The organism is Bacteroides rodentium JCM 16496 (assembly GCF_000614125.1).
Classification (GTDB): domain Bacteria; phylum Bacteroidota; class Bacteroidia; order Bacteroidales; family Bacteroidaceae; genus Bacteroides; species Bacteroides rodentium.
On sequence record NZ_BAKJ01000027.1, the window covers coordinates 1 to 57,671 of the forward strand.

Annotated in this window: 35 protein-coding genes and 11 pseudogenes (1 of these 46 running past the window's edge); 26 read left to right on the forward strand and 20 right to left on the reverse strand. The window is 48.1% G+C overall.

What is annotated here, in order from left to right; translation table 11 throughout:
* Positions 1–7: 7 nt before the first annotated feature.
* The 3 genes and pseudogenes from JCM16496_RS12630 to JCM16496_RS12640 form a co-directional block, all read right to left on the reverse strand.
* Positions 8–1,774, reverse strand: a pseudogene (locus tag JCM16496_RS12630) (pectinesterase family protein).
* Positions 1,775–1,795: 21 nt separating this feature from the next.
* Complete coding sequence (locus JCM16496_RS12635) at positions 1,796–2,761, reverse strand: pectinesterase family protein (RefSeq protein WP_025834685.1); 966 nt, start codon at positions 2,759–2,761, stop codon at positions 1,796–1,798.
* Positions 2,758–3,981, reverse strand: a complete 1,224-nt coding sequence (locus JCM16496_RS12640) for a glycoside hydrolase family 88/105 protein (RefSeq protein WP_025834687.1) — start codon at positions 3,979–3,981, stop codon at positions 2,758–2,760. The genes JCM16496_RS12635 and JCM16496_RS12640 overlap by 4 nt, the downstream gene beginning before the upstream one ends.
* Positions 3,982–4,273: 292 nt before the next feature.
* Here JCM16496_RS12640 and JCM16496_RS12645 point away from each other — a divergent pair, with 292 nt between their 5' ends.
* The 3 genes and pseudogenes from JCM16496_RS12645 (at position 4,274) to JCM16496_RS12655 (ending at position 8,278) form a co-directional block, all read left to right on the forward strand.
* Positions 4,274–5,665 carry a PTS galactitol transporter subunit IIC gene (locus JCM16496_RS12645; RefSeq protein ID WP_025834688.1) on the forward strand — a complete coding sequence of 464 codons (1,392 nt, stop codon included), beginning with the start codon at positions 4,274–4,276 and terminating at the stop codon, positions 5,663–5,665.
* A gap of 27 nt (positions 5,666–5,692) precedes the next feature.
* Positions 5,693–6,647: pseudogene (kduI, locus tag JCM16496_RS12650) on the forward strand (5-dehydro-4-deoxy-D-glucuronate isomerase).
* Positions 6,648–6,788: 141 nt separating this feature from the next.
* Positions 6,789–8,278 (forward strand): annotated as a pseudogene (locus JCM16496_RS12655) (MFS transporter).
* A gap of 247 nt (positions 8,279–8,525) precedes the next feature.
* Here the strand turns inward: JCM16496_RS12655 and JCM16496_RS12660 are convergent.
* From JCM16496_RS12660 to JCM16496_RS12680, 5 genes are all read right to left on the reverse strand, one after another.
* On the reverse strand, positions 8,526–11,957 hold the full coding sequence (locus JCM16496_RS12660; RefSeq protein ID WP_025834689.1) for a DEAD/DEAH box helicase: 3,432 nt from the start codon (positions 11,955–11,957) through the stop codon (positions 8,526–8,528).
* Complete coding sequence (tatC, locus tag JCM16496_RS12665; protein WP_005835227.1) at positions 11,957–12,778, reverse strand: twin-arginine translocase subunit TatC; 822 nt, start codon at positions 12,776–12,778, stop codon at positions 11,957–11,959. The genes JCM16496_RS12660 and tatC overlap by 1 nt, the downstream gene beginning before the upstream one ends.
* A 192-nt stretch (positions 12,779–12,970) precedes the next feature.
* The gene (locus JCM16496_RS12670; RefSeq protein WP_025834691.1) at positions 12,971–13,186 is read right to left on the reverse strand and encodes a Sec-independent protein translocase subunit TatA/TatB; all 216 of its coding nucleotides are present in this window, start codon (positions 13,184–13,186) and stop codon (positions 12,971–12,973) included.
* A 111-nt stretch (positions 13,187–13,297) separates the two neighbouring features.
* Positions 13,298–15,835 (reverse strand): bifunctional UDP-N-acetylmuramoyl-tripeptide:D-alanyl-D-alanine ligase/alanine racemase, encoded by a 2,538-nt coding sequence (locus tag JCM16496_RS12675; RefSeq protein WP_025834693.1) that lies wholly within the window; start codon positions 15,833–15,835, stop codon positions 13,298–13,300.
* A complete protein-coding gene (locus JCM16496_RS12680) occupies positions 15,811–16,800 on the reverse strand; it encodes a GSCFA domain-containing protein (protein WP_025834695.1) in 990 nt (329 codons plus the stop codon). The genes JCM16496_RS12675 and JCM16496_RS12680 overlap by 25 nt, the downstream gene beginning before the upstream one ends.
* Before the next feature lie 300 nt (positions 16,801–17,100).
* On the opposite strand from JCM16496_RS12680, the gene JCM16496_RS12685 reads away from it, so the two are divergent.
* The 15 genes and pseudogenes from JCM16496_RS12685 (at position 17,101) to JCM16496_RS12760 (ending at position 33,512) form a co-directional block, all read left to right on the forward strand.
* Positions 17,101–17,301 carry a hypothetical protein gene (locus JCM16496_RS12685; protein ID WP_025834698.1) on the forward strand — a complete coding sequence of 67 codons (201 nt, stop codon included), beginning with the start codon at positions 17,101–17,103 and terminating at the stop codon, positions 17,299–17,301.
* A 330-nt stretch (positions 17,302–17,631) separates the two neighbouring features.
* Complete coding sequence (dxs, locus tag JCM16496_RS12695; protein ID WP_025834700.1) at positions 17,632–19,536, forward strand: 1-deoxy-D-xylulose-5-phosphate synthase; 1,905 nt, start codon at positions 17,632–17,634, stop codon at positions 19,534–19,536.
* 14 nt (positions 19,537–19,550) lie between these two features.
* Entirely contained in the window at positions 19,551–20,891 is a 1,341-nt protein-coding gene (gene trkA / locus JCM16496_RS12700; RefSeq protein ID WP_005835221.1) for a Trk system potassium transporter TrkA, read from the forward strand.
* A 21-nt stretch (positions 20,892–20,912) separates the two neighbouring features.
* On the forward strand, positions 20,913–22,364 hold the full coding sequence (locus JCM16496_RS12705; RefSeq protein WP_025834703.1) for a TrkH family potassium uptake protein: 1,452 nt from the start codon (positions 20,913–20,915) through the stop codon (positions 22,362–22,364).
* A gap of 103 nt (positions 22,365–22,467) precedes the next feature.
* Positions 22,468–22,842 (forward strand): hypothetical protein, encoded by a 375-nt coding sequence (locus tag JCM16496_RS12710; RefSeq protein ID WP_025834705.1) that lies wholly within the window; start codon positions 22,468–22,470, stop codon positions 22,840–22,842.
* Between the two features lie 112 nt (positions 22,843–22,954).
* Positions 22,955–23,305: an NADH-quinone oxidoreductase subunit A gene (locus JCM16496_RS12715; RefSeq protein WP_005823956.1), complete on the forward strand. Its 351-nt coding sequence runs from the start codon at positions 22,955–22,957 to the stop codon at positions 23,303–23,305.
* Positions 23,296–23,915 (forward strand): annotated as a pseudogene (locus tag JCM16496_RS12720) (NADH-quinone oxidoreductase subunit B). Before JCM16496_RS12715 ends, JCM16496_RS12720 begins: the two are co-directional and overlap by 10 nt.
* 213 nt (positions 23,916–24,128) lie before the next feature.
* Positions 24,129–25,718, forward strand: coding sequence for an NADH-quinone oxidoreductase subunit D (locus tag JCM16496_RS12725; RefSeq protein WP_025834706.1), 1,590 nt, complete (start codon positions 24,129–24,131; stop codon positions 25,716–25,718).
* 140 nt (positions 25,719–25,858) lie between these two features.
* Positions 25,859–26,943 (forward strand): annotated as a pseudogene (gene nuoH, locus JCM16496_RS12730) (NADH-quinone oxidoreductase subunit NuoH).
* Positions 26,944–27,262: 319 nt separating this feature from the next.
* A complete protein-coding gene (locus JCM16496_RS12735) occupies positions 27,263–27,703 on the forward strand; it encodes a 4Fe-4S binding protein (protein ID WP_244440371.1) in 441 nt (146 codons plus the stop codon).
* A 30-nt stretch (positions 27,704–27,733) separates the two neighbouring features.
* On the forward strand, positions 27,734–28,246 hold the full coding sequence (locus JCM16496_RS12740) for an NADH-quinone oxidoreductase subunit J family protein (protein WP_005823970.1): 513 nt from the start codon (positions 27,734–27,736) through the stop codon (positions 28,244–28,246).
* 5 nt (positions 28,247–28,251) lie between these two features.
* A complete protein-coding gene (gene nuoK / locus JCM16496_RS12745) occupies positions 28,252–28,560 on the forward strand; it encodes an NADH-quinone oxidoreductase subunit NuoK (RefSeq protein WP_025834711.1) in 309 nt (102 codons plus the stop codon).
* Positions 28,561–28,592: 32 nt separating this feature from the next.
* Positions 28,593–30,504: pseudogene (nuoL, locus tag JCM16496_RS24640) on the forward strand (NADH-quinone oxidoreductase subunit L).
* Positions 30,505–30,555: 51 nt separating this feature from the next.
* Positions 30,556–32,034: a complex I subunit 4 family protein gene (locus tag JCM16496_RS12755; protein ID WP_025834714.1), complete on the forward strand. Its 1,479-nt coding sequence runs from the start codon at positions 30,556–30,558 to the stop codon at positions 32,032–32,034.
* A gap of 39 nt (positions 32,035–32,073) precedes the next feature.
* A pseudogene (locus JCM16496_RS12760) lies at positions 32,074–33,512 on the forward strand (NADH-quinone oxidoreductase subunit N).
* A gap of 135 nt (positions 33,513–33,647) precedes the next feature.
* On the opposite strand, the pseudogene JCM16496_RS12765 reads toward JCM16496_RS12760, so the two are convergent.
* Positions 33,648–36,430 (reverse strand): annotated as a pseudogene (locus JCM16496_RS12765) (sensor histidine kinase).
* 231 nt (positions 36,431–36,661) lie between these two features.
* Positions 36,662–37,087: an HU family DNA-binding protein gene (locus tag JCM16496_RS12770; protein ID WP_025834716.1), complete on the reverse strand. Its 426-nt coding sequence runs from the start codon at positions 37,085–37,087 to the stop codon at positions 36,662–36,664.
* Between the two features lie 348 nt (positions 37,088–37,435).
* Here JCM16496_RS12770 and JCM16496_RS12775 point away from each other — a divergent pair, with 348 nt between their 5' ends.
* From JCM16496_RS12775 to JCM16496_RS12800, 6 genes are all read left to right on the forward strand, one after another.
* Positions 37,436–39,226 carry a tetratricopeptide repeat protein gene (locus JCM16496_RS12775; protein ID WP_128809591.1) on the forward strand — a complete coding sequence of 597 codons (1,791 nt, stop codon included), beginning with the start codon at positions 37,436–37,438 and terminating at the stop codon, positions 39,224–39,226.
* Positions 39,227–39,402: 176 nt separating this feature from the next.
* The gene (locus JCM16496_RS12780) at positions 39,403–39,924 is read left to right on the forward strand and encodes a hypothetical protein (RefSeq protein WP_128809592.1); all 522 of its coding nucleotides are present in this window, start codon (positions 39,403–39,405) and stop codon (positions 39,922–39,924) included.
* Positions 39,925–40,018: 94 nt separating this feature from the next.
* Positions 40,019–41,089 carry a toxin-antitoxin system YwqK family antitoxin gene (locus tag JCM16496_RS12785; RefSeq protein WP_025834722.1) on the forward strand — a complete coding sequence of 357 codons (1,071 nt, stop codon included), beginning with the start codon at positions 40,019–40,021 and terminating at the stop codon, positions 41,087–41,089.
* Entirely contained in the window at positions 41,064–41,756 is a 693-nt protein-coding gene (locus JCM16496_RS12790; RefSeq protein ID WP_025834723.1) for a hypothetical protein, read from the forward strand. The genes JCM16496_RS12785 and JCM16496_RS12790 overlap by 26 nt, the downstream gene beginning before the upstream one ends.
* A 5-nt stretch (positions 41,757–41,761) precedes the next feature.
* On the forward strand, positions 41,762–42,268 hold the full coding sequence (locus JCM16496_RS12795; protein ID WP_025834724.1) for a hypothetical protein: 507 nt from the start codon (positions 41,762–41,764) through the stop codon (positions 42,266–42,268).
* A 370-nt stretch (positions 42,269–42,638) separates the two neighbouring features.
* On the forward strand, positions 42,639–43,592 hold the full coding sequence (locus tag JCM16496_RS12800) for a hypothetical protein (protein WP_025834725.1): 954 nt from the start codon (positions 42,639–42,641) through the stop codon (positions 43,590–43,592).
* 33 nt (positions 43,593–43,625) lie between these two features.
* Here JCM16496_RS12800 and JCM16496_RS12805 read toward each other — a convergent pair.
* The 3 genes and pseudogenes from JCM16496_RS12805 to JCM16496_RS12815 all read right to left on the reverse strand — a co-directional run bounded on the left by JCM16496_RS12805 (position 43,626) and on the right by JCM16496_RS12815 (position 46,843).
* Positions 43,626–44,878, reverse strand: a pseudogene (locus JCM16496_RS12805) (mechanosensitive ion channel family protein).
* Between the two features lie 55 nt (positions 44,879–44,933).
* On the reverse strand, positions 44,934–46,001 hold the full coding sequence (locus JCM16496_RS12810) for a DUF4435 domain-containing protein (protein ID WP_025834726.1): 1,068 nt from the start codon (positions 45,999–46,001) through the stop codon (positions 44,934–44,936).
* An 11-nt stretch (positions 46,002–46,012) separates the two neighbouring features.
* Positions 46,013–46,843, reverse strand: coding sequence for an AAA family ATPase (locus tag JCM16496_RS12815; protein WP_025834727.1), 831 nt, complete (start codon positions 46,841–46,843; stop codon positions 46,013–46,015).
* A gap of 138 nt (positions 46,844–46,981) precedes the next feature.
* Here JCM16496_RS12815 and JCM16496_RS12820 point away from each other — a divergent pair, with 138 nt between their 5' ends.
* Together JCM16496_RS12820 and JCM16496_RS12825 are read left to right on the forward strand one after the other, a co-directional pair.
* On the forward strand, positions 46,982–47,893 hold the full coding sequence (locus JCM16496_RS12820) for a DMT family transporter (protein ID WP_025834729.1): 912 nt from the start codon (positions 46,982–46,984) through the stop codon (positions 47,891–47,893).
* Between the two features lie 62 nt (positions 47,894–47,955).
* Positions 47,956–48,489: an outer membrane beta-barrel protein gene (locus JCM16496_RS12825; RefSeq protein ID WP_025834731.1), complete on the forward strand. Its 534-nt coding sequence runs from the start codon at positions 47,956–47,958 to the stop codon at positions 48,487–48,489.
* Here JCM16496_RS12825 and JCM16496_RS12830 read toward each other — a convergent pair.
* From JCM16496_RS12830 to JCM16496_RS12860, 7 genes and pseudogenes are all read right to left on the reverse strand, one after another.
* Positions 48,486–48,692, reverse strand: a complete 207-nt coding sequence (locus JCM16496_RS12830; RefSeq protein WP_025834733.1) for a hypothetical protein — start codon at positions 48,690–48,692, stop codon at positions 48,486–48,488. The genes JCM16496_RS12825 and JCM16496_RS12830 overlap by 4 nt on opposite strands.
* Positions 48,693–48,738: 46 nt before the next feature.
* Complete coding sequence (locus tag JCM16496_RS12835; RefSeq protein WP_025834735.1) at positions 48,739–49,323, reverse strand: Crp/Fnr family transcriptional regulator; 585 nt, start codon at positions 49,321–49,323, stop codon at positions 48,739–48,741.
* Positions 49,324–49,347: 24 nt separating this feature from the next.
* Positions 49,348–50,450: pseudogene (meaB, locus tag JCM16496_RS12840) on the reverse strand (methylmalonyl Co-A mutase-associated GTPase MeaB).
* Positions 50,451–50,580: 130 nt separating this feature from the next.
* A complete protein-coding gene (locus JCM16496_RS12845; protein ID WP_025834738.1) occupies positions 50,581–51,645 on the reverse strand; it encodes a DUF1573 domain-containing protein in 1,065 nt (354 codons plus the stop codon).
* A gap of 74 nt (positions 51,646–51,719) precedes the next feature.
* A complete protein-coding gene (locus JCM16496_RS22715) occupies positions 51,720–51,881 on the reverse strand; it encodes a hypothetical protein (RefSeq protein WP_159102457.1) in 162 nt (53 codons plus the stop codon).
* 7 nt (positions 51,882–51,888) lie between these two features.
* Complete coding sequence (locus tag JCM16496_RS12855; protein WP_025834740.1) at positions 51,889–53,019, reverse strand: AAA family ATPase; 1,131 nt, start codon at positions 53,017–53,019, stop codon at positions 51,889–51,891.
* A 131-nt stretch (positions 53,020–53,150) separates the two neighbouring features.
* Positions 53,151–57,671: pseudogene (locus JCM16496_RS12860) on the reverse strand (alpha-2-macroglobulin family protein) (it continues 1,375 nt past the right edge of the window).

The following is a 57,671-nucleotide window of genomic DNA, read 5'->3' on the forward strand; positions in this document are numbered from 1 at the left end:
TAACTGTCTATCGCCTGACATTCAGTAATCCATTGCCATTCTTCACTGGATTCCATCCATCAAGCCCTTCAAGCACATCCTCCATCTTATACCCCTCCATCCCCTCAGTTGGTGAGAGAAAGAGGCACGTACACGGGGATTGGCCCCCTCACCACGGCTCTCGTACTCGGCATAGAAAGCCGTCTTCTCATTCGCCTTGTTGCCCCAATTGTTCCACCCGGCAGGCAAGATGTGCCTACCCAATTCACAATGGATGAAAACGGCTTGCGCATAAGGACGCCAAGGGCGGGAAAGATATACATTGTCCACACCGGAATCTGCCGTCAACTTGCAGTCATAAAAAACATACCCGTACTTCTGCCCTTTATCCGTGGAAGGGGCCGTTACATAACCATTGCCCTTGCTATGGATGTGGCAACGATTGAATACCGCAACAGACCATCCGAAAATAAAATCGACCGTACCCTCTATATAGCAATCTTCAAAATACTGCCGGACACCCTTACCGTAAGTATAAAGCGTATCCTGATAACCAAAGAAGCGGCAATTCTTGAAGTACACACGGTCGGCACTGACAAAACATGCCACAGCCTGCCCTACCGGACCGGAACTGTTTTCAAAAGTAATGTTCTCCGCATAGAAATCGGGAGCATAGATATAGCAGGATGAAGAGCCGGAAGTCCCCTTGTTCTCCCCAAAGCGGTTGGGCTTATCGGCATAGTCGTCATAAGAAAGGACAGTACCCTCCTGTCCCAACAACGAGACGTTGATTTTGCTTTCGGGAACTACGAGCTTTTCCTTATAGATTCCTTTTCGCACCAAAATGGTAGTACGTACCCCCTTACGGAAGTCGTACTGCATCGATAGCCTCCTGCACAGTAAAGAAATCGCCGCTTCCGTCCTGGGCTACCACAAAATCGTAGTGACGGACATATTGTGCCAACTCCGGTACAGCCCCGGCAATGGCATCCACCGTCAGCCCGGCTATAACGCGAGCACCGTATACATTGAGATGAGTATTGTCTTCACGACCTTTAGGCATAGCAGGAACCGCGTTGGGAGCTATCCACATAAAGAGTTTCTTCGACTTCTCAGGTCCCAATCCCTCTACCAGGTCGTGGGTAATTTTATTCATATCTACAAACGGCACATTCAGTTCCTTAGCCACATTGCGTGGAGACTCCAGATAAGCCCCATGAGTATCAATCAGCGTATTGCCCTCTTTGGGATGTACGGCAGCAGAAGCATCCCGTTTGGCATCCGGATTGGCATCATTGCGGAAATCATCCTGATTAACGGCATCTTTCACCGTCTGCGCATCGGCAGTTAAACCAAATTTACGCCTTACAATGGAATTGAACAATACCGGGATTCCGCCTTTGGCACGTGTCTCGTCAACAAATTTACGCAAGTTCGCATCAAAGGTACTTCCCGGGGCTGTGTGACGGGCTGCTTCCGGTTTCTCATCGTTATGCCCAAATTGTATAAAGACGTAGTCTCCTTTCTTAATTAAAGAAAGCACCTTGTCCCAACGTCCCTCATCAATAAAGCTCTTGGAACTACGGCCATTCACAGCATGGTTATCCACCAATATGTCTTCAGAAAAATAACCGGGCAACATTTGTCCCCAGCCTCTTTCAGGATTACCTCCCGTCAAATTTTTGTCGGCCATTGTAGAATCACCAATCATAAAGATGGTGACAACCGGTCTATCGGACTTAAAAGCCGAGAACAGAAAGAACAAGCCTAAGAACAGAATCAATTTATGTTTCATGATGATATTAATAAGATATGGTTATATTTCCGGATTCCAGTCTCCGCATAGTCTGAAAATGAACTTTATATCATTGTACTTTTCTGCTTCTTCCTGAGACAATTGCCTGGCCCACCGCACGCGTCCTTCAGCAACTCCACCTTCCCCCGTACTTCCATATTCGGCATAACGGGCAGTTTTCTCATTCGCCGGATTGCGCCAATTGTCCCAGCCAGCCGGACAAACGTGCTTGCCCAGTTCGCAATCGATGAACACTGTGGCTGCATAAGGACGCCACGGGCGACCCAGATAAACCTTGTCCACACCGGGAGCAGCCGTCAGCTTACAGTTTTTGAATACATACCCCACCTCAACATCTGCCGGAGTGGATGCTGCCGTAATATACGAATTCATCTTGCTATGAACGGTACATCCCTCGAACAAGGCAGTGGAAGGACCGAAGATAAAATCCGTAGTGCCTTCTATATAACAATTCAAAAAGAAGAGACGGGTACCGCCCGCTCCAGTATAAACGGTGTCCTGATTTCCCAGGAAACGGCAATCTGCAAATATCAGGCGATCGCCTTCCGTATGAAGAGCCACTGCCTGCCCCAGGCGGGGGGCATTATTCTCTATCGTAAGATTCCTGAAAGTAATGCCACTCCCCTCTACCTTCAGGGTATAGGTACGGAAAGTTCCCATTTTATTGATATTGGCATGGTCGTCATACGTAATGACAGTATTCTCCACACTCTCACCCACAAACTCCACATTTTCAATCCAAGACGGAACAATCACCTTTTCCCTGTATATGCCGTCTTTGATGAATACCGTCACCTTATAGTCCATAAAAGCGCGAATACCCTCCATGGCTTCCGTCAAGGTACGGTAGTCTCCTGCCCCATCACACGCTACCACGATATGACGTTTCCAATCCGTTTGTGCGGACAACGGCATTGCCAAGCAAAGCAATGCTGCCATGAATGTACACTGTAGCAACCTTTTCATTTCCGGTTAACGGTTTCCTTAACCTCTTGAAGACGTTCCCACTCCAATGAACCCAGAATAAACGGGCCGACTGCTTTGGGGTCATTATTGCGGATTGTCTCGTTGATATAATAATCATAGTCTCCCGAACGGTAGTTCTTCCCCCCCAATCCAGCTACGGCACATGCCCGGGTAATGGAAACGACACCATTCTTATCCACTTCGATAAAGTGGTCGAGAATACCTTGATACCCTTTGACAGCCACGTCCAGATAGGATTTGTCGAGATACCCTTTACGCACTCCCTTGAACAGAGAATAGACAAACATGGCAGAACAAGAAGACTCCAGATAGTTGCCCGGCTCACCGCTTTTGTCCAACACCTGGTACCACAGCCCGGTCTTGTCATCTTGCAGACGTTTCACCATATCGGCCAGATGATTGAATATCACCAACATTGAATCCCTTCCCGCCTCATGCGGCGGAATAAAATCAAGTGCATCGACAAATGCCATGGCATACCAGCCCATTGCGCGTCCCCAGCTATGGAGAGACTGTCCCGTTTCCTTGTCCGACCAGCGTTCCTTCCGACTTACATCACAAGCATGGCGATACAAGTCTGTTTCAGGGTCGTAAGTATGACGGGCTGCCATTAGGAACTGGTTGATTACGTCCGCATAATCTTCCACCCGATTATTGCGGTAGGCATATTCAGCATAGAAAGGCGCCCCCATGTAGATACCGTCCAACCACACCTGATGCGGATAAATCTTCTTGTGCCAAAACCCACCGTCCTCATTACGCGGATGGTCGTCAAGCTGGCTGCGCATCAGTGCCAATGCCTTCTTGTATTTTTCGTCTTTTGTCTGCTCGTAAATACGGAAGATAAACTTACCGGAGTTGATGCGGTCAAGGCTGAACTCTTCACGCTTGTACATTTTGATACTCCCATCAGCATTCACCATCGTATCAGCATATGCCAAAGCATAATCATAAATTTTCTCATCTCCATAGCGGTCATACACATCCAACATAGATTGCAATTCCAGCCCGTGGCAATAATCCCATTTCAGTCTCGGTTGAAAATCGAGCTGCCATGATTCCGGACATCGAATCATTTCCGACTCTACCATACGCACAGACCAAGGCTGTTCACTACTTACACGTTGCGCCCACATCCCCAACGGGAAAGCCAACAGTATTGCAGATACAATAAATTTACAAATTGAATTATTCTTCATGCAGTCATTCATTTTTTTGTATTAGACCAGTTTTATTTCTAAGAACAAAAGTAATGCTTTCTTTCCAAACGAATGTGTACTTTTCAACACAGAGGGTGTATTATTTGGTTTTCGTGTGCGGAAACGAGCAATTTTGTGCACGATAACGACCAATTTCGTCCAAAATCGTCCCATTTACTAATAATTATGCTTTTCAAGTTTGATTAATTGAGAAAAGGTCTTATTTTTGACCCGGTTTTTAATTCATACTATTGCAAAAACAAACTCAATTACCTAATTAAATCACAAGAGAATGGAACAAGTTTTTGGTTATATCATCGGCTTAGGAGCAGCAGTGATGATGCCTATAATCTTTACAATTTTGGGTGTATGCATCGGCATTAAGTTCAGTAAGGCACTAAAGAGCGGTCTGCTGGTAGGTGTCGGTTTCGTAGGTCTGTCGGTCGTCACTGCGTTGTTGACCAGCAGCCTCGGTCCTGCCTTGAGCCAAGTCGTTGAAATTTACGGCCTTCAGTTGAAGGTATTCGACATGGGATGGCCCGCAGCTGCGGCTGTAGCCTATAACACATCGGTAGGTGCATTCATCATTCCGGTATGTTTGGGAGTAAATCTTCTGATGTTATTAACGAAAACAACCCGTACGGTCAATATCGACCTTTGGAACTACTGGCATTTCGCATTTATCGGCGCAGTCGTTTATTTTGCCAGCGACAATATCTGGTGGGGCTTCTTCGCCGCTATCATCTGCTACATCATTACCCTGATTATGGCCGACTATACCGCCGACAAATTCCAGAGATTTTACGACAAGATGGAGGGTATCTCCATTCCACAGCCTTTCTGCGCAGGTTTCGTACCATTTGCCGTAGTCATCAATAAAGCATTGGACAAAATCCCCGGTTTTGACAAATTGAACATCGATGCGGAAGGCATGAAGAAGAAATTCGGCTTGCTGGGTGAGCCTTTGTTCCTGGGTATTCTGGTCGGTTGCGGTATCGGTACCTTGTCTTGCAAGAACGGTCAGGAACTGGTAGACAAGATACCTTATATATTAGGCTTGGGTATCAAGATGGGCGCCGTAATGGAGCTGATTCCGCGTATCACTGCTTTGTTCATCGAAGGCTTGAAGCCTATTTCCGATGCTACCCGCGAGCTGATTGCCAAGAAATTCAAAGGTGCTGTCGGCCTGAACATCGGCATGAGTCCTGCATTGGTTATCGGCCATCCTGCAACGCTGGTGGTTTCCCTGCTGCTGATTCCCGTAACCATATTGCTGGCTGTCATCCTGCCGGGTAACCAGTTCCTGCCTCTGGCATCATTGGCCGGAATGTTCTACCTTTTCCCGCTGGTACTGCCCATCACGAAAGGAAATGTAGTAAAGACGTTCATCATCGGACTCGTTGTACTGACCATCGGTCTTTATTTCGTAACAGACCTCGCCCCCTATTTCACACAAGCAGCCCACGATGTATACGAGAAGACACAAGATGCTGCCGTGAATATCCCCGCCGGCTTTGAAGGCGGCGCACTGGATTTTGCATCCAGCCCCTTCGCTTGGGTCATTTTCCACCTGACCTACTCGTTGAAATGGATAGGCTCCGGTATCCTTGTATTATGCACATTGTTCCTGATGATTATGAACCGTCGTGCCATCATCAAATACCAGAAATCAATCAAAAATTAAAAGTTAAAAATTAAATAGTAACGGATTATGAAAAAGTTAGTACTTGCATTTATGATGGGAGCAGCTGCCATGGCAGCCAATGCCCAAGTGAATTACAAAGTGCAGACCGCCTGCCATCCGCAGGATGTGAAGCATTATGACACGGAACTTCTGCGCAGCAGATTCATGATGGACAAAGTCATGGCTCCGGACGAAATCAACGTAACCTACACCCTCTACGACCGATTGATTTACGGTGGCGCCATGCCGGTGAACAAGACATTGAAGTTGGAAGTGTTCCGTGAACTGGGTCCGGAAATCACTTACTTCCTCGAACGCCGCGAACTGGGTGTCATCAATACCGGTGGTGACGGAGTGGTCACTGTAGACGGTAAGGAATACCCCATGAAGTATAAGGAAGCCCTTTACGTAGCTGCGGAAATAAGGAAGTAACCTTCAAAAGCAACGACGCTACCAATCCTGCCAAGTTCTACATCAACTCGGCTCCGGCCTACAAGCCTATGTTACCCAGCTGATTACTACCGATGCCAAGCTTCAGAAAGCCAACCCCAAGAAATATGCACTGGGCATCTCCGACCATTATGGAAAAATGGAGGACAGCAACGACCGTATCGTAAACCAGCTGATTGTGAAAGATGTACTGGAAAGAGTGAAAGACGGTGGTACCAACCAGTTGCAGATGGGACTCACTGAACTGGCTCCCGGTTCTGTATGGAATACCATGCCTGCCCACACACACACTCGCCGCATGGAAGCTTACTATTACTTCAACCTGAAACCCGGCAACGCTATCTGTCACTTGATGGGCGAACCGCAGGAAGAACGTCTGATATGGCTGCACAACGAACAAGCTATCACTTCTCCCGAATGGTCCATCCACGCTGCTGCCGGAACCAGCAACTATACTTTCATCTGGGGTATGGGCGGTGAAAACCTGAAATACAGCGATAAAGACGAAATCAAATACATCGATATGAAATAAAGTTGCCCTGCAACGTCCGATAGGCATGGACATAAATAATCCATGCCTATTTTTGTCATTTTCTACATCCTTTTTACCAAATATTACACCTCAAACAACACACAAACCCCTACATTTGCATCAAAATATAAATCTATTATCATGAGTACATTTCAAAACACCACGGGGCGGATGACCAATTACCGTTGGATTATCTGCGCCATGCTATTCTTCGCGACAACCGTCAACTACCTCGACCGCCAGGTTCTTTCATTGACCTGGAAAGATTTCATCTCCCCCGAATTCCACTGGACCGATACACACTACGGCTACATCACAGCTATCTTTTCCATCGTCTATGCCTTAGGCAATCTGTTTGCCGGACGTTTCATCGACTGGATGGGAACGAAAAAAGGGTATTTATGGGCCATTGCCGTATGGTCTATCGGCGCTTGTATGCACGCCCTCTGCGGACTTGCCACAGAAATGACCCTCGGCATTGAAAATGCCGCCAACATGATTAGCGCTACCGGTGCATTGGCCTCTACCATAGCCATCACCAGCGTTTACTACTTCATTGCCGCCCGTATCATACTGGGCATCGGTGAAGCAGGAAACTTTCCTGCCGCCATCAAGGTGACGGCCGAATATTTCCCCAAGAAAGACCGTGCCTTCTCTACTTCCATCTTCAATGCCGGCTCTACCATCGGAGCACTGATAGCCCCATTATGTATCCCTACCTGGCCCGCTACTTCCAACGCATGGGCGTGGGCAACGGCTGGGAAATGGCTTTTATCGTTATCGGCGGATTGGGCTTCATCTGGATGGGACTGTGGATGTTCATGTACAAGAAACCTGATGAAAATCCACACGTAAACGCAGCTGAGCTGGCATATATAGAACAAGACAAAGACAACGAGGAGAGTAAAAAGGCGACTGCTCCGGCAAGCAAAGACGAAAAGAGCATTTCTTTCCTGCAATGTTTCAAATATCCGCAGACCTGGGCTGTATTTTTCGGCAAGTTCATGACTGACGGCGTATGGTGGTTCTTCCTCTTCTGGGCACCTGCATACATCTCGGACGTTTACGGATTCTCCTCAGATACTCCCACAGCACAGATGCTTATCTTTGTGCTCTATGCCATCACGATGTTGTCCATCTATGGCGGGAAATTACCCACCATCATTATCAACAAAACCGGTAAGAATCCCTACGCCGCACGCATGCAAGCCATGTTCATCTTCGCACTGTTCCCGCTATTGGCATTGTTTGCACAGCCATTGGGCAACAAGGAAGTATTTGGCGAACAAGCCTATTGGTTCCCGATTATCATCATAGGTATTGCAGGCGCTGCCCATCAGTCCTGGTCGGCCAATATCTATTCTGTGGTAGGTGATATGTTTCCCAAAAGCACCATTGCCACCATTGTGGGAATCGGAGGTATGGCGGGCGGTATCGGCTCATTCCTCATCAACATGAGTTCCGGTTTGCTGTTTGACCATGCTGACAAGACACAAATGGTATTTCTTGGATTCCAGGGCAAGCCTGCCGGATACTTCATCATCTTCTGTGTATGTGCAGTGTCCTACTTGATAGGCTGGTGCATCATGAAGGCACTGGTTCCGAAGTACAAACCGATTATAGTGGACTAAATTCAAAAAGCCTTTTCTCACGAAAAGGCTTTTTTCGTTCAATTACAGTCAAAAACAAAAAACTGTAAATGGAACACAATTTAAGATGAAAAAAAGGGAAGTCTCACGACTTCCACAATTCTTCTAACCTTAAATCTAAATCTCTATGAAAAAAACGTGATGCAAAGATAATGGTTTATCTCACACAGCGTTATTAATAAACTCTATAAAGAAGCAGAAAATATTTAAGATTTACTAAATAAGACGGTTACGAATGGCAAACTACAGACAAGAGCTCGGCATAAATAGGATTAAGTTTCAATAGTTGCGGCACTCCTGTCATAAACATCTGCTTGCGGGCACGAGTAAGGGCAACATTCAATTTCCGGTCAATCCGAGTACCGTTTTCCTCCGTCATATTTGCCAGAAACTTCAACTGATAAGCCCGGTTCACACAGAAAGAGTAGATAATGACATCCCGTTCGCTACCTTGGAAGCGTTCCACAGTGTCTACCAATATATCCTCCAAAGGAGCAATACCCAAAGCGGCAATCTCTTTTTTAATCAAGGCTATCTGACTACGATAAGGAGTGATGACACCTAAAGTGACAGCCGGGTTGAAACCGGAAACAGCTGCATACTGCCGATAGACAGCCGATGCCAACCGTGCCACAATCCGCGCCTCCGAATGGTTCATCTTGGCCGACTGTGCCTGCGGTTCGACTGCGGCAGGCAGAAAAGCGACACGACGAGTCAGCAAGCCGGCAAACTCACAATCACACAGCTCAGGAGCAAGAGTCAGCTCGCCCTGCTGGTGCGGCAGACCAACCGGTTCCAGCAGACCACCGTAAAAAGCCCGGTTAGGAAACAAGGCTACCTCGATATTCATACGACCCTGACGACAGAGCATGTCGTAGGAGGGATGAGGGATAAGGAATGAAGAATGAGAGGTTAATGCCTGGCGATTGGCACTTTCCTTGGAGAGATTCCTATAAAGGCGTTCAAAAAGGGAATCTTTCAAATTATACAATCCGATGGCCTGCAAAGCTTCGTCACACACTTCCGACTGCTCGGACGACTGCAAGACCACTGCGGGCAGCTGCTTATGGTCACCTATCAAAATAAATTTGCCGATGGCATCCGCGCCTGCGGGATTGCGGGTACAGAGCAACCCCAGCAGTTGTGGTTCCAAAATTTGGGTAGCCTCATCCACAATCGCTACATCGAAAGTCTTCAACCGGAAAAGCTCGGTCTTGGAAGAAAGCGTGGCAACCGTACCGACAAAAACACGGCAACGGGCAATGCGCTCCTGCACCTGCCGCCGAGTGGCACAAGGTTCCAACACATTCTCAATCAGATACGGGCGGAATGACTCATCGCAAGACAACTCACTGCCCAGACGGATAAAGTCTATTTCAGGCTCAATGGAAGCCAGTGCCTTACTGATTTCATCTACGGCACGATTGGTATACGAAAGAAGCAGAATCTGTTTCCCCTCCCGGTAAAAGGCTTCTACCATGCCCCGCAGCGCGCGGGAGGTCTTGCCGGTACCCGGCGGACCGATTAAAAGGAAATAGTCGCGGGCAGCCTGCGCTTTCAGAGTAATCCGCGAAAAATCATCCGAAGCGGTCGCAATAGCGGCATCCAAAGAAGCATCGAACTCGGGAGGGCGCTGCCCCAACAACAAATCACGCCGTCTTTGAGTGGCAGAAAGGAAAGCGGAAAGTCCCAGATACATGCTACGAAAGGAGGTGTCCATATAGTCGTGCTCTATGGCATAGAGGCTGGCAGCAGGCAACACACCCGCATTCTGCTGAGTGGCACGAAGACGGATACAGACCTCGTCATCGGATATGCGCTCTATATTACCTTTAAACACCATCTTGTTGGTAACGTTGTCGGTATCCGTATTCCGTTCGTAAAGAACCACCGCATCACCCTGGCGGAAATTGGGCAGAACCCGCTCCTGCCGGGAAGCAACCATTTGCTTCGTTCTGAGTGACAAATACGGTTTATGCGCATCTGCCGCATGATTCTCGCAAATAACCAAATCGTACAAAATTTCACCTGCCTCACATTTCTCAGCCAGTGTGGAAAGCCAGAGGGCGGCAGCGCCGGTACGCCCTTCATAATCCACATCACCGGATTTGGAGGTATAGAGTTCCTTGGTTATAAAATTATAAAGCGTATAAAAATAGCTTTGTTCCAACAACGAAAGCGAACGGATGCGTTGCGCTACGGCATCAATGGAGGGGTAAAGGAAGCGTTTCCACAAGGTATTGTCCAAACCGCGCTCGTTCAAGGTGTCCGGATGGATGTCTTTCAGGCGCTCTGCCGTATACTGCGGGCTGTTCCGTAACTGGATGCCATATTCATTGGCTACAATCCGGTTACGCACATCCATCACACGGCGCACCATTGCCCACGAAGGGCGTGCCGGATAAAGCAACGGATAACGGGTATAGAACAGGTAGGCCTTTACACGTCGATGGTCCATTCCCATAGAATACTCCAACACAGCCTGATAGAGCAACATCTGCACCTTATTGTTTTCTTTAGGCTCCACCTTACCACGGATGGAATACTCGTCCGCCTTACCGGACTTCATTTCAATGAACGAGGTCATATCCCGCTGCATGTAGTCCAAACGCCCTTGCAAGCCCAATGCTTCACAGATGTAAGAGGGTTCCAGCACGGCATCAGTCCTATCGAGCTCATAGCCGGATGCACGGAATGTTTCTGTCACCGTCCGGTGGATATTATCGAAATGGCGCTTGCAATCGGAAAAGAATTCAGCTTCCTTCTCCCGGTCGCGCAGGTCGGCACATGCTGCCAGCTCGATGGGATAAGAACGGAAGGCCTTCTTCATGCATGCCAAATAATCGGGTGCCTCCTTGGCATGAATCCATTCGTCCAGAAAGAGGTTGGCAATATTACCCAACAGTAACGGACGGGTATTGTCCGGCGACTGGAGCCGTGCCAGGATATAGTTGGCAGGATGATGCCCGTAATCCTTGAAGCATTCGGCAAGCGAACTGATGTCTATCAAGTAATCGGGCTCAAGTATAATAAAGGAAGGGGTGAGTATGCCGACTTCGTCCACCGTAACATCCAGCAGATTGACCTGGGCATGCCGCCACAGAATCCGGCAGGTTTCTGCAAACTCTTCATTAATCTGAGGTACATTATAACGGACACGCAACGGCTCATCGGCCACAGTGTCTACGGGCAGTACATATAAATAAGTATCATCGGCATACTGAAAACAGACACGCATGCGCTTTATCCGTTCTTTGGCAGGCGGTGCCACTATATAGGTGGCATCCGCACGGGGTAGCAGGCGATAAAGTTCGGCAGGTATCTCCTCCCCCGTCAAGCGCTTGATAAAGAATGACAGTGTTTTGGCATCACGCAACAACTGTTCACGTTGCGGTTCCGCCTGGCGGTTCAGAATAGCATTGGAGGTCAGCCGGAAGGTATGCAGACGGTTCTGTTCCACGGTGGAAAGTCCGGCCTTCGAAGCCACGAAACTGATACGTGCAGAAAGGTCCGTCATCTGCAAGCTGCCGTCGGGCATCTGTGTACGGCACAAACGCTCCAGCAACTCGCGCAATTGCCGGTAGGCCACGTCCAAGGAGATTTCCTCAACGTGGCAGGCTTCCAGCAATATACTAAAATATTCCTTTACTTCACAATCCATCATTCCTCTGTCTCCACTTCTTCCGCTTCATCATCAGTCTTTTTATCCTTTATCATCAGGATACTCAACTCATAGAGCAGATAAAGCGGTACCGCCACTACTGTCAAGGTAAACGGGTCACCGGTCGGAGTAATGATGGCCGAGGCAATAACAATGATGACAACAGCATGACGGCGGTATTTCCGCAAAAAGGTCTTGTGCACCAGTCCCAGCAGGGAAAGCAGCCATGTCACCAGCGGCAGTTCGAATGCCAGTCCCATGCAAAGCACCAGCATCATGAAATTGTCGATGTACGAGTTCAGGGAAATTTGATTCTCGATGGCTGCGCTCAATTGATAAGTGGAAAGGAAACGCAATGTCAGCGGATAGACCATAAAATACCCCAGCAACACACCGATGAAGAACATCACTGTACCTATACCCAGCGCTTTCCTCACCCCTTTACGCTCGTTTGGATAGAGGGCAGGGCTTACAAAGCGCCAGATTTCATAGAAAATATAAGGAGCAGCCGTTACCACCGACATCCAGAAAGCGGTAGACATGTGGACAAAGAACGGTGCGGCAAGATTGATATTGACGAGCTTCACATGAAACTCCTGGGTAAAGAATTCATCCTGCAAGTCCAGTCTCTGCCCTATCCAGCGCAACAAGTCATAGAAAATGAAGTCGTTATGGCAAGGAGCCAATATCACATTGTCAAACAGATAAGGCATGGCGATAAAATAACCGATAGCCAATACAAACCACACACCGAGTACACGGAACAACACCCGGCGCAACTCGTCCAAGTGGTCCCAAAAGGTTAGTTCTTTTTCCGACATAAAGGGATTTACTATTTGACAATTTACTATTTACTATTTGGGCTGCGCTGTGGGGATTTACTATTTGACAATTTACTATTTACTATTTGGGCTGCGCTGTGGAAAAGGCAACAAGCCTACCCATACTCCTGAACTTCTCAGAGTATCAAATAGTAAATAGTAAATCGTCAAATAGTAAATACCCTCGTTCCTTTATTTCTTTTCAGCCGGTTTATCCAGTTCTTCCTGAGCCTTGTTTATCTCTTCTTTGGCTTCATTCACACCATCCTTGAAGCTCTTCACTCCTTTGCCCAAACCACGCATCAATTCGGGAATTTTCTTACCGCCAAACAACAGTAAGATGACCAATGCAATAATTATCCATTCGGAACCGCTGGGCAGAAAGCCTAATAAAAGTAAGTTTGTCATAGTTATATCTGATTAATTATAGTGCAAAGATAGGAAAATTAAGGATTAGGGATTAAGGATTAAGGATTAATTTTATCGCAATCCCTAATCCCTAATCCCTGACCCCTATCTTCAGTCTTGATAATAAATACGTTTTACCCGCGTAGAAACGCTTGTCAACACCTCATAAGGAATAGTTTCGAGTACATCGGAAAGAACGGTTATAGGCAGATGGTCACCAAAAATTTCCACACTGTCACCCTCCTTGCAATCGATGTCCGTTACGTCAATCATACAGACATCCATGCAGATATTCCCTACATAGGCTGCCCGTTGGCCGTTTACAAGACAATAGGCATGTCCGTTTCCAAGATGGCGGTTCAGGCCGTCGGCGTAACCGATGGGAAGAGCCGCTATACGCGACGGACGGGTGAGATGCCCTTTCCGGCTATAGCCCACCGTATCCTCTTCGGGAACATCACGTATCTGGAGGATGGTAGTCTTCAACGTGCTCACATTGTTCATAATGGAATTGTCTATGGGATTGACACCATAGAGGCCGATACCCAGGCGCACCATATCGAATTGCGCCCCCGGGAAACGCTCGATACCTGCGGAATTGCAGATATGGCGAAGTATCTTATGCGGAAAAGCCTCCTGCAATTCCATGGACGCTTTCTCGAACATTTCTATCTGCCGGCGTGTAAAACTGTCGAATTGTTGCGAATCGCTCCCTACCAAATGCGAGAAGACAGAACGGGCAATCACGGCATTCTGTCCCTTCAGCCGTTCTATCAGCCGGGGCATATCCTCCGGAGCAAACCCCAGGCGGTGCATACCGGTATCCAGCTTTATGTGGATGGGGAAGTTTGTGATACCTTCCTTTTCCGCTTCTTTAATCAGGGCGTCCAGCAGATGGAAGCTATATACTTCGGGCTCCAGCTTGTAATCGAACATGGTCTTGAAAGCAGTCATCTCAGGATTCATGATAATGATGCTTGCAGTGATGCCCGCTTTGCGGAGTTCGGAGCCTTCGTCGGCAACCGCCACGGCAAGATAATCGACATGATGTTCCTGCAAAGTTTTGGCTATTTCATAAGAACCTGCACCGTAAGCGGAGGCTTTCACCATGCAGACCATCTTTGTTTCCGGCTTCAGCTTGCCACGATAATAGTTCAGATTGGCAATCATCGCTCCAAGGTTAACCTCCAGGATGGTTTCGTGCACCTTCTTCTCCAATACTTCCGTCAAGGAGTCAAAACCGAACTTACGTGCACCCTTAATCAGAATAATTTCGTTTTCAAGGCGAAGTTCCCCACGCTGGATGGCACGTATCAAGGCCTCTGTATCCGGATAAAAGGTCTTCTCTATATTAAAACGTGCAGCGCAGGAAGATATTTCATTTCCTACACCTATGATGCGTTCAATGCCGCGGCTGTTTACCAGCTGTGCCACTTGTCGGTAAAGTGTCGGCGTATTCTGACCGGTCTCCAATATATCCGAAAGGACCAAAGTCCGCCTCAATCCCTTACTTTGCGAACGGCGGTAAAGAAAATCGAGTGCAATATCCAATGAGCCAAGGTCAGAATTATAACTGTCGTTAATCAACAGACAGTTATTTTTTCCCTCCTTGACTTCCAGCCGCATGGCGATGGGTTCCAGCCTTGCCATACGTTCTGTAATCTGTTCGGCAGGAAGCATCAGATAGAGGCATGCGGCCAGGCAGTTCAGCGAATTCTCGATGGAAGCATCATCTATGAACGGTAGAGTAAACGTATTGTCCATATCCAGATAGCGGTAGGAAATGACAGTACAGTCATCCCGTTTCTCCACCTTACTTATATATAGAGGACGTTCCATATCTTTCCGGCTCCACGCAATCTCACGTGCAGACAGCATGGACTTCGCCACACAGTTGCTGACGAACTCATCGTCACCATTATAAATCACTACATCACAATTCTTGAAAAGCGTCAGCTTCTCCATGCATTTCTCCTGCAACGAGAAGAAATTTTCCTGGTGAGCCCCTCCTATATTGGTCAGGATACCTATGGTAGGCTTGATGATGTTCTGCAAAGCACGCATTTCCCCCGGCTCGGAAATACCGGCTTCAAAAATAGCAAGTTCGGACTGTTCGTTCATCTGCCACACAGACAAAGGCACTCCAATCTGGGAGTTATAACTGCGGGGAGAACGGATAATGGCACGTTCCGGACTGAGCAACTGGTGCAGCCATTCCTTCACAACGGTCTTACCGTTGCTTCCCGTAATACCGATGACCGGTATCTGGAACCGGTTCCGATGCTGTTCCGCCAGTTTCTGCAAGGCTTTCAGCGGGTTGGGAACGATGAGATAATTGACAATTGACGATTGACAATTGACAATTGCCTGCACATCATCACGCTGCATAGCATTGTCAATTGTCAATTGTCCATTGTCAATTAATCTAAAGTTTTCTTCGCTAAGCACAAAATTACGTACTCCACGGGCATATAAATCTGCAATATAGCGCGCACCGTCATTCCTCTTGGTGGTCAAGGCAAAGAATAATGTTTCCTCAGGAAAATTCAGGGAACGGCTGTCAGTGAGCAGCCAGTCTATGGTAGCCGGCGCGTTTCCCATACGCCGTGCGCCAATACTTTCGGTTATGCTTTCAATCGAATACGACATATTTCTCTCTCTTTTTGGAAATCTAAGTACGGGTATTTTCCGTTAAGTTGGTCTATTTTTAACACAATTTGTCCTAAAAAACGCTTATACTCTTCTGAAGCGGGATAAAATGGCTTATGTGACAACATCTTACGGATATTTTCACTTTCTTCCATAATCCGTAACGCATCGGCAGAGATGCACGACCGGGTAAACCGTTCCCAAACATAGCGAATGGCTGTTTCGGAAGGATGCACCATGTCTTCTGCATAGAAGCGATAGTCACGAAGCTCGTCGAGCAGCAGCTCATAAGCCGGAAAATAGAAAACATGTTCCGGGAAAGCGGCTTGCAACTGGTTCACGGCAAGTAGCAAGGTAGCTTTACTGAGCTGGTTGGCATGCATTCCGTCGCGCACGTGGCGGATGGGGCTGACCGTGAACAATACTTTCAGCCGGGGAATCCGCGCCAGCAAGCCGGAAAGCAAAGAGGTGTAATCAGATACTATTTCACTGACAGAAAGCATACGGCGGGTAAAGCAGGACTCAGGTTGCTTATGACAATTGGCAACTACAGTTCCCGTCTTTTTATTTTCATAAACCCAGGCAGAGCCGAAAGTCAGCAGCAGACAATCCAACCGGTCCAGTCTTTCATGGGCACTGTTCAAACGTCCGTTAATGCCTGCCAATGTTTCCTCTGCAGAGACTGAGGAAAAACTACCATGATGCATGGCACTGTGCCAAAGTTCATGAAAGAGAAAAATATCGTTTTCATTGTAGCATCTGCCCGCAATGATTTCACGCAATGCCGCAGAAATGGAAAACGGATTATAAAGCACACCGTAAGGATTGACGTCACAACGGAACTTGGCATCCGCCAGCCTTTGCCCCATCTCGGACGCAAAACAAGAACCCATCAGCAACAGATTATTCTCTTGCGAAAGAAGGGGCATACTGGAAACTACTTCTACAGGCGTATAAAGATTCATAAGCTCGGAATAAATAAACCATTCACTTTCGGGAAAAAAGGATGTACCAACTGCTTGCTACGCCACAAAGATACGAAAATTCAATTTGTAAAGCTGTATTTTTCAACAGACATCAAGTTTAGGGTCTGTTTAAATTTTCCTTTTAGTAATGATTAAAAAATAACTTAGGACATTTTCTTGTTTGCCTCCATTAGACTTCCAGCCCTTTCAAGACCTTTACAAGTAAATAATCCAAGTTTTGTTTGGCTATTCATTCTACGAACCTGTCGGCAGGATTAAATCATGCGCAAAACCTGATAAATGAGACATCTTACCACCCGCTCCGTACCTGGTCCGTATATGCTCCGTATATGGTCCGTACATATAGATACGGAGAAAGCCCGGAGCAGACAAGGAGCGGATAAGGAGCGGACTGAAAAACAGGACAAGCTAAAACCGGTGCGTGCATTTGCCCAGGCAGTTGTAGCAGAACAAGATTGGTTTGCAAAAAACGTGAAGTAACTTAACTCTCCTCCTCCGGGGAGGAGAGTTAAGTTACTCTCTATTTCACCTCTTTTCTTCGCAAGTCATTTCTATTTGACTATAATTCCGCCAACGGGTTTATCCTAAGTCATTTTTTAATCATTGCTTAGAGCCTGTTTAAAATTTCCTGAAATAATTTCTTATGAGCATTTTCCAAGAAAATTTAAACAAGCTCTTAATAAAAACAAAACAGTTTCTGGAACAAGCTCTAAAAACAGAAGTGAACAAAAGAGGCTTTTTTTCCTTCTAAAACTTCCCGTCATCCGTTTTCTTTTGCTACTTTTGCATTTTGTAATCTTCAGATTAGAAATGAGAACAGAACCAACAACATATAACTTGCTTAACACCATTACATTTCCCGGGGATTTACGCCAACTCAGCGTAGAAGAGCTTCCTGAAGTCTGTAAAGAATTGAGGCAAGACATTATAAAGGAGGTTTCGTGTAACCCCGGACATTTCGCAGCCAGTCTGGGCACGGTAGAGCTGACCGTTGCCTTGCACTACGTATTCAATACTCCGTACGACCGCATAGTCTGGGATGTAGGCCATCAGGCGTACGGGCACAAGATACTGACCGGACGCCGTGAAGCATTCTCCACCAACCGCAAGTTCAAGGGCATCCGTCCTTTTCCCTCGCCGGAGGAGAGCGACTATGACACGTTCGCCTGCGGACATGCGTCCAATTCAATCTCCGCAGCCCTGGGCATGGCCGTTGCCGCTGCCGAAAAGGGGGAGAAAGACCGACACGTGGTCGCCATCATCGGCGACGGAAGCATGAGCGGCGGCCTGGCTTTCGAAGGACTGAACAACGCTTCGTCTACTCCTAACAACCTTCTTATCATTCTCAACGACAATGACATGTCGATAGACAGAAGTGTAGGCGGCATGAAGCAGTACCTTTTCAACCTGACTACCAGCAACCGCTATAACCAGCTGCGCTTCAAGACATCCAGACTGCTGTTCAAAATGGGACTTCTGAACGAGGACCGCCGTAAAGCGCTGATTCGCTTCGCCAACAGTCTGAAATCAATGGCCGCCCAGCAGCAGAATATCTTTGAAGGGATGAACATCCGCTACTTCGGCCCTATCAACGGACACGATGTGAAAAACATAGCCCGTGTCCTGCGGGACATCAAAGATATGCAGGGACCGAAAATACTGCATCTGCACACTGTAAAAGGAAAAGGATTCGAACCTGCCGAGAAGAATCCCGATATCTGGCATGCACCGGGCAAGTTCGATCCGGAAACCGGAGAACGCCTCAAAGCGGACACCAGCAATTTGCCTCCGCTTTTCCAGGACGTGTTCGGGGAAACGCTGGTAGAACTGGCTAAGGAAAATCCGAAAATCGTCGGAGTAACCCCCGCCATGCCCACCGGATGCTCCATGAACAAGCTGATGGACACCATGCCCGACCGTGCCTTCGATGTGGGTATTGCCGAAGGGCATGCAGCCACTTTCTCGGGCGGTATGGCTAAAGAAGGAATGCAGCCTTTCTGCAACATCTACTCCTCCTTCATGCAGCGGGCATACGATAATGTCATCCATGACATCGCCCTGCTCCGCCTCCCCGTCGTACTTTGCCTGGACCGCGCCGGACTGGTAGGAGAAGACGGACCGACACACCACGGAGTTTTCGACCTGGCCTATTTCCGTCCGGTTCCCAACCTTACCATATCTTCACCGATGGACGAACATGAATTGCGCCGCCTGATGTACACGGCACAGTTGCCGGACCAAGGTCCGTTCGTCATCCGCTATCCCCGCGGACGCGGCGTATTGCTGGAGTGGAAATGTCCGCTGGAAGAAATCCCCGTAGGCAAAGGGCGCAGACTGAAGGAAGGCAAAGACCTGGCAGTCATCACCCTCGGTCCCATAGGCAACGTAGCCGCACGTGCCATAGAGCGTGCGGAGAAGGACAAAGGAATCTCCATCGCCCACTACGACCTGCGTTTTCTCAAGCCGATAGACGAAGCGCTGCTGCACGAGGTGGGACTCAACTTCCAGCATGTCGTCACCATAGAAGACGGTGTCAAAAAAGGAGGAATGGGCAGTGCCGTACTGGAGTTCATGGCGGACAATGACTATATTCCCCATATCAGACGTATCGGTGTACCCGATGCCTTCATAGAACACGGCACCATACAAGAGTTGTATCATCTTTGCGATATGGACGAAGAAGGAATTTATAATCAATTGACAATTGACGATTGACAATTACAAGAGAAGTGAAAATAATTATTGCAGGTGCCGGCGCAGTAGGCACACACTTGGCTAAATTGCTGTCCCGCGAGAAGCAGGACATCATTCTGATGGACGACAACGAAGAAAAGTTGAGTACACTGAACTCCAACTTTGACTTGATGACGGCTACGGCCTCCCCCACCTCCATAAAAGGCTTGAAAGAAGTGGGAGTGGGAGAGGCTGACTTGTTCATAGCCGTCACCCCCGATGAAAGCCGGAACATGACCGCATGCATGCTGGCAAACAATCTGGGAGCACAAAAGACCGTAGCCCGCATTGACAACTACGAATACCTGCTGCCCAAAAACAAGGAATTTTTCCAGAAGCTGGGTGTCGATTCACTCATCTACCCGGAAATGCTTGCCGCCAAAGAAATCGTGTCCTCCATCCGCATGAGCTGGGTACGCCAATGGTGGGAGTTCTGCGGAGGAGCCTTGATACTGATAGGCACCAAGATGCGCGAAAAAGCCGAGATACTGAACATCCCCCTCCACGAACTGGGCGGACCGGAGCTGCCCTATCACGTGGTAGCCATCAAACGGGGAAGCGAGACACTGATTCCCCGTGGTGACGATACCATCAAGCTACATGACATCGTATACTTTACCACCACACGAAAATACGTCCCCTACATCCGCAAAATAGCCGGCAAGGAAGATTATGCCGACGTGCGCAACGTGATGATTATGGGTGGAAGCCGGATTGCCGTACGCACCGCCCAATATGTCCCGGACTACATGCAGGTGAAAATCGTGGACAACGACCTGAACCGCTGCAACCGCCTGACCGAGCTGCTCGACGACCGCACCATGATTATCAATGGCGACGGGCGGGATATGGACCTGCTTGTGGAAGAGGGACTGAAGAATACGGAAGCCTTCGTTGCCTTGACCGGCAACTCGGAGACTAATATCCTGGCCTGCCTTGCCGCCAAACGCATGGGAGTCAGCAAAACCGTAGCCGAAGTGGAGAACATCGACTACATAGGCATGGCCGAAAGCCTTGACATCGGCACCGTCATCAACAAAAAGATGATTGCTGCCAGCCACATCTACCAGATGATGCTGGATGCGGACGTCAGCAACGTGAAATGCCTGACCTTTGCCAATGCCGATGTAGCGGAATTTACCGTCAAGGCCGGCTCGAAGATTACCAAACATCCGGTAAAAGACCTCGGCCTCCCGAAAGGAGCCACCATCGGCGGACTTATCCGCCAGGGGGAAGGCGTCGTGGTTATGGGTAACACCCTGATACAACCGGGTGACCATGTAGTGGTATTCTGCCTGAACATGATGATTAAGAAAATCGAAAAATACTTTAACTAATAGAGAATGAGTAGTTGGTAAATGATTAACTTCAAGACAATCATACGGATTATCGGTATTCTGCTATTGCTGGAAACAGTCATGTTTCTGGTCTGTTCGGGCGTGTCTTTCTACTACAGAGAAAGCGATATGTTCGATTTATGGAAAGCAGGAGGCATCACAGCAGGGATAGGCTTATTGCTGGCGGCTCTCGGCAAGGGAGGTGAACGGCAACTGACGCGCCGTGACGGATATGTGCTGGTCAGCTTTGCCTGGGTGGCATTTTCTCTTTTCGGAATGCTGCCTTTCTATATAGGCGGATACATACCCGACATCACCAATGCGTTCTTCGAGACCATGTCCGGTTTCAGCAGTACGGGTGCCACTATCCTGAACGACATCGAATCACTTCCTCATGGAATACTGTTCTGGCGCAGTATGACACAGTGGATTGGCGGCTTGGGAATCATCATGTTCACCATTGCAGTGCTTCCCATCTTCGGAGTCAGTGGCCTGCAGGTGTTCGCCGCCGAGGCAAGCGGCCCTACACATGACAAGGTTCATCCTCGTATCGGTATCACCGCCAAATGGATTTGGAGTATCTATGCCGGCATAACCGCTCTACTTGTCGGCCTGCTGATGCTTGGAGGTATGGACTGGTTCGACAGTATCTGCCATGCATTTGCCACTACCGGTACCGGTGGCTTCTCCACCAAGCAGGCCAGCGTTGCCTACTACAATTCTCCTTATATAGAATATGTCATCTCCATTTTCATGTTTATCTCCGGCATCAACTTCACCTTGCTATTATTGTTCGCCAACCGGAAATTCAAGAAATTCATCAGCAATGCCGAGCTGAAATTCTATTTCGGTTCAGTTGTGCTCTTCACTGCCGTCATAGCCATCGTACTTTACTATACCAGTCCCATGGGGATGGAAGAATCCTTCCGCAAATCCTTGTTCCAAGTAATTTCCCTCCATACATCCACCGGTTTTGCGACAGATGACTACATGCAATGGACACCCGTCCTGTGGGGGCTGCTTACCATCATCATGCTGATGGGGGCGTGTGCAGGCAGTACCACCGGAGGCTTGAAGTGTATACGTATGGTAATTCTTACCAAAGTCTCACGAAACGAGTTCAAACACATCCTACACCCCAATGCCATACTTCCGGTACGGATAAACAAGCAGGTAATCTCTCCCTCCATTGTCTCCACCGTACTGGCTTTTTGTTTTATTTATATCGCCATTATAGTCATCAGCACACTGCTCATGATGGCTATGGGTGTCGGGGCTGAAGAATCAATGGGCTGCGTCATTTCCAGCATCGGTAATATGGGACCCGGATTGGGTGAAACCGGACCTGCCTATTCGTGGAATGCCCTGCCCGATGCAGCTAAATGGCTGTTATCCTTTTTAATGCTTCTGGGTCGTCTTGAGTTATTTACCGTACTGCTGCTTTTCACACCGGATTTCTGGAAACGGAATTGATTTAGGATAAAAAGTGTAAAAATAATCATTTTTTGTTATGCGGAGATAGCAAATTGAACAATACTTATTATATCTTTGCGCCCTTGAAAGAGAGAATTGTGGTATGAAGCAATGCATTAAATACTGTTTAATCATAATCTTTGCAGTCCTATTGCACGACAATGCAACCGGAGTTGCAGACGTTTCGTGCGTTCCTGCCACCCGACAAGCAGAATGCTGCACGCTGTCACAAGCTCCTACCACCACCCAACAGGCAGTCCAGAAGTTCTACGACTTGTTTTCACCAAACTCCCTCTGCATAGAGCATGTGGACCATACGCAAGTACCAACCAACAAAAACGTACTCCTGCGCATGTACATCTACAAGATGCAGCAGCATGCCTATGCACCGGAATGCGACCGTTTGTTGAATCTGTCTCCTCATCCCGTACCCGACGCGAACTATTACATATTCGGGCTAAGAAAGATTATCATTTAGAAGGCCTGCAAGCGCAGACGCTTGCCCCTTGACCTCGCCGGACAACAATTCAGAGGTTTTGTCCTCCGGTGCGATGTATCTATTATTATATATCTAAAATCTTATCAGGTTTATGAACTTTACTTTGTTAGTGGTCGTCTTATTGACGGCAATCGCTTTCGTGGGTATCGTCATCGCGCTCTCCAATGCGATAGCACCCCGTTCGTACAATGCACAGAAGATGGAGCCGTACGAGTGTGGTATCCCTACCCGCGGTAAATCGTGGATGCAATTCCGGGTAGGTTACTATCTGTTTGCCATCCTGTTCCTGATGTTCGAAGTGGAAACGGTATTTCTGTTCCCTTGGGCAGTCATCACCCGCGAACTTGGCGTAGCAGGACTTTTCAGTGTTTTATTTTTCCTGATTATATTGATTCTGGGCCTTGCTTATGCCTGGAGGAAAGGAGCTTTGGAATGGAAGTGACAAAGAAGCCGAAAATCAAATCTATCCCTTATGAGGAGTTTACGGACAACGAAACGTTGGAGAAACTGGTTCGGGAACTTAATGCCGGAGGCGCCAATGTCGCCCTTGGTGTACTGGACGATTTCGTCAACTGGGGACGCAGCAACTCACTGTGGCCTCTTACGTTTGCAACCAGCTGTTGCGGTATCGAATTCATGGCCCTCGGCGCAGCCGCTACGATATGGCGCGCTTCGGGTTCGAGGTAGCCCGTGCCAGTCCGCGCCAGGCAGACATGATTATGGTTTGCGGAACAATCACCAACAAGATGGCTCCCGTTCTGAAACGTCTTTACGACCAGATGGCCGATCCGAAATATGTAGTAGCCGTAGGCGGCTGTGCCGTCAGCGGAGGCCCGTTCAAGAAATCCTATCACGTGGTGAACGGTGTGGACAAGATTCTGCCGGTAGATGTCTACATTCCCGGTTGCCCTCCGCGTCCGGAAGCATTCTACTACGGCATGATGCAATTACAGCGTAAAGTGAAAATAGAGAAATACTTCGGTGGAGTAAACAGACAGGAGCCTCACCCCCAACCCCTCTCCGAAGGCGAGGGGAGCAAGGAAGAAAGCTAATCGAAAACTCTACGGAAATCAGAAAGTTCTACAGTAGAACAGAAATGATTTGCGAAAAGAAAAGCGAATAGAGAGATTATCTTACTTCCCCTCCTCCGGGGAGGAGAGGTAAGTTACTCCGTATTTTTTCGCAAACCAATTCTGTTCGACTATAAAAGACAATAGCTTGCCTTGAGAACCTTGCGAGCTTTACTTGAAATATAAACTTTAAATATGGAAATACAATATATTACCCCCTCAGCCCTGCACGACGAAATGCTGCGTCTGCGGAAAGAGAAACAGATGGACTTCCTGGAATGCCTCAGCGGTATGGATTGGGGAATACCCGACGAGAAAGACACACCGGACACCCCCCGCGGACTCGGCGTGGTCTATCTGTTGGAATCTACTGTTACCGGCGAACGGATAGCGGTACGCACCGCCACCCTGAACCGCGAACGTCCCGAACTTCCTTCCGTCAGCGATATCTGGAAAGCTGCGGATTTCAACGAGCGCGAAGTCTACGACTTTTACGGCATCGTTTTCATCGGTCACCCGGATATGCGCCGACTCTATCTGCGCAACGACTGGGTAGGCTATCCCATGCGCAAAGACAATGAACCGGAAAAAGATAATCCGTTGCGTATGGACAACGAAGAAACGGTGGACACTACCATGGAATTGGAGCTGAATCCCGACGGTAGTGTCAAGAATAAGGAGATGCAACTTTTCGGTGATGAGGAATATGTGGTGAACATCGGTCCCCAACATCCGGCCACCCACGGCGTAATGCGCTTCCGTGTATCATTGGAGGGTGAAATCATCGACAAGATTGATGCCAACTGCGGCTACATCCACCGGGGTATCGAGAAGATGTGCGAAAGCCTGACCTATCCGCAGACCTTGGCTCTGACCGACCGTCTGGACTACCTGGGCGCACACCAGAACCGCCATGCCTTGTGCATGTGCATCGAAAAGGCAATGGGCGTGGAAGTAAGCGAACGCGTGCAGTACATACGTACCATCATGGACGAGTTGCAGCGAATAGACTCTCACCTGCTGTTCTACTCTTGTCTTGCTATGGACCTGGGTGCACTGACGGCCTTCTTCTACGGTTTCCGCGACCGCGAAAAGATTCTCGACATCTTTGAGGAAACTTGCGGCGGACGCCTCATCATGAACTACAACACCATCGGTGGCGTGCAGGCGGACATTGCTCCCGGCTTCGTAAAGAAAGTGAAGGAGTTCATCCCCTACCTCCGCGGTATCCTACACGAATATCACGACGTATTCACCGGGAACATCATTGCCCAGCAACGTCTGAAAGGTGTGGGTATACTCTCACGGGAAGATGCCATCGCCTTTGGAGCTACCGGGGGCACCGGACGCGCCAGCGGATGGGCCTGCGACGTGCGCAAGCGTATGCCGTATGCCGTATATGACAAGGTGGACTTTAAAGAAATCATCCGCACCGAAGGCGATTCGTGGGCACGCTACCTTATCCGTATGGATGAGATTCTGGAGAGCCTGAAGATTATCGAGCAACTGATAGACAACATCCCGGAAGGAGCCTACCAGGAAAAGATGAAACCGATTATCCGCGTACCGGAAGGCACTTATTATGCAGCCGTAGAAGGTAGCCGCGGTGAGTTCGGCGTCTTCCTCGAAAGCCACGGCGACAAGATGCCTTACCGCCTGCATTTCCGCAGTACGGGCTTGCCATTGGTATCGACCGTAAACACGATTTGCCGCGGAGCTAAAATCGCCGACCTTATTGCCATTGGCGGAACATTGGATTATGTAGTACCAGATATTGACAGATAAAAGGATTTACGATTTGACTATTTACTATTTACAATTTGCCATGCGGAATTACAGCGCAACCAAATAGTAAATTGTAAATAGTCAAATAGTAAATCAAAAAAGCGCCTCGTAAATTGTAAATAGTAAATTGTAAATAGTAAATGAACAACGTATTTGACTTTAGTATAGCAACCAACTGGATACACCAGATGCTGACTTCCCTGATGCCGGAAGGTCTGGCAATATTCCTCGAATGCGTGGTGATTGGCGTATGCATCATCTTGATGTATGCCGTGCTTGCCATCATCCTGATTTACATGGAGCGTAAGATATGCGCCTTCTTCCAATGCCGCCTCGGTCCGATGCGCGTGGGGAAATGGGGATTGCTCCAAGTGCCCTGCGACGTCATCAAGATGTTGACAAAGGAAATCATTGATTTGAAATTCTCTGACCGGTTCCTCTACAATCTGGCACCGTTCATGGTAATCATCGCTTCTTTCCTGACATTTGCCTGCCTGCCCATCAACAAGGGATTGGAGGTATTGGACTTCAATGTAGGAGTGTTCTTCCTGCTGGCTGCATCGAGTATCGGCGTAGTGGGTATCCTGCTGGCAGGCTGGAGTTCCAACAATAAATTCTCGCTGATTGGAGCCATGCGAAGCGGTGCGCAGATTATCAGCTACGAGTTGTCCTGCGGATTGAGCATACTGACAATGGTAGTGTTGATGGGAACCATGCAGTTCTCCGAAATAGTAGAAGGGCAAGCTGACGGCTGGTTCATCTTCAAGGGGCATATCCCTGCATTGATAGCCTTCATCATCTACCTCATTGCCGGAAATGCGGAAACCAACCGCGGTCCCTTCGACTTGCCCGAAGCCGAAAGCGAGTTGACTGCCGGATACCATACGGAATACAGCGGTATGGGCTTCGGATTCTTCTATCTGGCGGAATATTTGAATCTGTTTATCGTAGCCTCCGTGGCAGCCACCATCTTCCTGGGAGCTGGATGCCGCTACACATCGTAGGCCTGGACGGCTTCAACGCAGCGATGGATTACATTCCGGGATTTGTATGGTTCTTCGGAAAGGCCTTCTTCGTAGTCTTCCTGCTGATGTGGATAAAGTGGACCTTTCCCCGCCTGCGTATCGACCAGATTCTGCATCTGGAGTGGAAGTACCTGGTGCCCATCTCTATGGTGAACTTGATTTTGATGGTATTAATTGTAGTATTCGATTGGCACTTTTAGAGCCCCTCCCCCCTAAGGAGGTGTGTCAAAATGCAGGATGGAACACAAATTACGCAAATTACACAAATTAATGCAAATCGCATATATTGATAATCAGCGGATTGGTTAAAACGATATTTGTGTAATTTGCGTTCCATTGCCGATTTTGACACACCCTCAGAAGATAGTATTGAAATATGAAAACAGAAAAGAATATATGAAAACAGATGATAGATATATAGATAAAGGTAACTCGTCTCCCCTCTACGGGGGAGGGGTCGGGGGGAGAGGCTTTTACTTCGTCAAGCTTTTCCGCGGCATCACCTCTCTGCTGACGGGTATGAAAACAACCATGACCGTATTCTGCCGACGAAAGACCACCGAACAATATCCGGAAAACCGCGCGACGCTGAAACTCTCCGACCGTTTCCGTGGCACGCTGACCATGCCCCATAATGACCGGAATGAACATCGGTGCGTGGCTTGCGGCTTGTGCCAGATGGCTTGTCCCAACGACACCATCAAGGTGACCGGCGAGATGGTTGAAACGGAAGACGGAAAGAAAAAGAAGATATTGGCTAAGTACGAGTACGACCTCGGTTCGTGCATGTTCTGCCAACTCTGTGTGAATGCCTGCCCTCACAACGCCATCACGTTCGACCAGAACTTCGAACATGCGGTGTTCGACCGCACGAAACTGGTCCTGACGCTGAACCGTCCGGGCAGCCATGTAGAAGAAAAAAAGAAACCCGCCGCTCCCAAAGAAGAGGCAACAAAGTAATTCGTAAATAGTAACTTGTAATTAAACAACATGGAAATAACTCTTGAAACAGTAGTATTCTACTTCCTTGCGGCCTTTATCACCGTATTTTCCATCTTGACGGTAACGACCCACCGCATGGTGCGCTCGGCCACCTACCTGCTGTTCGTGCTTTTCGGTACGGCAGGCATCTACTTTCTGCTGGGTTACACCTTCCTCGGTTCCGTGCAGATTATGGTCTATGCCGGCGGTATCGTGGTGCTCTACGTCTTCTCCATACTGCTTACCAGTGGCGAAGGCGATGTCATCGAGAAGCTGAAGCGCAGCAGGTTCCTTGCCGGACTGGGTGCCACCGTGGGCGGTGCCATCATCGTAGTATTCATCACTTTGAAGCATAAGTTCATCGCCACCACCGACGTAGAGCCTTTGGAGGTCAACATCAAGACCATCGGCCACCACATGCTGAGCGGTGACAAGTATGGTTATCTGCTTCCCTTCGAAGCTGTCAGCATCTTGTTATTGGCATGTATCGTAGGCGGATTATTAATAGCACGTAAAAGATAAGGATTATGATACACATGGAATATTATCTGATAGTTTCGGCTATCATGTTCTTCGCAGGCATCTATGGGTTCTTCACCCGCCGCAACACACTGGCAATACTTATCAGCATCGAGCTGATTCTGAATGCCACGGACATCAACTTTGCGGTGTTCAACCGTTTCCTGTTCCCCGGAGGACTGGAAGGATATTTCTTCTCTTTATTCTCCATCGCCATCTCGGCGGCCGAAACGGCTGTAGCCATTGCCATTATGATTAACATCTACCGTAACATCCGCAGTATTCAGGTGAACAGACTGGATGAGATGAAATATTAAACAGTTTTCACCTTTCAATTATCAATTAAATTATGGAATATACAATATTAATCCTTCTACTCCCTTTCCTCTCTTTCCTCGCTCTGGGACTTGGAGGCAAGTGGATGTCACACCGCACTGCCGGCCTTATCGGAACTGCGGCACTGGGTGTGGTCGCAGTGCTTTCCTATCTCACCGCAGGAATGTACTTCAGCGCTCCCCGCCTTGCCGATGGTACGTACGAGGCGCTGATGCCCTATAACTTCAAATGGCTGCCCTTCACAGAAAGCCTCAGTATCGACATGGGCATCCTGCTCGACCCGATTTCGGTTATGATGCTCGTGGTCATCAGCACCGTTTCGCTGCTGGTACACATATACTCTTTCGGCTACATGAAGGGCGAACGCGGTTTCCAGCGTTACTACGCCTTCCTGTCGCTCTTCACCATGTCCATGCTCGGACTGGTAGTAGCAACGAATATCTTCCAGATGTATCTGTTCTGGGAGTTGGTGGGCGTGTCCTCCTATCTGCTGATTGGTTTCTATTATACGAAGCCAGCGGCTATTGCCGCTTCGAAGAAGGCGTTTATCGTGACCCGTTTTGCTGACCTGGGATTCCTTATAGGTATCCTCGTCTATGGGTATTATGCCGGTACATACACCTTCAGCCTAATGAGATGGCGCTGGCAAAGGGCGGTGCGGCCATGATTCCGCTGGCCTTGGGACTGATGTTCATCGGTGGTGCCGGAAAGAGTGCCATGTTCCCGTTGCACATCTGGCTGCCCGATGCCATGGAAGGTCCTACGCCGGTCAGTGCACTGATTCATGCCGCCACGATGGTGGTTGCAGGTGTCTATCTGGTGGCACGCATGTTCCCGTTGTTCATAGAATATGCTCCCGACGTGCTGCACATCGTGGCATACGTAGGAGCCTTCACGGCATTCTATGCTGCCAGTGTGGCATGTGTGCAGAGTGACATCAAGCGTGTACTGGCATTCTCCACCATCTCCCAAATCGGTTTCATGATGGTGGCGCTGGGTGTATGCACATCGACCGACCCGCACGAAGGGGGACTGGGCTACATGGCAGGCATGTTCCACCTCTTCACACACGCCATGTTCAAGGCATTGCTGTTCCTCGGAGCGGGTAGCATCATCCATGCCGTACACAGCAACGAGATGTCTGCCATGGGCGGACTGCGGAAGTATATGCCCATTACGCATATCACGTTCCTCATCGCCTGCCTTGCCATTGCAGGTATTCCTCCGTTCTCCGGATTCTTCTCCAAAGATGAAATCCTGACGGCATGCTTCCGGTTCAGCCCCACTATGGGATGGATTATGACAGTGATTGCAGGTATGACAGCATTCTATATGTTCCGCCTCTATTATGGTATCTTCTGGGGGGGCGTAGCGCCCAGGCAAGAGTCGGCAAGCAATGGGGGCGACAGGCACATGTCTCACCTCCATGAGAGTCCGCTGGCGATGACCCTGCCCTGATGCTCCTGGCTGCGGTTACGACAGTTGCCGGATTCATTCCTTTCGGGCACTTCATCAGTTCCAACGGTGAAGCATATAACATCCATCTGGATTGGAGTGTGGCAGGTACAAGCATCGCCGTAGCGGTGGTTTCCATCGCGATGGCAACTTATATCTATGCAGGTAGCCGGCAGCCCGTTGCCGATACATTGGCACACCGTTTCAAAGGCTTGTGGACAGCAGCTTACCACCGCTTCTATCTGGACGAGGTCTACCAGTTCATCACCCACCGCATCATCTTCGGCTGCATCTGCCGCCCCATCGCCTGGTGGGACCGCCATGTGGTGGACGGCTTCTTCAACTTCCTTGCCTGGAGTGCCGAGGCTACCAGTGACGAGATACGCGGTCTGCAGAGCGGACGCATCCAGCAATATACATTTGTATTCCTGCTGGGCACGCTGGCACTGATACTGTTGCTATTGCTATAACCCGAGATTTTTCAATCGTAAATCGTAAATCGTTAAATCGTAAATATAAAGATGAACTTTTTATCATTATTCGTACTCATCCCCTTGCTGATGTTGCTGGGTCTTTGGCTCAGCCGCAACATCGCACAAATACGCGCGGTGATGGTGACCGGTGCATCGGCTCTGCTGGTTCTTTCTGCAGCATTGACCGTGATGTACCTCCATGCACGCCACGCCGGTGCCACGGATGAAATGCTGTTCCGTGCCGACATGGTCTGGTATCCAGCACTCAACATCCACTATTCGGTAGGAGTAGACGGTATTTCGGTAGCCATGCTGCTGCTTTCGGCCATCATTGTCTTTACCGGAACATTCGCCTCCTGGAGGCTGCAACCGCTGACTAAAGAATATTTCCTTTGGTTCACCTTCCTTTCCATCGGTGTGTTCGGGTTCTTCATCTCGATAGACTTGTTCACCATGTTCATGTTCTACGAGGTTGCCCTCATTCCCATGTATCTGCTTATCGGCGTATGGGGGTCGGGACGCAAGGAGTACTCCGCCATGAAGCTGACACTGATGCTGATGGGCGGCTCCGCCTTCCTGCTTATCGGTATTCTGGGTATCTACTACGGTGCCGGAGCCACTTCTATGAACCTATTGGAAATAGCACAGATGCACAATATTCCCATCGAACAGCAACGTATCTGGTTCCCGCTCACCTTCCTCGGTTTCGGTGTGCTGGGCGCTCTGTTCCCGTTCCACACGTGGAGCCCCGACGGTCACGCCTCCGCACCGACTGCCGTATCCATGCTCCATGCCGGTGTATTGATGAAGCTGGGAGGTTACGGATGTTTCCGCATAGCCATGTACCTGATGCCCGAAGCTGCACAAGAACTGGGATGGATATTCCTGATTCTTACCGGAATCTCCGTGGTATACGGCGCATTCTCCGCTTGTGTACAAACCGACTTGAAGTATATCAATGCTTACTCTTCCGTCAGCCATTGCGGCCTGGTGCTGTTCGCCATCCTGATGATGAACCGGACGGCTTGCACGGGTGCCGTTCTGCAGATGCTCTCTCACGGACTGATGACAGCCTTGTTCTTCGCCCTTATCGGTATGATATACGGACGTACCCATACGCGTGACGTCCGCGAACTCTCCGGTCTGATGAAAATTATGCCTTTCCTGGCTGTCTGCTATGTAATCGCCGGTCTTGCCAATCTGGGACTGCCCGGACTCAGCGGTTTCATTGCCGAAATGACCATCTTCACCGGTTCGTTCCAGCATCCCGATACGTTCCACCGCGTGTGGACAGTCATTGCATGCAGTTCCATCGTGATTACGGCAGTCTATATCCTGCGATTGGTTGGAAAGATTCTCTACGGAACCTGCACCAACAAGCATCACCTCACCTTGAGCGACGCAACCTGGGATGAACGCACGGCGGTCATCATCCTCATAGCCTGCGTTGCCGCCCTGGGTATGGCTCCGTGGTGGATTAGCGGCATGATTGGAGACAGCGTATTGCCGATAGTCAATGCACTGTAAATTGTAAATAGAAAATTATAAAACAGTAAATACATAGTCATGGATTATTCTCAATTCCTCCTGCTCAAAGAAGAGCTTTCGCTGATATTGGTCATCGTCATCCTTTTTGTCGCCGACCTCTTCATGAGTCCGGATGCACACAAGAATGACGGCAAACCGGTGCTGAACACCATGCTGCCCGTCGTCCTGCTGACCATACATACACTTATCACCATCGTCCCCGGTCCTGTGGCCGATGCCTTTGGCGGCATGTATCACAACCAACCGATACAGAGCATCGTGAAATCCATTCTCAGTATAGGTACACTGATTGTATTCCTGATGGCACACGAATGGATGCGCCGTCCGGACACTGCCATCAAACAAGGTGAGTTCTACATTCTGACACTTTCCACCCTGCTGGGTATGTACTTCATGATTTCCGCCGGCCACTTCCTGATGTTCTTTATCGGCCTGGAGACGGCAAGCATCCCGATGGCAGCGCTGGTTGCCTTCGATAAATACCGCCACCACTCTGCCGAGGCGGGCGCGAAGTACATCCTCACGGCACTGTTCTCCAGCGGATTGCTGCTGTACGGATTGTCCTTGATTTACGGCACGGTAGGCACCCTCTACTTTGCCGACATCCCGGCACACCTCACCGGCGAACCGGTACAGATTATGGCCTTCGTCTTCTTCTTTGCCGGCATGGGATTCAAGATTTCACTGGTTCCTTTCCACCTTTGGACGGCAGACGTTTACGAAGGTGCTCCAAGCACGGTGACAGCTATCTGAGTGTCATCTCCAAAGGCTCTGCCGCCTTCGTGCTGATGACTATCCTCATCAAAGTATTCGCTCCGATGGTGGAGCAATGGCAGGAAGTGCTTTACTGGGTTATCATCGCCTCCATCACGCTTGCCAACCTCTTCGCCCTGCGCCAGCAGAACCTGAAGCGGCTGATGGCTTTCTCCAGCATCTCGCAAGCGGGTTACATCATGCTGGGTGTCATCAGCGGAAGCGCACAAGGTATGACGTCGCTGGTTTATTACATACTGATTTATATGTTTGCCAATCTCAGCGTGTTCACAGCCATCACGATTGTGGCGCTACGCGCCCACAAATTCACACTTGAAGACTATAACGGGCTGTACACTACTAATCCGAAGTTGGCGTTTCTGATGACACTGGCACTGTTCTCTCTGGCAGGCATCCCACCGTTTGCGGGTTTCTTCTCGAAGTTCTTCATCTTTGCGGCAGCTTTCGAAGGCGGTTTCCATCTGCTGGTATTCATTGCCCTTATCAATACAATCATCTCGCTTTATTACTATCTGAAGATTGTAAAGGCAATGTACATCAACAAGAGCGACGAGCCGATTGCAGCATTCCGCAGCGACAACTATACACGTGCCAGCCTGGCCATTTGCACGCTGGGTATTGTGGTACTGAGTATTGCAAGTGTGGTATATCAATCCATCGCTAAGTTCTCGTTCGGATTATAACCGGAGGGTATCATCACTCACCACAGATTGCGCAGATTGGCACAACTCAAAGTTCTTGATTATCAGAACTTCTAAAAATAATTTGTGTTAATCTGCATAATCTGTGGTGAGTGTGTATTTGGGCACATTTCCATACTATACAATCGGCAGCACAAACCAAAAGCATGAACCTTTCCCCGGTTCACTGTCCACACCGATTGTGCCACCCAACTGTTCTATAATGCTCTTGCTGATAGAAAGCCCCAGACCGGTGCCATGCACAAACGTATTCAGCTTTATAAAACGGTCGAATATTCGGACCTGCATTTCCGGCTCGATGCCAAGGCCCGTATCGGCCACATAAAAACGCAAATGAGTTTCATCCACCTTATCATATCCTACACGGATACTTCCCGCAGTGGTGAACTTGATGGCATTGTTGACAAAGTTGGCTATGACCTGATTCAAACGGTTACGGTCACTGACAATCCGGCATTCCGGCAGATGACGGTCGAAGAGAACTTCCACACCCGGTTTGGCTTTCATCTTCATGAAGCGCACAATGTCCTCACACAGTACGTTCACGTCCAGCTCTTTTTTCACAAAGTCAAATGTCCCGGCCTCTATCTTGGACAAATCCAGTATGTCGGAAATCAGTTGCAACAGCAGGTCATTGTTTTCTTCGATAATCGCCATATACAGCCTTTTTTCCTCCATGTCCTCGGTCTCTCCCATCAGACTGGAGAAACCGACAATCGCATTCAGAGGCGTACGTATCTCATGACTCATATTGGCTAGGAAGGCACTCTTCAGGCGGTCGGCGGTTTCTGCCTTCTCCTTGGCTTCAATCAGCATAGCCTCCGTCTCCTTCAATTCCGTAATGTCATAGTTGACGCCTATCAGTTCTATTTGTCCGTTCTCCGGTTCGAACAGATTGACGACCACATTGGTACGTACCCAGTTCCATTTCCCCTTCTCTCCCGGACGTTCAATGCGCATCTCTCCCTGGAAATGTTTGGCTTCGCCCACACGGGCCTTACAGAAAAAATCGAGCATCCGCCTGCGGTCGCTGGGGTACATCTTGCTGTATATTCCCACGACATCTGCCAACTGGGTATTCTCGTCCTCTCCCATATTCTTGTACCATTGCTTAATGGCATAGCCTTTCCGGTCGAGCAGGTTCAGCTTGGCATAACCTACCTTCGCATAATCCGATATAAGCAGGAAGAAATTCTCGAAATCACAGATACGGCTCATGGCATCAATCCGTTCCGTGTTGTCGATATTAATCATGGCATAGCCGGTAAAGTTACCTTTACTGTCATACACCTTGCTCACTTTCGTATAAAGATGCATCACATCCTTCGGCTGTTTGGAAGTGGAGTAATACCCTTCAGTCCGGTCGAAAGCATAATTCAGGCGGAAGTCGACCATATCCTCGGTCTGTATACGTTCGGCCAATTGGGCGGACACATTCGGGTTCTCGAATAAGTTCACTCCAATGACATCTTGTTTGTCACGGACCCCGAATATCTCCATATCCTTATTGTTGATGTCCACCAGGAATCCGTCTTTGTCATAGATTTCCACTCCCGCTGGTATATTGGCAAAGATATTCTTGAACAGTTTCTCGCTATGGTCCAAAGCCTGGTGAGTCTGTACCGAGTCTGTAGTATCAAGGAATAGGGCCACCACTTCATTCTTTTCCGGAGAGTATATCACCACGTGGCAGTGCTTGTTGGTGAGTTCAAAACACATGTCCATTTCCTTATGTGTCCCGGTGTTCACTATATCCAGCAGATACTCCAGCTTGGGAGCCGCCTCTCCTGAAAAAGACGAGGCAGTCTTGCCTATAAACGCCGATACGGGTTTTCCCAATAAATCGGCAAAGATAGAATTCGCATCTGTCACATAATACCCGTAGGGATTGTCCTTTTCATCACAGACAATGGACATCCGCACATACCCCAAAGGCATATAGCGGAACAGATTGCTGAGGAAAGTCCGTTCACGCACGGCCTCATCCTTCGTTTTGCGCAACTCTATACAAATGCTGATGACATTTGCCAACGAACTAAACCATTGGTAATCCTCGTTGGTCCACATTCGGGTACGGTCCACCAAATCAATGCCCATATATCCCCATACCTGGTCATTGGCAACCAGCGGAGTTACCATCAAGGACTTTATATTCTGTTTCGCCAGAATTTCATATTCGGCATAAGCGTGCTCCGGCAGTTGCCTCAGCGTTTCCAGCAGAACGGGCTTTTGTGCCATAATCTGTGACGTCCACCACGGCAGGCTTTCTGTATAGACCCCCTGAAGCATTTCTTTCTCAGGAGCCACTCCCGGAGCCACCACCTCGTATGTGCAGCTCTGGTACTGGCACTTCTCATCGTATTGGAATATATATACACGCCCGCCACGAAAGAAATCGAGAATATCTTTCAGTATGTCGTAAATGCCCGCACTTATATCCTCGTCTTTCAGGAAGCGGAATAGGGAATGGGAGATTGAGGTCTGCCGATAAAGTAAATCGTTCACTCTTTGCAAAGCCTGCTTCGCAGCCTCCTCCTTCGGCATCTCTACACGCTGCAACACTCCGAAAGCTTTCAACGTACCATCCGGCAGATGCTCCTTATACCCCACGCGCGAATAGACCCAGACCACTCCTTCGGTAGAATAGATGGGAAACGTCTGTTCATAGACCTCCATATTCTGAATGGCAAGGAACTCCCGGCTGATACGCGCCCGATAATCTTCGCGTATCATTTGACCGAAATCCTCAAAGCTCAGGTATTCCCCTTCCAAGCCTAACAACTTACAGACATATTCGGAACAGAGATACTGCCTTGAAGAAAATCAGCCTCCCACCAACCTATCCGGCCAAGGGTGGAAAGACGCCGGAAACGTTCACTATCGTCACGATGAACAGCCATATAGTTATCAATATTGGTTTGAGATACAAAAATAGCTATAAAACTCCAATAAGCAACCATTAGAAACCTTTTTCGTCCCAAGCAGCCTATATATGGTAGAACAGAATTGGTTTGCGAAAAGAAAAGCGAATCATTTCCGTTCTACTATAAATCCGTGAAATTCCGCGTAGTTCCGCGCCTAAAAGAAAGCGCTAAGAGGTTTTAGACACGCCCTCACGTGTTTATTTTAGACTACTTCTTTTTCAGCTCCTTCTTCAATTCCTGCACCTGGAAGCTGAACAAGTCCAAATGACGGTAGATGCGCTGCATAAAACTGCCTGCCGCCTTAAAGCAGATGCGCGAGATACGGACTTTGTCTGCCGTGCACTCCTCTATCCGCTCCACCGGTTCGCTGGTGATGGCAGGATAGAAATTTCCAAGCCCCTTGATGTTCACCGTGCGTCCGCTCGCCAGATAGTCTGCTATGATATCCGGCAGTTGCACCAGCACGGACTGGGCGTCGCCCACTTGCAAGGAACTGACAAAAGCCAGCCTCTGGGCCAGTTCGTCATTGCTCACCGGTTCCGGCTGAAGCACTTTTGATGCCGCGTAGTAGCGCACCACTTCCTTGTCTCCACTCTTGTCCACCTTCTTGCGGACCACATAATTCATTGACATACCATTCTTTCTTTATAATTAGGTTAGTAAAAAACGAAAGATATTCCTGCCCGACGCGAGGCACACCTACAGCCAGTATACACAAAGCCTATACCTTGCAGCAGAGACTCCGTGACCGAGTACCTTTCACTATACGACTGAGTACCTAAAACACCCGGATGTATTGCCCCAAAACATGGGGATGTTTTCACCCAAAACACCCGGATGTAATACCCCAAAACATGGGGATGTTTTGGGAGAAAAGATGGGGATGTTCTGACCTTTCAGTATACGACTCAAAGGTACTAACTCCCTATGAGAAATGCAATAGGTATAGGACTTTTGAAACATCTCCTCCCAAAATTTCTTTTGAAGAAAGAACACACTACCGAAAACTTCCCTATTTTTGTACCCATGAAAGCAAACAAGCAATCGGTAATCACACTTCTCATCCTGCTTTGCCTCTGCGCATGCAGGCAAACGCCCTATCCCACTGTTCTGAGTACAGCCGACAGCCTTGCCAACATCGTGCCCGACAGTGCCATCCGTCTTCTGGAGAGCATCAAGACCGAAATAGCCACCGCTCCCGAAGCCACACAGATGTACTACCGCCTGCTCTGCATCAAGGCCAAAGACAAGGCATACATCCTCAACACCACAGACAGCCTTATACTCCCCACCCTGAACTACTACATAAAGAAAAATGACAAGCGCCATCTGCCCGAAGCCTACTACTACGCCGGCAGAGTCTATCGTGACCTGGGAGACGCCCCGCAAGCACTACCCTATTTCTACAAGGCAATGGAGGTTCTGCCCAAGGATACGGAATCACCGCTGAAAGGCAAGATATACAGCCAGATAAGTTCCCTGCTGCTTTCCCAGGACCTCTATAATGAGGGACTGGAAGTATTGAAGGAAGGGTATCGGTACAGCCTGTCGAGAAAAGACAGCATCGACATGCTGTTCTGCTTGAGAGATATAGGCAGTGCCTACCGTGAGATGGAGAAGCCGGACAGCACCCTGCACTATTTCCGGGAAGCAAGAAAGCTGGCCTATGAGATGGACAACAAACGCATGATATACATGATTGAAGGCCAGGTTGCAGCCGTCTGCCTACAATTGGAAGACTGGGAGAATGCCAAGCAAGCACTGGACATCGCCATCAAAAGTACCTACCTTCCGGGATTGTCGTCCACTTACTCCATTGCCGCAAACTACTACTACCTCACCGGGCAACCGGATTCCACCATCTACTATTGCAAAAGGATGGAAGATGTGGGAAATGTCTATGGCAAAAGGAGTGCCTGCCTATACATGGGGGCCATATCCCTGGATCGCGGCAATCCGCAAGCGGCACTGAAGTACCTCAATCAATACCTTCTATACAACGACTCGGTATCAAAACTGAAAAATGCGGAAACCGTACGCAAGATGCACTCTATCTACAACTACCGGCTGCGGGAGAAAGAGAACGATGCCCTGAAGGCCGAAAACAGCCGGAAAACACAAATCATGACGTATGCCATCTCTTCCGGCCTCATCCTGCTCCTGCTCTTCTTGCTATACTGGCAGCACAGCCGCCGGAAACAGTTACTGCTGAATGCCCAGCTGGAAGATATCAGACGCCTTAAAGAAGAACAATACCAGAAGAGCACCCTCTTCATCGAAGAGAACAAAAAGAAGATAGCACTTCTGGAACAACAACTGCAAGCCCTCGGCGAAAAAGACAAAGTACTGCGAGAGCAACTGCAAATGCAAAAGGAGATAACCCTCTATGCCAACAAAAAAGCCGAAATAGAGAAAGACGAACAACGGATGCTGCACTCCGTCATACAGAAATCGGACATCTACCGGTTGCTCAAAGAGCAAATTCTGCCCGACAACCGCCCCATAACCCGCGAAGAATGGAAAGCATTGGAAGAAACCGTGAACGGTGTCTATGACGATTTCAGCGGTAAACTGAACCGATACCACAAGCTCAGCGAACACGAACTGCACATCTGCCTGCTGCTCAAAATAAACATGTCGCCCGTAGAAATAGCCCGGCTGACCAGCCATACCAAAGAGTCCATCTCTTCTGCCCGCCGAAGGCTCTACGAAAAGGTATTCAGAGAGAAAGGAGCCCCCGGAAAGTGGGACGAATTCATCGCATCCTTATAGCCGCCATGGAGTAGCATGCACGCAAATGCACACTATATGCACACTCTCCGGTGGGCCATAATTCAATGATATTGCCTTTATTTGTGATACAAATTAAAATCTGTATCATACAGGAAAGATTTTCATTACAGAAAGTAAAAAACATCCGGAAAGGTTCACGCTAATACCATTGGATTATGAACATTAGAACAATATTGATTATGGGACTGCTTAGTATGTTGGTATCGGATTGCAATGCACAAAGGAAACTTACAGAGCAGGAACAAGCAGATATAGATACTTTTCTTTATTTACAAGCCAAGCACGAAGCGGAGATAAAAGCTTTGATTACGATCGATATACTGTACTTGGTGGACAGAAAACATGTCTATGCCTACAAGGGTTACCATATTTCCTACGACAATACCAAAGTAATCCCTTTAACCGCCAAAGAGAAGAAGACAATTACCGACGCGTATAGAAAAGGAGCATTAGGCATTTCTGTTAATGATATTGTTAATTATGCTGCCATTCCCGCATTCAACAGCTATTTATTTGTTGCCGGAAACACATTCATATTATCTTATAACTATGGGATATTCAAACACGAAAGCTTTGAAGAATATGATATTGCAATTTCCAATAAATGGAAACGGAAAGTGGAATCAATCATCAAGAAATACTGTCCTGAAAGCTTTTCCCAAAGCGAACAGTATTGAAATGCACACTATATGCACACTTCCAAACCACTTCTGATTCAATAATATTACTTTTCTTTGCCGGAAAATAAACAATGCCCAATACTATTATAGCATGAAGAAAATGTTTTTAATGTTCCTCCTATGCGGAGCGACCCTGCTGAACACATCAGCGCAAGAGAAAGTATATCAAATAGACGAAGTATCAGTCATCAACTATGGCGACGGACGATTACTGTACCGCCATTGGGATCAGGATAAAACTCCCCTGCAAGGCGAGCATCGCATCATCGATGGTTATCGTTCGGAATACCTCATTGCCAACTTCAAGGACGGAATGTATGACGGTCTTTACCGATACTACAAAAATAATGTATTGATGATAGAAAGCACTTACAAGAACGGTAACTTTGACGGCTATCGCAAAGCATTCTATCCGGACGGCAAAACCTTGGCAGAGGAATCGACCTTCATAGACGGGAAGATGAACGGCATCATCAAGTCCTATTATCAGAACGGACAGGTGAAAACCGAAGTCAGCTACAAAATGGGTGTACAGGACGGGCCGGACCGACGTTACAGTGAAGATGGAAAACTGCTTCTGGACACCTACTATAAAGACGGACTACCGGACGGCAACTGGGTGGAGCACATCACAAGCAACAGAGGTGACTACACATGCCGCCGTAGCTTTAAGAACGGGAAAATGACGGGAGAATATTCCAGAATATGGGCAAGCGGAAAGCCATACGAAAAGGGCACTTACAAAGACGGCAAGAAAGAAGGTGTCTGGACAGAATACCGCGACGACGGGACGCCATCCGTCTCGACCACCTACAAGGCCGATGAGAAAACCGGGGAAGAAAAGCATTACTTTACCAACGGGAAGGTAGAGACCTCAAGAAACTTCCTGAACGGAAAACGTGACGGCATCAGCCGTGAATATTACAGCAACGGCAAGTTGAAATTGGAACGCACTTACAAAGCCAACAAAGAGGAAGGCCCCTACAAGCGTTTTTACGAAGACGGAACTTTGCGTGAAGAAGGACGTTGCGAAAACGATTCAGAAGTCTATCGCAAGGAATATTACGATAACGGCAAACTGAAAGCCGTAGCGGAACGTCCCAACGGCAGCGGTTCGTGGACTACACTGGAAAGATATGACCGCAACGGAAACAAGCAATAAAATACGTCTGCCGGGAATAATCAAGAAACTGCTCATCGGTTGTTTCCCGGCATTCGGCATTTGCATGTCTGCTTGTCCACAGGAAGGGTGTGATGTAAAGCAAGATATTTATCAGCTACAACAAGGATACGAGCTTTGTGTCTCCTTATCACCGGATAGCATACGCAGGTTTACCTTAAAGCATGGGGATGAGACGCAATTGATTGAAGAAGAACCTATAGAATGCACACAAGCTGATAAATATGCTTTGCGTTACAGCGGAATGGATTTCGAAAAGTATTTCGTATTAGACCGTTGGGAATCACAATACACTGTTCGTTTGTACCTATACGAGAAGAGTACAGGAAAGAATCTCTTCAAGAACAAACTGTATTATGAAAGCGATTGCGACACCCCGTCAGGCCTATTGCTCTACCAGGATGCCGACAGCAAGACCAATCCCGATGGAAACTTGACCTTGCTCGACTTGCAGACGCTATCCGAAACGAAAATAGACATAAGGCAGTTTATCCCTAAAGAAGAAAGTCCGGTCTATTACCAGGCAAATTTTGAGATAAGCAAGGTAACCGGTGATTCTGTCTATATTACCTATCATACTGACGAACCGGTCAGTCATCCGTTTCTTCTATATAAAAGAGAGCGAACAAAAGTAACTGAAAATAAGTAAGACACATGAATCCGACCAAAAACATAAAAGTCTTATCGATTACCATTGCAGTCATTCTGACTGTTCTATTGGTACTCAAAGCCTTGCAAGACACGGATGACTGCGGGTCTGCAGCAGCTTTGGCTGTTCTATGGGTAATAGCAGCTTTTGACCCTTTATGTCCTTACGCTATAGGTTGGCAAATAGCAGCATGGATGTCATTAGTAAGTTTTACCATCATACTGATTGCATCCGTATGTAAATGTACCCCTATTAAACGAATACTGATTTTCTATAGCATTATGCCTATCATATATATTGTAGTGACCATGATTTTAGACGCAAAGTTACACCCGGGCGAATTCCCCGCCAATATTGATAAGCAGATTTATAAAGCATTAGCTTGTTTAATCGTATGCCGCATCAGTTGTTCTTATGCCCGTTACTATATAGGCAGTGCATGGCACGGCGTATTGGCACTACTACCATACCTTAGTATAGGCACCATCGTAATTATAACACAGGAATATTAATAAGTAAAACGATTAGAATGAAAGCGAAACTAATTTTCTATAGCACTATGATTGCCATATACACAGGAATAGTGATAATAAATATAACAATAGCTTCTTTCTCAGGACGTAGTACTACCTCATTCCCGATTTTAGAGTCCTTTTTTGAAGCTTTGCTGATTTGTCTATTCGTATGTCCTTTCAGTTGCTCTTTTGCCCGACACTATACAGGCAGTGCATGGCATGGCGTACTGGCACTACTGTTATTCCTTATTATTCCAGGGTATATCTTTATATGGTATGATGTACTGGGACTACTACTATTATTCATTATTATCGTAGGAGGTATCATTACAGTACTATTATATCGAAAAGCAAATAAATAGAAGACATGAAATTCAATAGATACACTTGCCTGCTCTTGCCAAGTATAGCACTGCTCGCCGCATGCAGTCGCAATACCCAACCGCAAGAACACTATAATTCAGTTTTAATCACAGAATACAACAATACCTACGATAATGCGGGCAGATTGGTGAATGTAAAAGCAGTAAATACGCATAATCTGTACTACAGCCAAGACAAAGCTTATATACTGACATCTAACAGTTTGCAGCAATATATCTATAGCAATGACACGGACTACATAGCCACGGAGATTTCCGACTCTGACATAAGGACAACAAGCCGTCACAAGAACATAAAGGAGGAACTTTGGCTAAAAGATGGCAAGGATACCACATTCTACTCATTTACCAGATATTATGCCAAGGACAAACCGGAATATATAAAAGACATATCTGCATCCTGCGATTCTCCCTCGGAAAAATGGATGTCCGAAAGTTTCTACACTTATAACAGTCAAGGGGAACTCGTTAAAACAACAGACACCGACCTGACGACCGGAGAGAAAACGGAAAGATACTTCTTCAGAGGAATTACCTACGAGGAAGCTCTGCAAAAGACACCTCATTCCGAATGTACACGAGAGATAGTTTGCGAAAACACTACGGCAAATAACGACACCGTCATTGTCACGACTACCATTGGCGGATTACCCCGTGAAATCCGGAAAGAATATAGAGACGGAGAACTCAAAATTGAAGTTCTCAATAGGAAATTCGGAGATTCTCACCGGACAGACAGTATCTACTACAAGAATGGCATGAAGTTTAAAGAGACTTGTATTGATTCAGGCCGGACAAGTAAAACCATAAAAATCTCCATTTATGACGAAAGGGGCCATTTATTGAAAGAAACCGATAAATACAAATACAATAAAAGTACAGAACAAGAGGATTTACTGCCACCTTATCAGATACCCTACATATCAGATGAGCTTTGATGAAGCATCCATCAACAAACAAACTCCCCTAAGTCAAGAGAAAGCCCTCTGGAAATCCCTGCCCGACGGGGACTGGAATACCTGCAAATCAAACTCCGGAATAATGGCAAGTACGTGGTCGAAGACATCGGCTTGTACCCCTTCGTAGGGCACCCAATCCTTCAGCGCACAGAAGAAATAAAGCTCTATCGGGATACCGTGGTCGGTAGGCTGGAGTTGGCGCACCATGCAGGTCAGTTCCTGATTTACGTCGGGAAGACTTTTCAAATAAGCCGTCAGATACGCCCGGAACACACCAAGATTGGTCTGGCGGCGTCCGTTGACGAGGATGGAGTTATCGATGCCGTTTTCCGCATTGTACTTTTCAATCACTTCCTCCGTCTGCTCCACATAATCTTTCAGTAGCTGTATCTTGCGATATTTTGCCAGCATCTCCGGGGTGCAGAAACGGACGCTGGTCATGTCGATATTGATGCTGCGCTTCACTCGCCGCCCACCGCTCTCGCGCATGCCGCGCCAGTTCTGGAAGGAGTCGCTGACAAGCAGGTAAGGAGGGATGGTGGTAATGGTATTGTCCCAATTGCGCACCTTTACAGTGTTCAGCGTCACTTCTATCACCGTGCCGTCCGCACCATACTTGGGCATGGCAATCCAGTCGCCCACCTTCAGCATGTCGTTGGCCGAAAGCTGCACACCGGAGACAAAGCCCATAATGGAATCCTTGAATACCAGCATCAGGATGGCTGCCGAAGCACCCAATCCGGCAAGCAGCGAAAGCGGGTCGCGGCCTATCAGTTCGCCCACGACCACAATGCCGCCCACCAGCCATAGGATGACTTGCATGGTCTGCAACATCCCCTTTAAAGGGCGGTCACGAAATTGCTCCTTCTCGCTGTATACACTGTAAACAGCCTTCAGGAACGAGTTGACGAAACTCAGGAAAGTAATGATGATGTAAATAAGGCAGATACGCCGGATGAAATCCATTGTCGATGAACCGACTTCGACAAATGCCAATGGAACAAACAGGTAGATGATGACAGGAGCCACCATGCGGCTGAGGTGCACCATCACTTTACGGTCGAATACGATGTCGTCCCATGTAGCTTTGGTCTTCTTCACCAGTTGTGCCACTACTTTCAGCAGAATTTTCCGGCATAGGGTATCTGCCAGAAAAGCAACGGCAAGTATCAATGCAAAAGCAATGAATTGGTCGAACATATCAGCCCGGGAAGGGATATGCCCCACCCGATTAAAAGGTCGTCTATCTTCTTCAATATTTCCATAGTGCCTCTCCCCCGACCCCTCCCCCGTAGGGAGGGGAGATGGGGGTTACTTTAGTTATGTATTAACAGTTCTATTCTCTCTTATGCTATTCTCCCTTTCTTCCCTCTCCACGGGGGAGGGGTTGGAGGAGAGACTTAAGAATTCACTTATCTCTTCCCGCATCCATTGGTACAAAAAGAGATTCTTGTACCCGTCGTTCTTCTTCAACATGAAAGCGGGGCTTGCCAGGCTGTTCTCGTAACAAGTCAGTTCATTGCGGAACTGTTCATCACTTCTTGCCAACCGCTTGATTTCCGCCTCACGCTCCCGTCGCAGGCGGGTGCAGACGGGCACAAGGAGCTTAAGCACCACGCCGTCCATCAGATGGTGCCCCTGGATATACAGATAGGCGGTTTCGGGCTTCAAGGCAAGGCGTTCCAGTTCTACCCCCAGCTGCTTCACGCCGTCCATGTAGCGGGGATAGCGCACTTGCAACTCTTGCAGCTTGACCGCCACGCTACGCTCCACCCGGGCAAGCGCCTCTTCGGGACGATACACATCCACCTCTTGCAGGCGTGTGCTGTCGTGGAACTCGTACATGGGGAAAGTATTCGTGTCGCGGTTGCGGTAGAACCAGACATTCCACAAGAAGAGCGGATAAATTATCTCGGAATAACGGCGCAAGAAAGCAGGGAAGTCTATCAGCCGGCGGTCGTTGAGCGTGGCTTGCACACAGACCTCGTGCAAACTTTCGGCATAGCACTGGAAGTTCTCAATGGCGTAGGCATAGGTCTGGATGACGTATGGGCTGCCGTTCACCATATGCGACATAGGCGTGGCCCCTTGCAGAAGGAAGTCGTAATCACTGTCCACGCAGGCAATCAGGTTCTTGCCCAACTGCTCGACCTTGAAGATACGGGTCAATGCCATCTTCTTCCCCTTGGCCAGCGACTTCGAGGAGGGAAGCATTATCTGGAAATAGCGTTCTTCATTCTCGAACTCGGTCAACAGCGTCCGCCAGAAAGCAATGTCGTCATAGCTTTCCACATACGCCACTATGCGCCTGCGTGCTCTCTTGGGAGACAGCTTGCGGGCGGCATCCAGATAGGCGGAAGTAAGGTTATGTCTTAGAGAAGTAGCCACGCATCCAGGGATTAAGGATTAGGGATTAGGGATGAAATCTCGCTCACTTCGGTCACTGCATCCAGCCAGCCCTCCATGATGACGGCGGGAGAATGCGTGGTGAGGATAAGCTGGACGTTGGGGTTCAGTTCGCGAATCATGCCGATAAGTTTCTGCTGCCAGTCGATGTGCAGGGAGGCTTCCGGCTCGTCCATGAAAAGCACACAGTGGTCACCGTCGCGCACCAGCACGGTCAGCAGGATGACCAGCATCTGCTTCTCGCCCGACGACAGTTTGTAGGGCAGCAGGCGCTCGCCGTTCTGATAGAAAACGATGTCATTGCTTTTGCGGTCTATCTTCTTATGGGTATAGCTGAAAAGTTCGTCCACCATATCCTGAAACTTCCGCTTGGGAAGGGAAAGGGAGGGAGCCAGGCTGCGCTGCTCTTCATCGCCGCTGAGCAGCTCTATCATCTTGTTGCCGATGTTCACCTGGTAGTCCAGATAACGGCGCTGGAGCAGATAGAGCTGCCAGTCCAGTTCCGACTTCACGTTGGCATCGGCCATGCGTGCCGTAAAGTCGCCCATGATGAGGGGGCGGTCGTAGCTACGGATTACATCATAAGGGATAAAGGTAGCTGCGGGGTTGTCGAAGTAGACGTGTACCCCGTTCTTCTCGTCACTCTTCACTTCACCCGATGTCTGTTCCAGATAGCCCACCGAACGGTTCAGGATAGTGGTCTTCCCCACTCCGTTGATGCCGGAAAGTATATTGACGTCAGGACGCAGGTCCCAGGCAATATCGTACCGATGCCACAATCCGTGTATTTCGATACGCTTGATGTAATTGGCTTGTACTTCCATGATTTCTTGCTTTAATCAGAAGCAAATATACACGATAATCTCTTATTTCTACGCCCGCAAGGTAGAAAAATCATATAATGAAAGTTTTCTCTTTTCAGAAAATAGTTGTTCTTTTGCACCCGCAAAGAACAAAAGACTATGAACAAGAACATTCAAGGGCATCTGTTCGCCCTTACCGCAAATATTCTGTGGGGCTTGATGGCACCTATAGGCAAGTCAGCTCTGATAGAGTTTTCCGCGTTGTCAGTAACCACATTCCGCATGGTAGGCGCAGCCGCCTGCTTCTGGCTCCTCTCCTTATTCTGCAAACGCGAGCAGGTGGACCACCGGGACATGCTGAAGATATTCTTCGCCGCACTCTTCGCCCTGGTATTCAATCAGGGTGTCTATATCTTCGGACTCTCCATGACTTCACCCATAGACGCCTCCATCGTCACCACCACGCTGCCCATCGTCACCATGATAGTGGCAGCAATCTATCTGAAAGAACCGGTCACCAACAAGAAAGTGCTGGGCATCTTTGTAGGAGCCATGGGAGCATTTATACTCATCATGAGCAGCCAGACCACCGGTGCCGGCAATGGCAGCCTCATCGGAGACCTTCTCTGCCTGCTCGCTCAAATCAGCTTCTCCATTTATCTGACCGTATTCAAGGGGTTGTCGCAGAAATACTCTCCCATCACCCTGAACAAATGGATGTTTGTCTATGCCTCCATGTGCTACATCCCGTTCTCTTACCACGACGTGGCTGCCATACAGTGGAGCGAAATATCCACAGCCGCCCTGCTGCAAGCGGGATATGTGGTTGTGGGAGGAAGCTTCCTTGCCTATATCTTCATAATGAGTGCGCAGAGGCTGTTGCGCCCCACTGTCGTGAGCATGTACAACTACATGCAACCCATCGTGGCCTCAACCGTTGCCATCATCTTAGGATTGGGAGTGTTCAATTTGGAAAAGGGAATAGCCATAGCCTTGGTATTCCTGGGAGTGTACATCGTGACACAAAGCAAGTCACGCAAGGATTTTGAGAAAGAAGGGAGAGAACCGTAATGATGAGATACGTCAAGTGCTTAGCAAACAGATTTATATTATTCACTTAAAACAAAAGTAAAATGAAAAAGATTACCTTGTTTTTATTTATGATGCTCGCTGCAATGGCGGCAAAAGCGCAAATTTATGCAGGAGGAAGTCTTGGCTTCTGGTATGACAACGGAGATGATGGCGGAGTTGAAACCACAACGTTCACCATTTCCCCCGAAATAGGTTACAACCTCAACTCCAAGTGGGCAATAGGTATGGCACTCGGTTTCTCTCACATAACCGCCAGCGACGAAGCCAAAGTAAAGACTACCGGATTTGCCATCGCACCCTACGCACGTTTTTCTTTCTACGAAAACAAGATGGTACGCTTGTTCATTGATGGCGGCTTTGGGTTCTCTACCGTAAACAGTGATGTGGCAAAGACAGTGAACGGCATTGAGGTAGGTTTCAAACCCGGCATTGCCCTAAAGCTGAACGAACACTTCAGCCTAATCGGTAAGGTAGGATTCTTAGGTTATCGGGATGACTATATATCCGGTGCCGACGGACAAGGACTGGCGTTGAGCAGTGAAGATTTGTCTTTGGGATTCCACTATGAGTTCTAAGACGCTGTCTTCTCCTTGTTTTTATCCCTTTCGCAGTCCGCGAAATAGATATCCGGCAGATTCTCGGTAGACACAAAGGAAGTCAGGTAGCCTTGTAGCACCTGGCTTTCTTTATCGGCCAGCATTGCCTCAATCTTCGGGCTTTCCCGGACTTCGCCCATTGACACCTCCACCGTCACGACCACCCTGCCCATCATCACCATGATAGCGACCGCGATTTAGAGGCTGCCTACGCCCTACCGTGATGATTCACAGCACGCCGGCACGTACCCGGCTCAGAGACTCGGGAGTCATTAACAGATAAGATGCTATGTGGTTGACTGAGGCACGCCGGGCTATCTCCGGATAATCCCTGACGAAACGCGCATACCGCTCGCGTGAGGTTTCGAAACGCCAAGAGTCTGCTTTATATTGGGAAACCATTAAAGAACCCTCCAATAAATGGCGAAGCAGACGGGCTATATGCAGGTAGCGCTCAGAGAGTTCGACCAGTCCTGCATACGAAATGCTCCAGATGACGCCTTCCTCCAGGGATTCCAGCTGAAGGCAATTACGCCGTCCGGTGAAAAGGCTGACGATACACATAGCGCCGTCACCATCGCAGGCAAAGTTCTCTGTAATGTCTCGGCCTTCTTTGAAATAGAACTGGCGAAGCAGTCCTTTCTCTACGAAAACAATATCCCTGGCTATATCTTTCTCACTAATCAACAGTTCTCCTTTGTGCACCTCACGGCGTACAAACAAACCGGCAATGAGCTCCAGCTCCTCAGAAGGGAGTTCATGAAGGCGGCGGGTAAACCGCCGCGCCACTTCCATGTTGTTTTCCTTAGTCATCAATATAGGGAAAGGGATATGCCCTTATTTCTTCAGTTCTGCAAAATAGGTGTCCAGCAAGTTCTTGGCAGCCACAAAAGAAGTCAAGTTGCCTTGTAGCACTTGGTTTTCCTTGCCAGTCAGCATCGCTTCAATCTGCGGATTGTGGTAGAAGCTGTCGCGCAGCTGTTCGTTAATGGTCTCGTACATCCAGTATTTGCTTTGCTCATTGCGGCGGTATTCAAAATAGCGTTATCTTTCACAAAATCAATGTATTTGTAGACCATATCCCACACTTCTTTTACACCAAGATTATAGAAACCGGAATAAGTCAGCACTTGGGGTGTCCAGCCGCTCTCCGGAGCCGGGAAGAGGTGCAGCGCATTACGGAACTGAGTTGCTGCCAGCCTGGCCCGCTCCAGATTGTCGCCATCAGCCTTATTAATGACAATGCCATCGGCCATTTCCATGATGCCGCGTTTGATGCCTTGCAACTCATCGCCCGTACCCGCCAGCTGTATCAGCAGGAAGAAGTCTACCATGGAATGTACGGCAGTCTCACTCTGCCCCACCCCTACCGTCTCTACAAATATCTTGTCGAAACCGGCAGCCTCACAAAGCACAATCGTTTCACGCGTCTTGCGTGCCACGCCACCCAGCGAACCGGCAGAGGGACTGGGACGTATAAAGGATTTGGGATGAACGGAGAGTTTCTCCATACGCGTCTTATCACCGAGAATACTACCTTTGCTGCGTTCGCTGCTCGGGTCAATGGCAAGAACGGCCAACTTGCCGCCGTGTTCCTCCAGTACATGCAAGCCAAATACATCAATAGAGGTACTTTTACCGGCACCGGGCACGCCACTGATACCCACACGGACAGAGTTGCCCGAATAGGGCAAACACTTCTCTATCACCTCCTGCGCCACAGCCTGGTGCTCCGGTTTCACACTTTCCACCAGTGTCACAGCCTGGCTGAGTACCGTAACATCACCTTTCACTATACCCTCCACATAGTCTGATACGGAAAGCTCGCGTTTCTTCCGCCTGGGACGGTTCTTCAAGTAAGGATTGACCGATGAAGGTTGCTCAATGCCTGCATTGACAACCAAGCCTTTATATGCTTCATTATTTTCGGGATGTTCCATGGTTTAATGTGCTAATATGGTTAATATGCTAATGTGCTAATATGAGGAATGTGCTGAATATATTAATAAGCTTTTATGATAATCTCTACTATCTCCATTAGCATATTGGCACATTCCTCACATCAATACATTACTTAATATTGATTTCGACTTTCGGTTGCATCGGGTCATTGGTAATCATCAACAGACGCAGATGACGACGCTTCTTGCCTATATTCTTCTTCACTACCGTTACCCGCAGTCGGGTGCTTTCGCCGGGTTGCAATACGCTCTTCTTGAGGTTAACTCCCACTGCCGGGTGGAATACCTGAAGCTTGTTTATCTGTAAAGGAGAACGCCCGGTATTGGTAATGGTAATATCTTGACGTGCTTTTGACTTCTTGGCCAATATCGCACTCATATCAACTTCTTTGGTAGAAAGGTTGATGGCAGGAGCATTTGCCTTCTCCACTTCCGTCATTCCGGAGAAATCCGGTAAAAGAATGGCAGAAACGGGAATTTCGTTTTCATCGCCCACCTTGTCACCGGAGAAGCGAGAAAGATAGACCGACGCTTGAGTCAGTCCGAGGTCAGTCAGTCTTTCCGAATTCAATGTAAGTGTAATCACTCCTTTTTCTCCCTTTTGCAATACATTGGGTTCTACTTTTGTCTGCAAATAAGGGGGCAGATGCATCAGTACCGGTTCATAAGGACGGTCGGAAAGATTGACCACACCGATATGAATCACCGGCTGCTCACCATGCTGAATATCGGGAAAGTCGAGGCTGTTCTTGTCAATACGTATCTGGCCGATAAGATAAGGATGCGTCTTGGTAAAGTCCTTGATTTCCTGTACTACTTCACCATTGAACTTCAAATAGACCAAATTGGGTTGCGCATTGCTGTAAATAGCCACGGATTTCTGGAAATGTCCCAATGCCTTGGCGTCAAAAGTCACATTTACTGTTCCTTTTGCCCCCGGAGCAATAGGCGTTTTTGTCCATTGGGCTACGGAGCAAGCACAATCCGGCTCCACTTCTGTAAGCACTAAAGGCCGGTCACCCGTATTGGTGATGGTATATTGCACAGTCACGGGATGCTTCCATTCTATCTGACCGAAACTGTACATCTCTGTATTCGAGGTAAAACGAGCTTGCGCTACGGCAGTCAATGCCACACTTGCAAGCACATATAAAGTTATCAATATCCGCTTCATCTATTTTTCTTAATATCAAGATTTCCTAATTCTGCTACTCTCATTCAATATTAGTCGGACAAAAATAGGTGTTTTTAGCGAGAGTACCTAAAATAGCGGAGCGCAATTTCTGCATATTGCGCCACACAGTCATCTTCATCAACAAATCCGGCAAGGATGGAAAGTTTCATTTTCTCCGGCACCGGGAAGCCCAGCCCTCCTCGGTGCCGGAGAGATACACCATCTGACGACTTCATATGTGCATTATATTCCCAACTCCCTTTTTAACCACACTTTCATCACCGGATCGGGAATGACAACTTGCCGTTTCTCGACCTCTATAAGTTCCTTTTTGACTAATGCTCTTTTCACGATACTTACATTTGCAGATGAACCGAGCTGGTATTTTTGTAAAACCTCTTGTGTGGTAAATTCACTATGAACTCCGTCTATGGCAGCTCGTAGAAAATTCATCTGATAGGTAGTAAGACTCTCGGTCTGCTTTTCGAATAATGGGGTATTCTGATCGATGATATCCTGATATGCCGCCTCAAAATCCTGTTCGGTAGCGGTTCCATCCGTATGAATCCATACCAACCACGCCAACTGCTGTACATAAGACGAGTGATTGTCCACTATTTGACATATCCTTTCGGCCAACTCTCTTGAGATCTGCTTGCCCGTAGCTTCAAAACGACTGCATATATAACCTACCCAATCCGATGTACCGATTTTCGATAGATAAATGGCATCACCGAATTTATAGAATGGCAGGCTCTTTTTCTCGAATAATTCATTCATCAAATGCTTCTTGCTGCCGAACAGACAATAGGATACCGACTTTTGCAGTTGCCATACGGAACGCAGCCGCTTCTGGAATGTCTTAGAGTCCTTGAACTCGGCAATCTGCTGGAACTCGTCGATACACACAACGATATTGCAGCCTTTCTTCTGCGCTATTTTCTCCGGAAGCTGCAAAATCTCATCCACATCGTTGCTCTTTGGATTCATCTCAAGTGAAACGGAGAAATCCGTCATCGGATCTGTACCCATTGAGATTTTCGGGCTGATACGGGACAGAAATAATTTTACGTTTTCCAACCACTCATCCAATTTAGAAGATGTCTGTTTGAGGACAGCAGCCGCAAATGCATCATAGAAATCCTTATCACTGCGACACGAGAAAATATCGAGATACACGATTTTTAGTTTGTCGGATTGCGCCAAACGACACACTTTCTGCACCAACGAGGTCTTACCCCAACGACGAGGTGAAATCAGTACGGTATTGACACCATGCCGGAAATTCAGCAACAGACGCTCCGTTTCTTTCTCTCGATCGGTAAAATTATCACCCGATGTGGCAACGCCGAATATAAAAGGCTTGTTCTCCATAATCTTCAAATTTCATTCAAACGCAAAGGTACAAAACATTGTTATTACTAACACTTTTATTACTAATAAAATTATTACAGCCGTATACTTTCTCGTATAAAACCATGTTTTACACCCCTATAGCTCTCACATCACTTTATGACGATTATCCCTCCCGCCGAATGCGAAACATACTCCGGAGCATATGCACACTGTATAGTGGCAAGCCCCGTTTCGTATGTTCCGCCACGGGCTATGCGATAACTGTGCTCCAAGACATAAACGCCTTTGCCCAAATGGTCGAAGAAGAAATTGGTTGCGGCATCTTCCACTTCTGCATAATAACCGAGGCCATTACTCCAACGATAACCGGAAAGCGAGCCTATAGGTTCAAAGCAGGCACCCCGCTGGTCTTTCAACTGAACAAAATCCATAGCACGGTCCAAACGGATAGTCAAACGGGCCACTATTTTATCACCGACGGATAATACGGTCCCTTCCGTAACCGGTTGCAAGGACTTGCTGCCACCGACCGATATACGCTCTACATAAAGTTTCTTCTCTACATTCAATTCACCCCCCTGCTGCTTTACATCAGATATGGGTGACAGATACTGGGCATAAACAGCTCCCCAGGCAATGCCTGCATCCCGTTTCTCTACCGTGACGGTTTTAGCTTTCAGCTCCGGACTTCCTTGAGCGAAGGTTTCTTTGACATAACCCAAACCCGGGATTATGGTCTTTGCAGGCGACAATGTTTCCAAAACTTTGTTACCTAACGTGATACGTACGTCTCCCCGGCTTTCCAGCAGATTAGTACCCTGACAAAGCAATGCATAAACAGCATCAGCCGTTGCAACCGGAGAATTCCAACTGGTAGTCTGCTTCTGTTTCAGCAGCCAGAGTTTCATTTCCTCCACTAAAGCATCGTTACCACCTGCCATACGCAGGGCTTCCATTACTTCCACATGGGCAGGGATGGGCAGCATACCCCAGTTATACGGATTTGCTTGGAAAGCAAAGTATGCACCAGTTCATCTGTCTGTACCAGATGTTCCTTGAGGGAAGCTATAAATTCATTCGCCTCGACTGTACGCCCTGCGGCTTTTAGAATAATGGCAGATTGAGCTTTGCAGCTCATGGTTCCATCTTTAAGATTGGTACCTACTTTTGATAGGAAATAGCGGTAAGCCGCTTGATTCTCTGCCGGCACTTGTTCGCCGCTAAGGGCTATCAGATACAGATATGTCATTGCTGATTCGGAGTTGGCAGTAATCTTGGCACCGTTTTTTTCCGCTTTACGGATATTGCGATACTCTTCCAAAGCCTGCCGATTCAAATAGCCGAAAGCTTTCTGCCGTATGGCGGCAACTTCTTCAGGCAGTTCATTTTTCGTCAGCAGAGGAAGACGAACAAGTAATTCTGTAATATAGCCAGTTATATAGCGGCTGCCGGACATTCCCTTATACCAGCTCCATCCACCGTCTTCACCCTGCAATTCTTTCAATTTGGTAAAAGCGGAAAGATTGCGGTTATTCAGTTGGTTGATATCAAAGAGCGTGGCAATACGTGCCTGCTGTTCGGCTTCAGTAGTAGCTTCCAGTACCCACGGAGACTCGCTGAGCAGGATATTCTTCACATCCTGATTCTTCTCCAACTGGCTGAGGAAGGTTTCTTTCGTGCCACCGGCAGCCTTCCAACTGTCAAATACAGTCTTAATGCGGGGCTGGCTGTTGGCAATGAAGCTTGCCAGACTATTGGCATACCAAGCTGTAGCCCAAGAAATGGCATTATCATTGGCAGGCAGGCTCAATGCCGGCAACGCTTGTACGGCATACCAAGCCGGATTCCCGGTAAATTCTACAGTCAGACGACGGTCTGTCGCTGTACGGCTATTATGGTTGAAAAGGCTATCTAATGAGAACGTACGGGTCTCCTCGCCGCGGATAGGCATAGCAAGCGTTTCCGTAATATACTCCTTATTACTTAATACGGGCAACAGATGCTGCTCGCCATCGCTAAATGTACCTCCATCGGCAACCATACGAATACCAAGCAAATCATAGCGGTCGGACACTTCAAAATGGAAGTTGACGGCAGTATTTCTTCCTGCTTCTACCGAGAACTTCTGACGTTGAGTAGCAATAACTTTCTCCGTTATAGGGTCGAACAGCGTGAATACTGCTGTTCCTTTCACCGCTTTACCCGTCAGATTGGCTATTGTTCCGGCTATCTGCGTTTTATCTCCAACGCGGACAAACCGAGGCATATTCGGAGTCAGCATAAACTCCTTGGCTGTTACAACGGAAGCATCCAACATCCCAGTCAGCATATCCTTAGTATGTGAGTAACCACGGAAATTCCAACGAGTCAGGCTCTGCGGCATCGTAAAGGAAAACGCAAGCTCCCCTTGTTCGTTTGTACGAAGTTGAGGATAAAAAAAGGCTGTTTCGGCAAAGTTGGTGCGAAGCCCCTCAATAGGTTGCAAGGCCTCGCCAACCGGTATCGTTTCCGATTCAAAAACAACATCTTCCACCGCGTCTTCCGCTACTTGTGCAGGAACATATTTCACTTCAACGGCATTCCCGGATTCTGCTTTGGAAGCAAGCATCGGCTGGTTGGCACCACGTATTCTAAGATTACCGGTCAAAGAGCTATTCCGGGTAGTCCCATACCCCACAACACTTACTTCTTCCAAAAGCGCATTGTCTTCTACCATCACTATCCGCATCCTTCCATCCATATAAGGAGAACAGAAGTAGTCAAACGACCATACCGGAACCTTCCAAGCCTTCAACGGGAAATAAACGGAGAAGTAATTGCTATTATAACGGCTCGCACCACGGAATGCCCCATACAGATTATCCGGATAGAAAACCCGTAGTATCTGGTTACTCTTATAAATCTTATCCAGTGAAGCGTCGTACATCGTAGCCAACATCTCAGCCGCAGCAGGCATACCTTGAGGCGTCTTTATGACGAGCTTCCACTCTTCTTCCTGTCCGGGACGCAAACGGTCACGGAACACTTCCCATTTCATGTCGAGAGCACGTTCCGGCTGCCGCTTCTTCAGCTCAACCTGATGACTGTACATCTCGCCATCTTTCACAAAACTGAAAAGAATGGTGATTCCCTTGCCATATGCTTCCTTATAAGGGAATTCCATACGGATAATAGTATCATTCAACTGCAACACACGGCTTTCAATGCGTTTTCTGTCACAAAATACATCCATCAGCACATATGCATCCCGATAAGAAGTCCCCACAAGAAAAGCGGCAGGGTGCTGTACATCAAATTCCTCATTTTCTTTATAATAAAAGAAATCTGTAAACGCAGCCGGACGCTTGTCACTCTTTGAAAAGAGCATGAAACTGTCACTGCCATATGCCCCGTTATTCTCTTCACGTCCTAAACTATCACGTACAGAAAGTTTCAAGCGATAGTTACCTGAAGGAAGCTTGTTCCAAGCCGAAAAATCCTGGAGCTGATTGGCCATGAAGTCTCCCTCTAATATTACATCAGTCAAAGGGTCAGAGTCTCCTATATTCCTCCCCCTATCTCGTTCTGTTAATGGATACAGACAATAGGAGCCTTCCATATCTTGAGGAATATTCATTATGTTATTCACTCCAAAAATGAACAGCATGCTATCTTCCTTACAAACATATTGAGGCAGACGAACATCAAAGGAATAAGCCTTAGGACCTGCCAACAAGTTATACGAAGCGGATTGCGTTTCACCGGCCTCATCCGTCACTACCGCCTCCACATGATAAGTATACACACTCCCATACCCGTCTGTATCTACAGCCGGAGCTTCCAAAGTCAAGGGTATGGAAAAATCCCCGTTGGTATCCAATTGTATGGTGTCAGACAATAATGGTTTATCAGCATTGCTCCAATAACCAGGTCTCGGATTCCGGCGAGTCACCGTATATGCCAATGGCACATCCTGCACCATCATGCCATTGAAGGCCTTGACATTTCCTTTCAACACGACCTTGTCACCCAACCGGTAAGCTTCCGAAACCGGAGTGAAGGCAATCTCGAACGTAGGTCGCTTGTACTCCTCTACCCTAAAAGTGACAGTAGATTGAGGCTCTTTGGTTCGTATGCTGAACATGCCATTCAGGCAAGCTGCCGGAAGTACAAACTCCGTAGCAAAAGAGCCGAAATCATTGGTCCGCACCTTCCTGGTGGCAAGTTCCTTGCGGTTGGCATCCAACAAGACAAGCTCATAATCAACTCCTTGTAGTACCTGGGCGCTATCACTATTCTGCTTGTAAGCTATCCCTTTTACATGAACGGTCTGCCCGGGGCGATAAAGCGAACGGTCTGTCAGCAATGCCATCTGCCTCCAATCTGTATCCTTAATACCGTAATAAGGATGATTCATATAAACGTTCTGCGGCATCATGCTGTGTCTCCGCCTTTACGCGCCACATAACTTCGGATTCCACTCTGCCAGAGTAATACAGCTTTCCCCCCGGCATCAGTCAGTACCTCTGCCATCACTTTTCTATTCTTCTCACCATAAGAAGAGTAGAAACTCACCTTGGCACCAGCAATCGGCTGTCCACTATGGGCATCCAATGTAGCCACTTCCATACGGTTGTCACCCAAATCCAATGTCAGCACCTTGAAGCGGGTAGATACCAAGAATTTATCAT

What these genes read in the sequence shown, in the direction of transcription:
- JCM16496_RS12635 (WP_025834685.1), bottom strand. Translation starts at nt 2,761, where the DNA reads ATGAAAAGGTTGCTACAGTGTACATTCATGGCAGCATTGCTTTGCTTG.
- JCM16496_RS12640 (WP_025834687.1), bottom strand. Translation starts at nt 3,981, where the DNA reads ATGAAGAATAATTCAATTTGTAAATTTATTGTATCTGCAATACTGTTG.
- JCM16496_RS12645 (WP_025834688.1), top strand. Translation starts at nt 4,274, where the DNA reads ATGGAACAAGTTTTTGGTTATATCATCGGCTTAGGAGCAGCAGTGATG.
- JCM16496_RS12660 (WP_025834689.1), bottom strand. Translation starts at nt 11,957, where the DNA reads ATGGATTGTGAAGTAAAGGAATATTTTAGTATATTGCTGGAAGCCTGC.
- tatC (WP_005835227.1), bottom strand. Translation starts at nt 12,778, where the DNA reads ATGTCGGAAAAAGAACTAACCTTTTGGGACCACTTGGACGAGTTGCGC.
- JCM16496_RS12670 (WP_025834691.1), bottom strand. Translation starts at nt 13,186, where the DNA reads ATGACAAACTTACTTTTATTAGGCTTTCTGCCCAGCGGTTCCGAATGG.
- JCM16496_RS12675 (WP_025834693.1), bottom strand. Translation starts at nt 15,835, where the DNA reads ATGTCGTATTCGATTGAAAGCATAACCGAAAGTATTGGCGCACGGCGT.
- JCM16496_RS12680 (WP_025834695.1), bottom strand. Translation starts at nt 16,800, where the DNA reads ATGAATCTTTATACGCCTGTAGAAGTAGTTTCCAGTATGCCCCTTCTT.
- JCM16496_RS12685 (WP_025834698.1), top strand. Translation starts at nt 17,101, where the DNA reads ATGAGACATCTTACCACCCGCTCCGTACCTGGTCCGTATATGCTCCGT.
- dxs (WP_025834700.1), top strand. Translation starts at nt 17,632, where the DNA reads ATGAGAACAGAACCAACAACATATAACTTGCTTAACACCATTACATTT.
- JCM16496_RS12705 (WP_025834703.1), top strand. Translation starts at nt 20,913, where the DNA reads ATGATTAACTTCAAGACAATCATACGGATTATCGGTATTCTGCTATTG.
- JCM16496_RS12710 (WP_025834705.1), top strand. Translation starts at nt 22,468, where the DNA reads ATGAAGCAATGCATTAAATACTGTTTAATCATAATCTTTGCAGTCCTA.
- JCM16496_RS12715 (WP_005823956.1), top strand. Translation starts at nt 22,955, where the DNA reads ATGAACTTTACTTTGTTAGTGGTCGTCTTATTGACGGCAATCGCTTTC.
- JCM16496_RS12725 (WP_025834706.1), top strand. Translation starts at nt 24,129, where the DNA reads ATGGAAATACAATATATTACCCCCTCAGCCCTGCACGACGAAATGCTG.
- JCM16496_RS12735 (WP_244440371.1), top strand. Translation starts at nt 27,263, where the DNA reads ATGAAAACAACCATGACCGTATTCTGCCGACGAAAGACCACCGAACAA.
- JCM16496_RS12740 (WP_005823970.1), top strand. Translation starts at nt 27,734, where the DNA reads ATGGAAATAACTCTTGAAACAGTAGTATTCTACTTCCTTGCGGCCTTT.
- nuoK (WP_025834711.1), top strand. Translation starts at nt 28,252, where the DNA reads ATGATACACATGGAATATTATCTGATAGTTTCGGCTATCATGTTCTTC.
- JCM16496_RS12755 (WP_025834714.1), top strand. Translation starts at nt 30,556, where the DNA reads ATGAACTTTTTATCATTATTCGTACTCATCCCCTTGCTGATGTTGCTG.
- JCM16496_RS12770 (WP_025834716.1), bottom strand. Translation starts at nt 37,087, where the DNA reads ATGTCAATGAATTATGTGGTCCGCAAGAAGGTGGACAAGAGTGGAGAC.
- JCM16496_RS12780 (WP_128809592.1), top strand. Translation starts at nt 39,403, where the DNA reads ATGAACATTAGAACAATATTGATTATGGGACTGCTTAGTATGTTGGTA.
- JCM16496_RS12785 (WP_025834722.1), top strand. Translation starts at nt 40,019, where the DNA reads ATGAAGAAAATGTTTTTAATGTTCCTCCTATGCGGAGCGACCCTGCTG.
- JCM16496_RS12790 (WP_025834723.1), top strand. Translation starts at nt 41,064, where the DNA reads ATGACCGCAACGGAAACAAGCAATAAAATACGTCTGCCGGGAATAATC.
- JCM16496_RS12795 (WP_025834724.1), top strand. Translation starts at nt 41,762, where the DNA reads ATGAATCCGACCAAAAACATAAAAGTCTTATCGATTACCATTGCAGTC.
- JCM16496_RS12800 (WP_025834725.1), top strand. Translation starts at nt 42,639, where the DNA reads ATGAAATTCAATAGATACACTTGCCTGCTCTTGCCAAGTATAGCACTG.
- JCM16496_RS12815 (WP_025834727.1), bottom strand. Translation starts at nt 46,843, where the DNA reads ATGGAAGTACAAGCCAATTACATCAAGCGTATCGAAATACACGGATTG.
- JCM16496_RS12820 (WP_025834729.1), top strand. Translation starts at nt 46,982, where the DNA reads ATGAACAAGAACATTCAAGGGCATCTGTTCGCCCTTACCGCAAATATT.
- JCM16496_RS12825 (WP_025834731.1), top strand. Translation starts at nt 47,956, where the DNA reads ATGAAAAAGATTACCTTGTTTTTATTTATGATGCTCGCTGCAATGGCG.
- JCM16496_RS12830 (WP_025834733.1), bottom strand. Translation starts at nt 48,692, where the DNA reads ATGGTGATGATGGGCAGGGTGGTCGTGACGGTGGAGGTGTCAATGGGC.
- JCM16496_RS12835 (WP_025834735.1), bottom strand. Translation starts at nt 49,323, where the DNA reads ATGACTAAGGAAAACAACATGGAAGTGGCGCGGCGGTTTACCCGCCGC.
- JCM16496_RS12845 (WP_025834738.1), bottom strand. Translation starts at nt 51,645, where the DNA reads ATGAAGCGGATATTGATAACTTTATATGTGCTTGCAAGTGTGGCATTG.
- JCM16496_RS22715 (WP_159102457.1), bottom strand. Translation starts at nt 51,881, where the DNA reads ATGAAGTCGTCAGATGGTGTATCTCTCCGGCACCGAGGAGGGCTGGGC.
- JCM16496_RS12855 (WP_025834740.1), bottom strand. Translation starts at nt 53,019, where the DNA reads ATGGAGAACAAGCCTTTTATATTCGGCGTTGCCACATCGGGTGATAAT.